67 protein-coding genes (1 of these 67 running past the window's edge) are annotated in these 53,500 nt (G+C 71.8%); 22 read left to right on the forward strand and 45 right to left on the reverse strand.

The window, feature by feature from the left end:
- The 3 genes from ACIA8O_RS38630 to ACIA8O_RS38640 all read left to right on the forward strand — a co-directional run.
- Positions 1-506 (forward strand): tetratricopeptide repeat protein (locus tag ACIA8O_RS38630; RefSeq protein WP_396298760.1); only part of this gene is annotated, 506 nt, incomplete at its 5' end.
- A gap of 181 nt (positions 507-687) precedes the next feature.
- Complete coding sequence (locus ACIA8O_RS38635) at positions 688-1,062, forward strand: helicase associated domain-containing protein (protein ID WP_396298761.1); 375 nt, start codon at positions 688-690, stop codon at positions 1,060-1,062.
- A complete protein-coding gene (locus tag ACIA8O_RS38640) occupies positions 1,059-1,181 on the forward strand; it encodes a hypothetical protein (protein WP_396298762.1) in 123 nt (40 codons plus the stop codon). The genes ACIA8O_RS38635 and ACIA8O_RS38640 overlap by 4 nt, the downstream gene beginning before the upstream one ends.
- A gap of 7 nt (positions 1,182-1,188) precedes the next feature.
- On the opposite strand, the gene ACIA8O_RS38645 is transcribed toward ACIA8O_RS38640, so the two are convergent.
- From ACIA8O_RS38645 to ACIA8O_RS38665, 5 genes are all read right to left on the reverse strand, one after another.
- The gene (locus ACIA8O_RS38645; protein ID WP_396298763.1) at positions 1,189-1,404 is read right to left on the reverse strand and encodes a hypothetical protein; all 216 of its coding nucleotides are present in this window, start codon (positions 1,402-1,404) and stop codon (positions 1,189-1,191) included.
- Positions 1,405-1,529: 125 nt separating this feature from the next.
- Positions 1,530-1,781 (reverse strand): hypothetical protein, encoded by a 252-nt coding sequence (locus ACIA8O_RS38650; protein ID WP_396298764.1) that lies wholly within the window; start codon positions 1,779-1,781, stop codon positions 1,530-1,532.
- An 88-nt stretch (positions 1,782-1,869) separates the two neighbouring features.
- Positions 1,870-2,127, reverse strand: coding sequence for a hypothetical protein (locus ACIA8O_RS38655; RefSeq protein WP_396298765.1), 258 nt, complete (start codon positions 2,125-2,127; stop codon positions 1,870-1,872).
- Positions 2,128-2,137: 10 nt separating this feature from the next.
- Positions 2,138-2,371 (reverse strand): hypothetical protein, encoded by a 234-nt coding sequence (locus ACIA8O_RS38660; protein WP_396298766.1) that lies wholly within the window; start codon positions 2,369-2,371, stop codon positions 2,138-2,140.
- Positions 2,372-2,502: 131 nt separating this feature from the next.
- Positions 2,503-3,114 (reverse strand): RNA polymerase sigma factor, encoded by a 612-nt coding sequence (locus tag ACIA8O_RS38665; RefSeq protein ID WP_396298767.1) that lies wholly within the window; start codon positions 3,112-3,114, stop codon positions 2,503-2,505.
- Between the two features lie 500 nt (positions 3,115-3,614).
- On the opposite strand from ACIA8O_RS38665, the gene ACIA8O_RS38670 reads away from it, so the two are divergent.
- The 3 genes from ACIA8O_RS38670 to ACIA8O_RS38680 all read left to right on the forward strand — a co-directional run bounded on the left by ACIA8O_RS38670 (position 3,615) and on the right by ACIA8O_RS38680 (position 5,147).
- On the forward strand, positions 3,615-3,980 hold the full coding sequence (locus ACIA8O_RS38670; RefSeq protein WP_396298768.1) for a hypothetical protein: 366 nt from the start codon (positions 3,615-3,617) through the stop codon (positions 3,978-3,980).
- A gap of 91 nt (positions 3,981-4,071) precedes the next feature.
- Positions 4,072-4,815, forward strand: coding sequence for a hypothetical protein (locus ACIA8O_RS38675; protein WP_396298769.1), 744 nt, complete (start codon positions 4,072-4,074; stop codon positions 4,813-4,815).
- Positions 4,815-5,147, forward strand: coding sequence for a hypothetical protein (locus ACIA8O_RS38680; protein WP_396298770.1), 333 nt, complete (start codon positions 4,815-4,817; stop codon positions 5,145-5,147). The genes ACIA8O_RS38675 and ACIA8O_RS38680 overlap by 1 nt, the downstream gene beginning before the upstream one ends.
- A 191-nt stretch (positions 5,148-5,338) precedes the next feature.
- Here ACIA8O_RS38680 and ACIA8O_RS38685 read toward each other — a convergent pair whose 3' ends face one another.
- The 6 genes from ACIA8O_RS38685 to ACIA8O_RS38710 form a co-directional block, all read right to left on the reverse strand.
- Positions 5,339-5,896, reverse strand: coding sequence for an NUDIX domain-containing protein (locus ACIA8O_RS38685; RefSeq protein WP_396298771.1), 558 nt, complete (start codon positions 5,894-5,896; stop codon positions 5,339-5,341).
- A complete protein-coding gene (locus ACIA8O_RS38690; protein ID WP_396298772.1) occupies positions 5,896-6,255 on the reverse strand; it encodes a hypothetical protein in 360 nt (119 codons plus the stop codon). The genes ACIA8O_RS38685 and ACIA8O_RS38690 overlap by 1 nt, the downstream gene beginning before the upstream one ends.
- A gap of 144 nt (positions 6,256-6,399) precedes the next feature.
- On the reverse strand, positions 6,400-6,798 hold the full coding sequence (locus ACIA8O_RS38695; protein WP_396298773.1) for a hypothetical protein: 399 nt from the start codon (positions 6,796-6,798) through the stop codon (positions 6,400-6,402).
- 200 nt (positions 6,799-6,998) lie between these two features.
- Positions 6,999-7,916, reverse strand: coding sequence for a nucleotidyl transferase AbiEii/AbiGii toxin family protein (locus ACIA8O_RS38700; RefSeq protein ID WP_396298774.1), 918 nt, complete (start codon positions 7,914-7,916; stop codon positions 6,999-7,001).
- A gap of 86 nt (positions 7,917-8,002) precedes the next feature.
- On the reverse strand, positions 8,003-9,151 hold the full coding sequence (locus tag ACIA8O_RS38705; protein ID WP_396298775.1) for a type IV toxin-antitoxin system AbiEi family antitoxin domain-containing protein: 1,149 nt from the start codon (positions 9,149-9,151) through the stop codon (positions 8,003-8,005).
- A 154-nt stretch (positions 9,152-9,305) separates the two neighbouring features.
- Positions 9,306-9,905: a hypothetical protein gene (locus ACIA8O_RS38710; protein WP_396298776.1), complete on the reverse strand. Its 600-nt coding sequence runs from the start codon at positions 9,903-9,905 to the stop codon at positions 9,306-9,308.
- 134 nt (positions 9,906-10,039) lie between these two features.
- Between ACIA8O_RS38710 and ACIA8O_RS38715 the strand changes: the two genes are divergently transcribed.
- A complete protein-coding gene (locus tag ACIA8O_RS38715) occupies positions 10,040-11,884 on the forward strand; it encodes a zeta toxin family protein (RefSeq protein ID WP_396298777.1) in 1,845 nt (614 codons plus the stop codon).
- Here ACIA8O_RS38715 and ACIA8O_RS38720 read toward each other — a convergent pair.
- Positions 11,848-12,135, reverse strand: coding sequence for a hypothetical protein (locus tag ACIA8O_RS38720; RefSeq protein ID WP_396298778.1), 288 nt, complete (start codon positions 12,133-12,135; stop codon positions 11,848-11,850). The genes ACIA8O_RS38715 and ACIA8O_RS38720 overlap by 37 nt on opposite strands.
- Positions 12,136-12,329: 194 nt before the next feature.
- Here ACIA8O_RS38720 and ACIA8O_RS38725 point away from each other — a divergent pair, with 194 nt between their 5' ends.
- Positions 12,330-15,116: an ATP/GTP-binding protein gene (locus ACIA8O_RS38725; RefSeq protein WP_396298779.1), complete on the forward strand. Its 2,787-nt coding sequence runs from the start codon at positions 12,330-12,332 to the stop codon at positions 15,114-15,116.
- Positions 15,117-15,193: 77 nt separating this feature from the next.
- Here ACIA8O_RS38725 and ACIA8O_RS38730 read toward each other — a convergent pair whose 3' ends face one another.
- The 3 genes from ACIA8O_RS38730 to ACIA8O_RS38740 form a co-directional block, all read right to left on the reverse strand.
- The gene (locus ACIA8O_RS38730) at positions 15,194-15,493 is read right to left on the reverse strand and encodes a hypothetical protein (RefSeq protein ID WP_396298780.1); all 300 of its coding nucleotides are present in this window, start codon (positions 15,491-15,493) and stop codon (positions 15,194-15,196) included.
- The gene (locus tag ACIA8O_RS38735) at positions 15,490-15,771 is read right to left on the reverse strand and encodes a hypothetical protein (RefSeq protein ID WP_396298781.1); all 282 of its coding nucleotides are present in this window, start codon (positions 15,769-15,771) and stop codon (positions 15,490-15,492) included. Before ACIA8O_RS38735 ends, ACIA8O_RS38730 begins: the two co-directional genes overlap by 4 nt.
- Before the next feature lie 103 nt (positions 15,772-15,874).
- A complete protein-coding gene (locus tag ACIA8O_RS38740) occupies positions 15,875-16,591 on the reverse strand; it encodes a hypothetical protein (protein ID WP_396298782.1) in 717 nt (238 codons plus the stop codon).
- A gap of 533 nt (positions 16,592-17,124) precedes the next feature.
- Here ACIA8O_RS38740 and ACIA8O_RS38745 point away from each other — a divergent pair.
- Both ACIA8O_RS38745 and ACIA8O_RS38750 read left to right on the forward strand, forming a co-directional pair.
- Positions 17,125-17,694 carry a ParA family protein gene (locus tag ACIA8O_RS38745; protein ID WP_396298783.1) on the forward strand — a complete coding sequence of 190 codons (570 nt, stop codon included), beginning with the start codon at positions 17,125-17,127 and terminating at the stop codon, positions 17,692-17,694.
- Positions 17,694-18,857: a ParB/RepB/Spo0J family partition protein gene (locus ACIA8O_RS38750; RefSeq protein WP_396298784.1), complete on the forward strand. Its 1,164-nt coding sequence runs from the start codon at positions 17,694-17,696 to the stop codon at positions 18,855-18,857. Before ACIA8O_RS38745 ends, ACIA8O_RS38750 begins: the two co-directional genes overlap by 1 nt.
- A gap of 183 nt (positions 18,858-19,040) precedes the next feature.
- Here the strand turns inward: ACIA8O_RS38750 and ACIA8O_RS38755 are convergent, their stop codons facing one another.
- The 28 genes from ACIA8O_RS38755 to ACIA8O_RS38890 all read right to left on the reverse strand — a co-directional run bounded on the left by ACIA8O_RS38755 (position 19,041) and on the right by ACIA8O_RS38890 (position 38,018).
- Positions 19,041-19,346, reverse strand: a complete 306-nt coding sequence (locus ACIA8O_RS38755; RefSeq protein WP_396298785.1) for a hypothetical protein — start codon at positions 19,344-19,346, stop codon at positions 19,041-19,043.
- A 252-nt stretch (positions 19,347-19,598) separates the two neighbouring features.
- The gene (locus tag ACIA8O_RS38760) at positions 19,599-20,132 is read right to left on the reverse strand and encodes a hypothetical protein (RefSeq protein WP_396298786.1); all 534 of its coding nucleotides are present in this window, start codon (positions 20,130-20,132) and stop codon (positions 19,599-19,601) included.
- 355 nt (positions 20,133-20,487) lie between these two features.
- Positions 20,488-20,943, reverse strand: coding sequence for a Pycsar system effector family protein (locus ACIA8O_RS38765; protein WP_396298787.1), 456 nt, complete (start codon positions 20,941-20,943; stop codon positions 20,488-20,490).
- An 85-nt stretch (positions 20,944-21,028) separates the two neighbouring features.
- Entirely contained in the window at positions 21,029-21,460 is a 432-nt protein-coding gene (locus ACIA8O_RS38770) for a hypothetical protein (protein ID WP_396298788.1), read from the reverse strand.
- Between the two features lie 29 nt (positions 21,461-21,489).
- Positions 21,490-21,729 (reverse strand): hypothetical protein, encoded by a 240-nt coding sequence (locus tag ACIA8O_RS38775; protein WP_396298789.1) that lies wholly within the window; start codon positions 21,727-21,729, stop codon positions 21,490-21,492.
- Positions 21,730-21,746: 17 nt separating this feature from the next.
- Positions 21,747-21,968: a hypothetical protein gene (locus ACIA8O_RS38780; protein WP_396298790.1), complete on the reverse strand. Its 222-nt coding sequence runs from the start codon at positions 21,966-21,968 to the stop codon at positions 21,747-21,749.
- 25 nt (positions 21,969-21,993) lie between these two features.
- Entirely contained in the window at positions 21,994-22,194 is a 201-nt protein-coding gene (locus ACIA8O_RS38785; protein WP_396298791.1) for a hypothetical protein, read from the reverse strand.
- Entirely contained in the window at positions 22,194-22,781 is a 588-nt protein-coding gene (locus ACIA8O_RS38790; protein ID WP_396298792.1) for a hypothetical protein, read from the reverse strand. The genes ACIA8O_RS38785 and ACIA8O_RS38790 overlap by 1 nt, the downstream gene beginning before the upstream one ends.
- 40 nt (positions 22,782-22,821) lie before the next feature.
- Positions 22,822-23,328 (reverse strand): AAA family ATPase, encoded by a 507-nt coding sequence (locus ACIA8O_RS38795; protein WP_396298793.1) that lies wholly within the window; start codon positions 23,326-23,328, stop codon positions 22,822-22,824.
- An 85-nt stretch (positions 23,329-23,413) separates the two neighbouring features.
- Complete coding sequence (locus ACIA8O_RS38800; RefSeq protein WP_396298794.1) at positions 23,414-23,818, reverse strand: hypothetical protein; 405 nt, start codon at positions 23,816-23,818, stop codon at positions 23,414-23,416.
- A gap of 142 nt (positions 23,819-23,960) precedes the next feature.
- Positions 23,961-25,133 carry a DNA polymerase III subunit beta gene (gene dnaN / locus ACIA8O_RS38805; protein WP_396298795.1) on the reverse strand — a complete coding sequence of 391 codons (1,173 nt, stop codon included), beginning with the start codon at positions 25,131-25,133 and terminating at the stop codon, positions 23,961-23,963.
- A 97-nt stretch (positions 25,134-25,230) separates the two neighbouring features.
- Positions 25,231-26,043 (reverse strand): hypothetical protein, encoded by an 813-nt coding sequence (locus ACIA8O_RS38810; RefSeq protein WP_396298796.1) that lies wholly within the window; start codon positions 26,041-26,043, stop codon positions 25,231-25,233.
- A 124-nt stretch (positions 26,044-26,167) separates the two neighbouring features.
- Complete coding sequence (locus ACIA8O_RS38815) at positions 26,168-26,404, reverse strand: hypothetical protein (protein ID WP_396298797.1); 237 nt, start codon at positions 26,402-26,404, stop codon at positions 26,168-26,170.
- A 210-nt stretch (positions 26,405-26,614) separates the two neighbouring features.
- Positions 26,615-29,290, reverse strand: a complete 2,676-nt coding sequence (locus ACIA8O_RS38820; RefSeq protein ID WP_396298798.1) for a hypothetical protein — start codon at positions 29,288-29,290, stop codon at positions 26,615-26,617.
- 230 nt (positions 29,291-29,520) lie between these two features.
- Positions 29,521-32,061, reverse strand: coding sequence for an FtsK/SpoIIIE domain-containing protein (locus ACIA8O_RS38825; RefSeq protein WP_396298799.1), 2,541 nt, complete (start codon positions 32,059-32,061; stop codon positions 29,521-29,523).
- Positions 32,062-32,207: 146 nt separating this feature from the next.
- Positions 32,208-32,723 (reverse strand): hypothetical protein, encoded by a 516-nt coding sequence (locus ACIA8O_RS38830; protein ID WP_396298800.1) that lies wholly within the window; start codon positions 32,721-32,723, stop codon positions 32,208-32,210.
- A 19-nt stretch (positions 32,724-32,742) separates the two neighbouring features.
- A complete protein-coding gene (locus ACIA8O_RS38835; RefSeq protein ID WP_396298801.1) occupies positions 32,743-33,072 on the reverse strand; it encodes a hypothetical protein in 330 nt (109 codons plus the stop codon).
- A gap of 42 nt (positions 33,073-33,114) precedes the next feature.
- Positions 33,115-33,375 (reverse strand): hypothetical protein, encoded by a 261-nt coding sequence (locus ACIA8O_RS38840; RefSeq protein WP_396298802.1) that lies wholly within the window; start codon positions 33,373-33,375, stop codon positions 33,115-33,117.
- Positions 33,375-33,788, reverse strand: coding sequence for a hypothetical protein (locus tag ACIA8O_RS38845; protein WP_396298803.1), 414 nt, complete (start codon positions 33,786-33,788; stop codon positions 33,375-33,377). Before ACIA8O_RS38845 ends, ACIA8O_RS38840 begins: the two co-directional genes overlap by 1 nt.
- A 12-nt stretch (positions 33,789-33,800) precedes the next feature.
- A complete protein-coding gene (locus ACIA8O_RS38850) occupies positions 33,801-34,286 on the reverse strand; it encodes a hypothetical protein (protein ID WP_396298804.1) in 486 nt (161 codons plus the stop codon).
- A gap of 2 nt (positions 34,287-34,288) precedes the next feature.
- The gene (locus ACIA8O_RS38855; protein WP_396298805.1) at positions 34,289-34,948 is read right to left on the reverse strand and encodes a hypothetical protein; all 660 of its coding nucleotides are present in this window, start codon (positions 34,946-34,948) and stop codon (positions 34,289-34,291) included.
- Complete coding sequence (locus tag ACIA8O_RS38860) at positions 34,941-35,072, reverse strand: hypothetical protein (RefSeq protein ID WP_396298806.1); 132 nt, start codon at positions 35,070-35,072, stop codon at positions 34,941-34,943. Before ACIA8O_RS38860 ends, ACIA8O_RS38855 begins: the two co-directional genes overlap by 8 nt.
- A 95-nt stretch (positions 35,073-35,167) precedes the next feature.
- Positions 35,168-35,530 carry a peptidoglycan-binding protein gene (locus ACIA8O_RS38865; RefSeq protein ID WP_396298807.1) on the reverse strand — a complete coding sequence of 121 codons (363 nt, stop codon included), beginning with the start codon at positions 35,528-35,530 and terminating at the stop codon, positions 35,168-35,170.
- A gap of 156 nt (positions 35,531-35,686) precedes the next feature.
- Complete coding sequence (locus tag ACIA8O_RS38870) at positions 35,687-36,118, reverse strand: hypothetical protein (protein WP_396298808.1); 432 nt, start codon at positions 36,116-36,118, stop codon at positions 35,687-35,689.
- 101 nt (positions 36,119-36,219) lie between these two features.
- Positions 36,220-36,840 carry a hypothetical protein gene (locus ACIA8O_RS38875; RefSeq protein WP_396298809.1) on the reverse strand — a complete coding sequence of 207 codons (621 nt, stop codon included), beginning with the start codon at positions 36,838-36,840 and terminating at the stop codon, positions 36,220-36,222.
- Between the two features lie 589 nt (positions 36,841-37,429).
- On the reverse strand, positions 37,430-37,573 hold the full coding sequence (locus ACIA8O_RS38880; protein ID WP_396298810.1) for a hypothetical protein: 144 nt from the start codon (positions 37,571-37,573) through the stop codon (positions 37,430-37,432).
- The gene (locus ACIA8O_RS38885) at positions 37,570-37,731 is read right to left on the reverse strand and encodes a hypothetical protein (protein WP_396298811.1); all 162 of its coding nucleotides are present in this window, start codon (positions 37,729-37,731) and stop codon (positions 37,570-37,572) included. Before ACIA8O_RS38885 ends, ACIA8O_RS38880 begins: the two co-directional genes overlap by 4 nt.
- A gap of 2 nt (positions 37,732-37,733) precedes the next feature.
- Positions 37,734-38,018: a hypothetical protein gene (locus ACIA8O_RS38890; protein WP_396298812.1), complete on the reverse strand. Its 285-nt coding sequence runs from the start codon at positions 38,016-38,018 to the stop codon at positions 37,734-37,736.
- 188 nt (positions 38,019-38,206) lie between these two features.
- On the opposite strand from ACIA8O_RS38890, the gene ACIA8O_RS38895 reads away from it, so the two are divergent.
- The 6 genes from ACIA8O_RS38895 (at position 38,207) to ACIA8O_RS38920 (ending at position 47,647) form a co-directional block, all read left to right on the forward strand.
- Entirely contained in the window at positions 38,207-38,548 is a 342-nt protein-coding gene (locus ACIA8O_RS38895) for a GntR family transcriptional regulator (RefSeq protein WP_396298813.1), read from the forward strand.
- A 275-nt stretch (positions 38,549-38,823) separates the two neighbouring features.
- Positions 38,824-42,321 carry an NB-ARC domain-containing protein gene (locus ACIA8O_RS38900; protein WP_396298814.1) on the forward strand — a complete coding sequence of 1,166 codons (3,498 nt, stop codon included), beginning with the start codon at positions 38,824-38,826 and terminating at the stop codon, positions 42,319-42,321.
- A gap of 6 nt (positions 42,322-42,327) precedes the next feature.
- Positions 42,328-43,485 (forward strand): damage-control phosphatase ARMT1 family protein, encoded by a 1,158-nt coding sequence (locus ACIA8O_RS38905; protein ID WP_396298815.1) that lies wholly within the window; start codon positions 42,328-42,330, stop codon positions 43,483-43,485.
- A gap of 591 nt (positions 43,486-44,076) precedes the next feature.
- Entirely contained in the window at positions 44,077-45,237 is a 1,161-nt protein-coding gene (locus tag ACIA8O_RS38910) for a hypothetical protein (protein WP_396298816.1), read from the forward strand.
- 91 nt (positions 45,238-45,328) lie between these two features.
- Positions 45,329-46,747 (forward strand): replicative DNA helicase, encoded by a 1,419-nt coding sequence (locus tag ACIA8O_RS38915; RefSeq protein ID WP_396298817.1) that lies wholly within the window; start codon positions 45,329-45,331, stop codon positions 46,745-46,747.
- 345 nt (positions 46,748-47,092) lie between these two features.
- On the forward strand, positions 47,093-47,647 hold the full coding sequence (locus tag ACIA8O_RS38920; protein WP_396298818.1) for a hypothetical protein: 555 nt from the start codon (positions 47,093-47,095) through the stop codon (positions 47,645-47,647).
- Between the two features lie 84 nt (positions 47,648-47,731).
- Here ACIA8O_RS38920 and ACIA8O_RS38925 read toward each other — a convergent pair whose 3' ends face one another.
- Positions 47,732-48,439 carry a hypothetical protein gene (locus ACIA8O_RS38925; protein WP_396298819.1) on the reverse strand — a complete coding sequence of 236 codons (708 nt, stop codon included), beginning with the start codon at positions 48,437-48,439 and terminating at the stop codon, positions 47,732-47,734.
- 83 nt (positions 48,440-48,522) lie between these two features.
- Here ACIA8O_RS38925 and ACIA8O_RS38930 point away from each other — a divergent pair, with 83 nt between their 5' ends.
- A complete protein-coding gene (locus ACIA8O_RS38930) occupies positions 48,523-49,254 on the forward strand; it encodes a DnaB-like helicase C-terminal domain-containing protein (RefSeq protein WP_396298820.1) in 732 nt (243 codons plus the stop codon).
- Positions 49,255-49,522: 268 nt separating this feature from the next.
- Here ACIA8O_RS38930 and ACIA8O_RS38935 read toward each other — a convergent pair whose 3' ends face one another.
- The gene (locus tag ACIA8O_RS38935) at positions 49,523-50,437 is read right to left on the reverse strand and encodes an IS982 family transposase (RefSeq protein ID WP_396298821.1); all 915 of its coding nucleotides are present in this window, start codon (positions 50,435-50,437) and stop codon (positions 49,523-49,525) included.
- Positions 50,438-50,679: 242 nt separating this feature from the next.
- Here ACIA8O_RS38935 and tpg point away from each other — a divergent pair, with 242 nt between their 5' ends.
- The 5 genes from tpg to ACIA8O_RS38960 all read left to right on the forward strand — a co-directional run.
- Positions 50,680-51,225, forward strand: a complete 546-nt coding sequence (gene tpg, locus ACIA8O_RS38940; RefSeq protein WP_396298822.1) for a telomere-protecting terminal protein Tpg — start codon at positions 50,680-50,682, stop codon at positions 51,223-51,225.
- Positions 51,226-51,344: 119 nt separating this feature from the next.
- Positions 51,345-52,232 (forward strand): hypothetical protein, encoded by an 888-nt coding sequence (locus ACIA8O_RS38945; protein ID WP_396298823.1) that lies wholly within the window; start codon positions 51,345-51,347, stop codon positions 52,230-52,232.
- A 176-nt stretch (positions 52,233-52,408) separates the two neighbouring features.
- Positions 52,409-52,705, forward strand: coding sequence for a hypothetical protein (locus ACIA8O_RS38950; protein WP_396298824.1), 297 nt, complete (start codon positions 52,409-52,411; stop codon positions 52,703-52,705).
- A 104-nt stretch (positions 52,706-52,809) separates the two neighbouring features.
- Positions 52,810-53,127 carry a hypothetical protein gene (locus tag ACIA8O_RS38955; RefSeq protein WP_396298825.1) on the forward strand — a complete coding sequence of 106 codons (318 nt, stop codon included), beginning with the start codon at positions 52,810-52,812 and terminating at the stop codon, positions 53,125-53,127.
- 83 nt (positions 53,128-53,210) lie between these two features.
- Positions 53,211-53,500 carry the 5' portion of a hypothetical protein gene (locus ACIA8O_RS38960; protein ID WP_396298826.1) on the forward strand. It continues 124 nt past the right edge of the window, so 290 of the gene's 414 nt are visible here — the first part of the coding sequence; the start codon lies at positions 53,211-53,213; its stop codon lies off the right edge, out of view.

Genomic DNA, 53,500 nt, shown 5'->3' on the forward strand with positions numbered 1-53,500 from the left:
CGTGGAACAACCTCGGCAACACGCTGCGCGACCTGAAGCGCTTCGACGAAGCCCTCACCGCCCACCAGAACGCCCTCAACATCCACCAGGACCTCGGCAACCGCCACGGCGAAGCGGACGCGTGGAACAACCTCGGCAACACGCTGCGCGACCTGAAGCGCTTCGACGAAGCCCTCACCGCCCACCAGAACGCCCTCAACATCCACCAGGACCTCGACGATCGGCACGGCGAGGCCATGGCGTGGAACAACCTCGGGACGGCCGCACGGAGCCTTGGGGAGTTCGGGCGAGCAGTGGAGGCTGGCGAGCGCGCCGTCGCCCTGTTCCACGGGTTGGACGACCTGCACCTAGTCGGCGAGGCCTCCCACGAACTCGCCGACACCTTGCTCGCCGCCGGACGCCCTGCGGGCGAGGTACGGGCGGTACGGGAGGCCGCGGCGGACGCCTACCGGCAGTCCGGCAACGAGGAAAAAGCCAACGAGGCACTCGCCAAGCCGGACGAGTAACACCGAACATCCCGGGTCCGTCCGCTGGGGGGATTGCCGGCTCGGGCCAGGGGTGTGGCACCGACGCGGGCCCTGGTCGGCGGGTACGCCATCGGGGCCTGGCTGCTCTGCGGGCTGCGGCCAAGGTCCCGGGGGGGCGGAGGGCGAGGCGGGCGAGCTCGATCCGGAGCGGCGGGAGCAGTTGGAGGCGATCGACCCGTGGTGGGCGCCGCGCTGGCCGATCACCTGGCAGCGCTCCTACGCCACCGCCAGGTCGTGGTGGCTGGAGTCCGAGGTCCGGGTGGACCGGGCCACGGTGCCGCTAGCGGCCGAGTTCGAGGGCGAGGCGCTCGGGCGGTGGGTGCAGGCGCAGTGGGCCAGGTTCGCCGGGCTCGACCAGGAGCAGCAGGACCTGCTGAGCGCGCTCGGCGTCGAGGAGGACCAAGAGCTGGCCGCTGTCCGGGCGAAGGTGGCGGCCCGGCCGGGCAGGAGCCGCGGTGACCGGTTCGCGGCCGGCCTCGCGGCGCTGGCCGCGTCGTCGCCGAGCACCAGCACGCGAAGGTGCCTCGCGAGGTGACGTTGTTCGCGCTGGGCACCTGGCTCAACAACATCAAGAGCCGCAGGGCGGGGCTGACGACGGATCAGCTCGCACAGCTCGCCGGGCGCGGCGTGGAGTGGGCGGCGGCGGAAGCGTGAGCTCCTCCTAGCGCATCGGCTTGGACTGGTAGCTCATCGACGAGCTGCCCACCGAGGCGAAGCCGATCGCCAAGCCCATCTCCGAGCCGCCCACCGAGATGAAGCCGATCGCCAAGCCCATCTCCGAGCTGCCCACCGAGATGAAGCTGAGCACCGAGTCGAGGGTGGAGTGCTGGCAGATCGCCGAGAGCGTGTCCGGCGTGGTGCCGGTCGGGGAACGCAAGAAGGCCGTCACCTTGTCGGTGACGGCCTTCGGGGGCGGGTACGGCTGGTCGGCATCGTGTGTTGGCGGCGCCGTGGGCGCCGAAGTCGTGGGGGATGCCGTTCCGGTGGTCACCTCGCGCGGGGTCAGGCGTTGCGGCGGCGCAGGGCGCGCAGGCCGAGGTCGTAGGCGAGGACGGCGATGATCAGGACGACCAGCGGCCAGATGTAGCGGTCGTCGAGGGGGAACTGCTGGCGGCTGAGGGCGCCGGCGGTGGTGGCGGCGCCGACGACTGCGGTGCCACCGGGGATGGCGGCGAGCCGCGGTACGCGGATGCGCAGGTGGCGCGGTGCGTCGTCGGCGGGGTTGAACGGGGTGAGTGCGTTGTGCTCGGTCATGGCTTCTCCGGTTGGTTTCGCTGGTGTGGTTGGTGCTGGGCGGTGCCGGGGTCCGCTGCCCCGCGAGCGGGGCAGCGGACCCTAGGTGCTAGACCCGCCTGAGCTGCAGACGTGTCAGCAAGTCGGCCTGGGACGGGCGGAACCCTGCCTCGAAGGGACGGAACGCGGTCTTGGCCCGGTCGGCGAAGGCGGCCAGGTGCAGGGCGCCGAGCAGCACGGCCACGGCGTTGACGAGTCGGGCGGCGATGTGGCAGAAGGTGGCCGCCAGCATGGACTTGGCGACCTCGATGCCCGCGGCGACGATCTGTTTGGCCCGCCTGGTCTGTGTGGGTCGGTCGGTGCTCATGTGCTGTTCCTTACCTGTGGTTGGTGGCCGGCTTGGCCAAGGTGGGCTCGCCGGTGAGGTTCCCGGGCGGGAGGCTCGCGCGCAGGCGGGCGAGCAGGCGCTGGTTGCGGGGGTTGTTGGCGGTGCGCGTGGCGGCCCCGTCGAAGGCACGGTTCATGGCCTGTCCGAGCGCCTCGAGGATGTCGGGCACCGCGGGAGGCGGTGGTCCTTCGGTCGCGGGGCCACGGCCCGTCTGGTCGTTCATTCGCTTCGCTCCTCTGGGAGAGACGGTGAGTGCAGTTCGCTTCTCGAGCGGACATCGGAGCCCTCCAAGACCCCGACCCGGAGGCACGGTGCGCTCGCGCGCACCGTGCCAGCTAGACCGGGCCCGGGTTGCTACAGGTCCAGCTCACCGCGCAGCTGATCTTCGTTGTGCTTGAGTCGCTGCCTGGCCTTGGAGAGGTTGGAGCGGACCCCGTCGGGCGTGATGTCCATCGCGGCGGCGGCTTCCGCGGTGGTCATCCCGACGACTTGGGTGAGGTAGAGCGTCTCGAACTGGCGAGGCGTCAGGTACTTCTCGCACACCCGGACGAGATCACCGAGGGTGGGGCCGTCGGACGCGTCCTCGTCCTCGTCGTCGAACTCGGCCGCGGCCCGCGCCCACCGGTCCCACTCCTCGGAGTCTCCGGCGACCAGCACCTCACGCTTGCCGATCTTGTGCCAGTGCTTGACCAACCAGTTCGAGATCGCCTGGTACAGGTAGGCGCCGGGGTTGGTCATCGGAGGGAGGGTGCCTTCGTTGGACTTTTGGAGCATCGTGGCCGTGACCTCCACGGTCCCGTCCTCGATCCAGTCCAGCGACCAGCCCTTCGCGCGCAGGCCGGGCATCGCCTTGCGGGCGTACACCCACAGCTCGTCCGGGCTCAGCTCCCGTCCCAACGGCTTCGCCGGGCCGGTGCTCCCCTCCCGTGGGGGGTCACCGGTGGCAGCGCCCGTCGTGTCGTCCATGAAGATCCTCTCGGGGGCAGGGCCGGTGGTGCTCGGCCCGAAGAACAAGGGAACCCAAGGCGGTTCGGCGCCCCAGTGCTGCGCCGCTCCACCCTTGTGCACCGGGTAGACCCCCGGACCCCGCCCACGTGTCAGGCACACTCGTGTGATCCCAGTCACAGATGCACCGTCAGATGCACTACGCCCCAACCCAGTTGGATCGAACGCTGCTCCGACCGACCCGGCCCCGCGCGGATGGAGGCCGGCCCGAATGACGAAGCCGCCTCGTACGCCGCGGGCAACGGACCGCGAGACCGCCGGCCGGCCAGTCGCCTGGTTCAACGGGGACCGCCCCGGCCCCGGACCCTGCCGAGGCGGCGGAGGTCGAGGCGGGCGCGCTCGATCCGGAGCGCTGGGCGCAGCTGGAGGCGATCGATCCGTGGTGGGCGCCGCGCTGGCCGATCGCCTGGCAGCGCTCGTACGCCACCGCCAGGTCGTGGTGGCTGGAGTCGGACGGCCGGGTGGACTGGGCCGCGCTGGACGTGGAGACCGAGTTCGAGGGCGAGAGCCTGGGTCGGTGGGTGCGGGCGCAGCGTGGCGCGTTCGGCGAGCTCGACCTGGAGCAGCGCGACCTCCTGGTGGCGCTGGAGATGGGCACGGCGGGGTGGGACGGTATCGAGCGACGGCGAGGCGTTCGGGAGCGGCGGGCCGCTGCACCGGGAACGGCGGTGGTGCCGGTGCCGTCCGGCGGCCGGTCCGCCTGGCGGTCGCCGGAGCGGCTCGGCGCCGTCACCGGCACGTGGCTCGCCGATCGTGAGCCGCTGGCGGATGATCGTCCGTTTCCGCAGGTCAGGGCACTGCTTGGCCTTCCAGCGAAAAGATCTTGAGCACTTTGTAGGGTCCGGGCGATTTCCCGACATAGAAGTCCCCGACTAGAACCTTCAAGTGCGAGAGTGGCTGTTGCCGAAAATGACAGAGATGATCATGGAGTCGAGGGGCATCGAGATCGACCCCGCGAGCTTCCACGAGGACGCGGAGCTGTACCTGGCCGTCCGGGCCGACGGCTTCGCCGGGCCGAGGTACGAGCTGATGCGCGAGCAGCTGTGGACCTACGCGGTCAACGCCCTGGCGGGCATGATGCGCAGCGGGGTGATCGGTGAGCGCTGCCCGCGGGCTGGGCTGTGGCACACCGAGGTGGAGATGCTGCGCCGCAACCGCGATCTGCGGGACCAGCTGTCGCTGGACACGGTGATCGGCGCGGACGCCTCGTGGTTCAACGGCGAGTACGGCCTGCGCAGCTGGGACCCGGGGAAGAAGGCCGGCCTGCGGACCTACTTCATGGGGAGTCTGCTGTCCTTCGAGCTGCCCAACGTCATGAGGCGCTGGCGCAACACCCGGCTCCGCGAGGAGGCGATCGCGGCGTCGCTCATCCCGCTTGGGCGCGGCGTGGACGGTCTGGACGCGGTGGTTCTGCGGGACGTCCTGCGACAGGTGCTCGAGGAGGCCACACTGACGCAGAAGGGCATCTGCGGGCTGATCTTCACCGAGGACCTCACCCACAAGGAGATCGGCGAGCGGCTGGGCGGCAAGAGCGCGGCCGCCGTCGCGGCGCAGCTTCGACGTCTGCGGGTGACGGCCTCCGCCCTGGTGCGCTCGGGCCGCTTGGACGTTCCGGCTGGCTACCTGGGCGGCTTCGGGGCTGTCGAGGACGGTGGGGTCTGATGCCACGTACCGGGCTGGGAGCCACCGTGCTGACCCCCGTGCTGGGGGCCCTGGCCGGCGCCCCGTGGACGGTCATCATCATCGCCTTGGCGCTGGTGCTGGTCTTCTTCGCGCTGCAGACGCTGATCCCCCAGGACTCCAAGGACCGCCTGGCCTGGTGGCAGGACCGCCGCGCCCACACGGTGCGCCGCCGCCGGGACCGCGAGCTCAGGCGCACCCGCCGACGCCAGGACCGCCTGGAGAGGCGTCGGAAGAAGGCCGACCCGACCCCTCTCCCTCAGGCGGCTGCTCCGGCGCTCGCGGAGTCCGCTGCACGGGGTGAGGTCCGGTGAGCACCGGATGGGGTGAGGCGGGCGTCTCACCCCATCACCCGGCGGTGACGTCGAAGCGCTCTGGGCACGCGGTGGGGCGCCGCAGAGGCCGTCTCCGGCCCGTGCTCCGGGCCGGACCAGACTGTGAGCCGTTCCCGGACCGGACCGGGAACGGCCACGGGCTGATCACCGCACCAGGCCGCTCAGGCCGGTCACCGCCAGCCGTACGAGTCGTCCGTCATCGGCTCCAGCAGCACCGCGTCGGCGGCCGGGTTGTTGAGGACGGCCAGGGCCGGCCCGACCGCCGGGTAGAGGTGGAGGCCGGCCGCGCGCAGCACGTCCACCCAGACCACCTCGGCGACGTCGTCGGCGTCCAGCTCGGCCGCCGCGATGCTCTGACGGACGGTCAGCGGGACGCGGACGACGTGGAGCAGGTGGAGACGGTGGAAGAGGCCGTCGCGGCCGGGCCGGGTGGTGAGCTGGTCCTGGACGTGGCGCAGCCGCGGGGGTTCGGGGAGGTGGGCGACGTCCAGGGCGAGTTCCTCTAGGAGCTCGCGGGCGAGCGCCTGGGTTGTGGTCTCGCCCGCGTGGACCGGGCCGCCGGGGACGGAGAACTGCTCGCCGCAGCCGGGCTTGTGGCGGCGGATCAAGCAGAGCTCGCGGCCCTGGAGGATCAGCGCGGACACCCGCACCGCCACGGCCGGCACCCCGGCCGCGCCGAGGGCGGGCGCGGTAGAGTCGGCGGCCGGGCCCGGGGTGGGGGTCGGCATCACGCGCGCTTCTCGGGTGGCCAGATGTTCCAGGCCCGGCGGGACAGCGCCCTGCGGTGGGCGGCGATGTGCTCGGGCATGAGGCTGCCGTCGTGCTCGGCGAGCGGGACGGTGGGCACTGGGCCGGGGTAGCAGGCCCTTTCGAGCCACTGCTCGGGGTCCGGGTAGGCGGCGTAGGCCTGGGCGCGGAGGTCGGCGTCCCACTTGTCGAGGGCGGCCCAGGATCCGAGGCTCTGGTCGTAGACGGGCATGGTGAAGTCGGGGTGCAGCGGCACCTCGGCGGCCGGCTCGGGGGCCTCGGCCTCGTCGGGGGTCTCGGTGGTATCGGTGCTGGTGGTGGGGGTGATCGTGTCGGACACCCCGGGATCGTAGACGGTGCCGCCGACGGATCGGCGCCCGGCCCGCCGGGTGCCGTCCTGGTGGCACCGGCTGGCCCAACCGGCGGGCCGGGTCGCACGAGGACGTCGTCCTGGTCGTGCACGGGGGCCTGGACGCTCGTCCCTCTACCGTCCCTCGGCTGTGGCGGTCCGGGAGGGCCCGGGCGGCGGCCCGGGCCACTCGGCCGAGCTGGTGCCGGGGGAGATCGTGGGCAGTGCGTCGGCGACCGGGGCGGGGACCAGGGTGTGGAGGTCGACGTGGACCCACACCGGCTCACGGTCGAGGCCGGACTGCACCCGGGCCATCCACTCGCCGCTGGCCAGCTGCCGCCAGCCGGTCAGCACGGTCGGGCGCCACCGGCCGGTCGCGCGGACGTAGACCGCGAGCAGGTCCGGCCGCGGCTCCTTCGCCGTGGCGAGCTCGGCCTCGGCGACCCGCCGGACGGCCGGCAGGTACGGGTTGCCAGGGTCGGGGATCTCGTCGGCGGGCAGGAGCGGGACGAGCGGGCGGCGCAGGTCGGGCATGCGGTCACCGTAGCCCCGGCCGGGGGGGCAGGGCCACGCCCGGTGCCTTCACCGACCAGTTGCTCCGGTCTCCGGCCGGTGACGTCCAGGAGCAGGCCGTCCAGCTGGCCGCCAACCAGCTCGCGGTAGGCGCGGCCCTCCTCCGACCCGGCCTGCTCCTCCGGTTCCGCAAGCGTGGCGGTGCGGAGCGTTGTTGAGCGTCAGGCCCAGGTGCCGGTTTGCGGGTCCCAAGTCCCTTGCGGCGCCGTCTCGGCGAGCAGCGGGTTGAGGAAGGCCTCGGCGTAGGGCGTGGCGCTGGGGATGTCCTGGCAGCCCTTGAGGCCGATGACGAGCGCAGCCGCTGTCGGGTAGCCCTTGATCCAGTCGTCCTCGTCCGGCAGTGCGAACATGGTGGGGAGGGCGACCGTCGATCCCCGGGCGGTCCTGCGGGTGGCCTCGCGGCGCAGGGCACTGTGGGTGGTGAGACCGTCGAGAGTCTCGTTCTGGGCGAGCAGGAGCAGGTCTGCGAGGTCACGGTGTCGGCTGGAGACGCCGGTGGCGTACTGCTCGTACATGGCGCAGATCTTGTCGACGACGTGGTCAACGACGGGGTAGAGCATCGCCTGGGGCCACTCGACCGGCCATTCCAGTGCGACGAGGGGCGCGAGGATGCGCGGTTCGGGAGTACCGGTGGTGGTGCGGCCGACGACGATGTCGACCTTCACCGAGTGGACCTTGGCGGTTCCCAGGTAGACGTCCAAGGGGAGTTCCGCGCCTTTGGTCGGGTCGCCGTGGAGTTTCGCGGGTCGGGGGGCGAAGCGCAGGTGGTCGTCGAGCTGGTGGCCTGCCGCCTTGACGAGCGCCGCGACGGCCTCATCAACCGAGAGGCCTGGGGATGCCGCCTGGAGGTCGAGGTCGCGGCTGAGCCGGGCGGATCCTTCGTAGCGGACCAGGAGGGCCTGGCCGCCCTTGATGAGCCAGCCGTTGGGGTCGACGGTGAAGACGCGGGCGGCGAGGCGGCTGAAGTAGAAGACCGACATCAGCTCCGCGATGTTGAGGCTGTGCTCCTTCGCCGCCTTCCGGGCCGCCTGGTTCAGGGCTGCCCGGAAGGCCTGAGGGGTGTCGTACGTCTTGCCCACGCGCTGCTCCGTCGGTAGTTCCTCCGTAGGAGCTTAGAGCTTCGGTGGGATCACCGGGCTTGGGACGTAGGACGGTTGAGTGGCCGTCAGTTCGGCCGGTCGTCCGCTTCACCCGCTTCCTCGTGCTCGGGCGCGTCCGCTGCTGCTGGCGGCAGCGCGGGTGGCGGCGGGGTCTGCGGGTCGGCCGTCTCCATCCCTGGCCGTTCTTGGGCGGCGCGCAGGGCAGTGTCGAGGATCTGGTTCGGGGTCGTGACGTTGGCGAGCAGGGTGGCCCGCAGCCGCTCGGCGAGCGGGGTGGTCATGGCCTCCACGTTGGCGCGCAGTTGCTCACCCATGCGCTCGATCGCCGCGTTCAGTTCCCCGGCGTACGGGGCGGTCATGCGCGCGAAGGCAGTGTCCATCGCCTCGGTGAGCATCCGAGCGAGGTCGGCCTGGCGGTCGGTCATGATCTTGTCCAGCTCGCGCAGCGCTGGGGGAAGGGGGATCGGCTCGATGACGGCGGGCAGGGTCAGGCGGCGAACCGTGTCGGCGGCCCCGTGGGCGTAGGCGGCTGCCGCAACCTGCTTGACGTCGTCTCCGCGCAGCTGGGTGCCGGCTTGGGCGACGAGGTGGTCGATCAGGAGGCTTCCGTCTGCTGTGGCGGCCAGTCCGTACGGCCGGGTGAAGGGCTGGACGCGGTCGGCCAGGGTGTCCACGGTGATGAGGCCGCGGTGATCGGCGTCCGCGATGACCCCGCCGACGTGGCCGGCGTCGGTGTGTGCGCGCAGCAGGTCCACGATGGTGCGTTCGGGTGTGGTGACCGGGAGTCCGTCGACCAGGGTGATGTCGGCAGGGGCGAGGTGGGCGACCGGCAGGCGCACGTCGGGTTCGCGGGTGACCCGGCGACGCGGGACGGTGATCTCCACCTGTCCGGCGGGGATGTCGCCGAGTTCGTGGAGCAAGCACGCGGAGGTGTGGGAGATCACGCCCGAGTCCGGGTCCGCGGCTTCGCGTTGCCAGGCCGGCTTCTCCGGGGCCAGGCGCAGCCAGGCCGCCTTGATCTCGAGGTGGGTGGGGTAGCCGGCGGCGGGGACGAGGTAGACGCTGCGGCTGACGCGTTCGAGCAGTCCGGCTTCGGTCAGGCGCATGAGCCGCACTCCACTCACGCCGTGGGCGGCGGCTTGCTTGGTGGTGATCAGGCCCCATTGGTCGGCGGCGATCCCACCGATGATTACCATCTGTTCAGCCCGGTCCATGCATCAATACTTACATAGCTGCGCAGCGTTCATTACATGCTGGATGTAATGAACGCTGCATCGAGATGGATCGATGGCTTGCCTTGGATGGCAGGTGCAGATCCACCATGGTTCTCGTCCCGCCCCCCGAGTGGACCGCGCAGCTGCGGGTGCTTCAGACTGGCGAGTTCTCGGGACCGCCTGCCGGGCGGGTCACCACAGTGACGTTGATGCCCGCGGGGACTTCGACGGTGATGTTGCCACGGTCGTCAGCCGTGACGACGGCTTGGCCCAGGACCGTCCGGCGGGCCGGCCGATTGAAGTCCCCGTGCCAGCCGCCACCGGGAGCGACGGTGATGTTGGCGTCGCCGCCTTCCAGCTCGATGACGGAGCCAGTCTTGACCGGGGTGGCGTCTCCCTTGGCCCAGGTGCGGGGCGCTGCCGTGCCGGCGAGGTGGGCGAAGCGATCGGAGATGTCACCGTGGAAGCGGACACGGCGACGGCCAGGCCGGGCCGGGTCGTCGATCAGCTCGTAGCCGGGCCTGGTGCCGTCGGCGCCGTGGTGGCTCTTCACCTCGAACACGGCCAGGACCTTGCCCTTGGCGCAGCCGACGACGTAGTCGATCTTGTCGGGGTCGAAGCGGGTGAAGCGGGTGCTGTTGGGCTGGCTGGGGAGCCAGTCGCCGAGGATGCGCTCGGCGAACTCCTCCGCGGTGTCAGCGTCGAGGGCGGACTTGGCGTTGACGTAGAGGACCTGGTCGTCGGGGCCTCTCACGGCTGCTCCAAGGGGTTGGCGGTGCGGGGGCTGGTCTGACGCTATCCTAGGGCAACATCGAAGCGTCTTCCTGTGAAGTTCTTCATGTTCCTTGTTGGTCCGGCAACGCTGGGAGCGGTCGGGTGGATGTGGACTTGGCCGAGGCCCCCCTGGCCGCGGCCCGGTGGCAGCGGATTCTGGACGAGCGGATCCTGCCCTCCGCGCTGCACGCGGCGGTGCCGCAGAACCGTCCGGTGATGGTGCTGGTCGCCGGGCAGCCCGCGGCGGGTAAGACGTCGACGGCCGACTTCGTGCACACCGGCCTCGGCGCGCGGGGCGGCGCCGTGCGGGTGGCCAGCGACCTCTACAAGCCCTTTCACCCCGCCTACCAGAGCTTGGTGGCGGCCGATCCGCGTACCGCCGGGCGCCTGGTGCGCTCCGACGTGAGGGCCTGGGCGGCGGCGGTGGAGGAGCGGGTCCGGGCGGGGCGGTTCGACATGGTGGTGGAGACCGCGCTCGCCGACCCTGACGAGGTCCGCGCCCAGGTGGCCGCCGCCCGGGCAGCCGGCTACCGGATCGAGGTGATGGTGGTGGCCACCGCCCCGGCGTGGAGCCAACTCGGCATCGCCGAGCGCTACATCGCCCAGGTCCACACCGACGGCGCTGGCCGCTACGTCGGCTGGGACAACCACGACCGGTGCCTCGAGCAGCTGGTGGCCACACTGGCTGTCGTCGAGGACGAGTGCCTGGCCGAACGGGTCAGCGTGGTGCGGCTCGGCGGCGATGTCCTCTACACCAACACCCGCACCCCCGGCGGGGCCTGGGAGCTGCCGGCTGCGGCGTCGGCGGTGGTGGCCCGCGAGCACGGCCGCCCGTGGACCGCGAAGGAGTCCCGCGCGTTCGAAGTGCGCCGGGTGGCGGTCGACCGGGCGCTGGCCGACCAGCGGGTGGCCGACGACCATCGCCTCGCCGCGGTCCGGGATACCGCCCGCGCCCTCGCCCTGGCCGAACCGGTGCGCCGCACCACCCAGCCGCTGCGCACCCCGCCCGGCACCGCCCACCACCGCCTCTCGGCCGCCGAGCACCGGCAGATCTTCGAGGAGGACATCGTCCCGCTGCTCCTGGACGACATCGTGCCCAGCGAGCGGCCCGTCGCGATCTTCGTGCTAGGTCAGCCCGGCGCGGGCAAGACCCGGATCGCGCACACGATCCTGCACGGCCACCATGGCGGCAGCCGGCCCACTCACCTGAGCGGCGACAACTTCAAGAGCGCCCACCCCGACTACTTCGAGCTGATGAGCACCCACCCGCGGACGGCGGGCGAGCTGATCCGCGAGGACTACCAGGCGTGGCAGCGGCAGGCCTTCGGTTACGTGCGCGAGCGGCGCGGCAGCGTCCTGATCGAGATCGCGCCCGGCAGCGCGGCCTCCTTCGCGAAGGAGGTGGCCGGCTTCCGGCGGGCCGGGCACCGGATCGAGGTCGTCGCGATGGCCGTCCGCGCGGCCGACAGCCGCCAGGGCACCGCGCTGCGCTACGCCGCGATGCACACCAAGGGCGTCCCGGCCCGGTTCACCACCGCCTCCGGGCACGACCGGTGCCTGGCCGCCGTCCAGCAGGTGCTAGCCGCCGTCGACACGGGCACCGAGGTGGACTCCGTGCTGGTCGTGAAGCGAGGCCACGAGGTGATCTACCGCAACCAGCGCGGCCCGGACGGCCGGTGGGAGAAGACCGGCCGGGCCGCGCTCGCCCACCTGCTGGAGACCACCCGCCCTTACACCGACACCGAAGCCCGGCTCTTCGCCGAGCGCCACCGGTACCTGGCCGCCCGGCTTCCCCAGTACCGCCACGACCTGGCTCAGATCGCCGCGCTCGCCGCGCCGCTGATGCCCCCTCACCTGAGGCCCGCTCAGCTCACCGCTGCCGGCCCGGCGACCAGCCTGCCGCTCCCGCGCCGGGCCGGCGGTCAAGGGCCGGACAGCTCCGCGAGCAGATCCGCGTAGCGCTGCTCGACCTCCGCCAGGCGCTCCACGCTCATGCCGCCGAGCTCCCGCTGCACCTGCTTGGCCGCCGCCCGTACCGCCGCCAGCTGCGCCAGCCTGCCGGCGTCCGGGGATTCCCGGCGTCGCTCAAGGCCTGTCTGCTGATGGCACCAGGCGATCACGGCCTCCACCGCGTCCACCGCCCGCTCCAGCCTGGCGCCGTCGGCAGTCGCATCCCCCCGATCGTCCCGGCGAGGATCGTCGTCGTGCACTGCGGGCCCCTTGCAAACGTGGATGGAGGTTTGCATTCTCCGCCGCGCCCCGTGCCGCGCCAACCCGGCCCCGCCCGCCTGCCGCGGCCGCCGTGGCCGAGAGGACGTCAGGGCACGCGGCCGGAGCGTAAGTTGGTGACCTCCACGCTCCGGCGTACGGGGTGATCAGGGTGGGCGACAACGGGGGAAGCGACATGGCCGGCCAGGACCTGCGCGCGCTGTTCGGCAGCAACGACCGCAGCATCGCGGCGGCGGAGGCGTTCACCAACCGGCAGGCGCAGTGGCGGGCCGTCGGCTCGGCGCTCGCCGCACATCTGCGGCACGTGACCGGGCCGGCCTTCGACGTCGAGGACCTGGAGGCGCCGCGCGACAACGTGCTGGTGTTCCACGGCGTCGGCGGGATCGGCAAGACGACCCTGTCCCGAAAGATCGAGGCCTCCCTGACCGGGGACGCCGGGCGGCCGGAGCAGTGGCCGCCGCTGGCCGGCCTGCCCGAGGTGCCGCTGCTGCCGGTGCGGATCGACCTGGCCCGCTCGGCCGGCACCGACTTCGAGCGGATCGTGCTGACCCTGCGCCTGGCCCTCGCAGGCGCTGTCGGGCGTCCGCTGCCAGCCTTCGACATCGCGCTGCGCCGCTACTGGGAGCACACCCACCCCGGGGAACCGCTGGAGGATTACCTCCAGCGGGCCGGGCTCGCGGCGAAGTTCGGGAAGGCGCTGCCGCAGCAGATGCAGTCCGCGCTCGGCGAGGTCGCCCAGGCGCTGCTGCTGCCCGGGATGGTCGGCACCGCGGTCGGACAGCTGACCGGGGCGTTGGTGGGTGCGCTGCGCGAGCGCCGGCAGCAGGTGAAGGCCCTGGCTGGCTGTGCGCGGCTGGCGGATCTGCTGGAGGCGGAGCCGACGATCGACGCGTTGTCCTACTACCCGCACCTGCTCGCCTGGGAGCTCCAGCGGCTGCCCGCGCACAAGCAGGTCGTGCCGGTGGTGCTGCTGGACACCTTCGAGGACACCGGTGACCGTACCCACCGGGAGCTGGAGCGCCTGATCCAGCGGCTGGTGTGGCTGATGCCGAACGCGCTGTTCGTGGTGACCGGCCGCAACCGGCTGCAGTGGGCCGAGAGCGGGTTGGCCGGGCAGCTCGACTTCACCGGGCCCACCGCCTGGCCAGGGCTGGCGGAGCCGCCGGCGCTGCCCGGCGCCCGCCAGCCCGACGACGAAGCCGCTCAGCACGGGAACGAGCGGGCCGCCGGTGGCGGCGCGGTCTACCGGCAGGTGCTGATCGGGGACTTCTCCCCCGAGGACGCCGACGACTACCTCGCCCGCCGCCTCACCCAGGACGGCCGGCCCCTGATCGGCGACGACCTTCGGCAAGTGATCGCCGCCCGCTCCCACGGCCTTCCCCTCTACCTCGACCTGGCCGCCGCCCGCTTCCTCGACCTGCGCCGCGGCAACCGCACCGTCACGGCGGCCGACGTCGACTACGACTTCCCCGCCCTCATCGCCCGCACCCTCCAAGACCTCACCGGCGACGAGCGCCACGTCCTGCGGGCGGTGTCCCTGCTGGCCGCCTTCGACCTGGACCTGGCCACCCGGACGGCCGGCCTCACCCACCAGGCCGCCGCCCAGCGCCTGGCCGAGCGGGCCTTCGTCCAACGCGACGACTTCGCGATCTGGCCGCTGCACCTGCACGCGCTGATCCGCACCACCCTGCGCCGGGCCGATGACCACTCCGACGACCGCTGGTCCCTGGCCGACTGGCGCGCCGCCGCAGCTCGCGCCCTCGAGGCGCTCGGTGACCAGTGGGCCGGATCGCCGGCGGGCGGGCGCCGCCTGCTTGTCGCCTGCCTGCGCCAAGGCCTCGTGCTGTCGCGGGACTTCGACCTGCCGCTGGGCTGGCTCACCGACGCCGCCTGGGTCTACGTCGATGACTCGGTCTGGGAGCCGGTCACTCCCGCCGCCTCGGACCGCCCCTCCCCCATCGGTGCTGCTGGTGGCCAGGCGGACACCGCCGCCGGCCCCAACCGCCCGGCCGGCACCGGCACGGCGCTGGTGACCGCTGCTGATGCCCTAACCGAACTCCTCGCCGCGCTCGCCCGCCGCCAGCACGAGCACCGCTCCCGCACCATCACACGCCTGGCCGCCGTCGCCACCAGCGGCCTGCTCCCCGAAGACCTCGAGGACCTTGCCATCTACTACCGCGCCAAAGCGGAGCGCGACCTCGGCCAGCACGCCGCCTCCCGCACCGGGATGCAGCAGGTCGCCGAACGCGGCGGGCGCCGCGCCCCCGCCGCCCGCCGCGGCCTCGCGCACCTCGCCCGCCTAGCCGGCGACTTCCCCGCCGCCCACGCCGCCGCCCAAGGCCTCGGCTGGAAAGGCCGCGAACAGCGTGTCCTCGGCGACATCTACTGGCCTCACGCCCACCTCACCCGGGCCGCCGACCACTACCTCGCCGCCCGCACCGAAGCTGAGCAGCACGCCGTCGCCGGCGAGCGCGCCACCAGCCAGGCCCAGCGCGCCTACGTACTCGCCTTCACCGACCCCGCAGTCGCGGACGACGAGATCGACCTCGCCACCCACCTGCTCACCGGCCTCACCCTCACCGCCACCACCTTCACCGTCGCCACCGCCCGCCTGCTGCGCGACGCCGGCACCGGAGTCTTCGAGCGCCCCGCGCTCCAACTGCGCGCCGACACCGGCAACGCGGGGATCGCCGCGTCCCGGGCCGCCGTCGAGCTCGCCTTCGCCTTCCACCACGCCGTCGACGGCGACCAGCCGGGCCACGCCGACGCGCTTGCCCGGCTCGCGCGGATCACCGCTGACGGGCACCACCAGCACTACCTCGACATCGCCCACTTCATGGCCGGCCAGGACCCGTTCATCGCCACCGACACCCGCTGGCTCGACCCCGAAGCCCAGGTCCGCGCCCGCTGGCACCACCTCGTCCAAGCACGCCGCGACCACCTCACCGCCACCGGGCGCTGAACAACCAACGGGAAAGGGGCAGGTACGAAATTCGTACCTGCCCCTCGTGTGCTGAGGCCCTGTCAGCCGACGGCTGGTCAATCCGCCCGCAGGATCCGGGAGATGTAGATCGCGGGTGGGTCGGTGGCCTCGTTCACCGCGTACTCCACCAGGCCCAGGTCGTGGCGCAGCGGCGCCGAGTGCATCCCTGGCCGGCCCGGTACCGGCATGCTCAGGTGCGGGAACGGGTTTTCCCGCAGGTCCACCAGGAAGGCCACCGTCGCGGAGAACACCTCCGGCGGGGTCTTCAGATCACCGAGCAGCTCCTCCGCCGTGGGGGAGAGGGTGATCGGGTCGTCCTCGTAGTACTCGGGCCCGTCGAACCCGAAGTCGCTCACCGCTCTCCCAACCGACGAAGCACTTCGGACGCGGGGACACCCGGCGCGGTGCCGGCCTGGACGGCGGCGTGGATCCGGTCGCCCTCCGGATCGCGGTAGAGCTCCGCGCGCAGCCACCAGCGGCGCAGCACGCCGCCGATCTCCTCGTCGGTGGCCTCGCCCATCTCCCGGTAGAACTCCATGCGCTGGGCCGGGGGGAGGGCGGCGGCGACGGCGTCCTGGGTGCGGGGGATTGGCTGGGTGCCGTCGTGGTGGCCGTGCAGGGGTGCGGCGCTCACCGTGCCTCCGAGGTTCGTGGTGCGAGCGGGTCCGGCTCCAGTCTCCCGCACCCGGCAAGTGCTTCGCGACGGTCTGGCGCAGAGTGTCCTGCGTACCACCACGTCATCTCCGGACAGGGGCCTCCAGCACTTCGTCCGCTCCGCTGGATCGCGCGGCGGGAAGAACCGACGGGGGAAGCTGCGCGAGAGGTTGCTGGCAGCAGGGGCAGCGACTCGGGAGCGCCTGAGGATCGATGCTGAACGGTCCGAGGGTCACCGATCGCGCGTCCACGACTGCTTGCTCTCGTCGCGTCTGCAGGTTCGCCAGCATCCGACTGAGCCGCAGCCAGTGGATGTTGCAGAGCCACCGTTCACGCTTCCTCTGCGCTTCAGCGCGACGCCAGGCAATCTCGGCCGGATCGTATGAGCTTCCGCAGTAGGTGTTGACGATCCGAGTGAGGTCTACCAGGTCCGTGGCCGACAAGCCCCATCTCTTGGGGTCACCGATGCCGCCTTCGAAGACCGCTCTGACCTCCGACTTCGCAGGTGGGCTGTACCCCTTCACTGTCGGGGAGTATCTCAACCGGGGAACTTCGAGGACCAAGGCCTCCCACAACCAGTGCTGGGCCTCGGACGCTACGCGCCTGACCCCGAAGGAGTTCGCGGAGTACGAATCAGGGAAGTCGACCTCCTCCGTCAGACTCAGCGTCGAGGTAGCCCGCTGGATGTTCCAGAGGTCAGTCCGGAAGAGCTTGTTCCCGAGGGCCTGCCAGCGCATCACCACGGGGTACGGTTCGGGGCCTTGGGCACGATCCAGGATCTTGAGGATGTCCTGCTGCAACGGGCCGATTCTGCGAGGCATGCCTGGAGGATTACTGCCCTGCAGGTACGGCGGGTGCTCCCACGCGGGTGCTTCACTCGAAGTCGTGGCTGCGGGCGCGCGAGGTTGCCATCGGTCAACTCGGCGCGTGCTTCATGCTCGGCACGCGGAGGCCGAGCGGGAGCGGCCCCGGTTGTGGGCGTACGAGGCGCTGGCTGGCACGGCCTTGGCGGTGTTGGTGTTCGGGCGCTGGTGGGGCGTCAGCGAGATACAGCGGTGGCAGATTTACCGCGGTAAATTCTGACGGGCGGTCAGGTGCGCGATCTCCGGCGGGTCGCATTTCGAAGATTGTTGATCTTCTGAAATGCTTACGCGGTCCGCCTCGCTGTGCCTCCGGCTTGAGGCCGCGGATGTCCGAGTACCGAGCTGCTGCTCGGGAAGCCTACGGAAGATCAGAACCCATGAAGCCATCTGTGCTTGTCGTATCCACGGACCCTCAGGGGTCCGCCGTTGTGTGGGCCCAACGCGTCGGGGACAACCTCCCCTTCGACTTCATGGCTGCCCACGACAAGGCCGACCAGCTGTACCGCTTGAAGGACACCGGCGCGAAGATCCACGCCGTCGCCAACCAGAAGGGTGGCGTCGGCAAGACCACCGGCACGGTGAACCTCGCGGCCGTCACCCACGACGTCCTCGGCCAGTCCGAGCAGTACCAGCACATCTTCATCGACACCCCCGGCACGCTCGCCGACGAGGAGATCCTGCAGAAGGTCCTGGAGATCTCCGACGACGTGCTGGTGCCGATAATCACCGAGCCGCTCTGCTTCGACCCCACCGCGCGCACCATCGAGCACCTGATCAAGCCGATGGGCATCGACTACACCGTCGTGATCAACAACTGGGACCCGCGGGACGGAAAGGCCGATCTCGAGGACACCCAGGCGTTCATTAGCGCGAAGGGGTGGAACTGCGCGAAGACGGTCCTCCGCCGCTACAAGATCCACTCCCGTGCGGTGGCCGAAGGAACCGTCGTCACCCAGTACAAGGAGTCCGGCACGGCCTTCCGGGCCCGCGAGGACTTCTTCCGCCTGGCCCTCGAGCTCGGCTACGGAGGTGGCCGCTGATGGGCAAGCGCGTCAGTTTCCTCGACATGGTCGACGACGAGGTCGTCGAAGAGCCCGGCATCGACCAGGCCGCTACGCCGGTCGATCCCGGGCCCGCTGCCTGGGTACCGCTGGAGCGGTGCCTGCCGAACCCGCGCAACCCGCGTGATGACCTCGGCGACCTGAGCGATCTCGCCAGCATCGCCGAACGGCAGATCTCCAGCTGCTCCGCCGTCACCGCCGAGGCCTACCTCCGGTTGTGGCCTGAAGACCGGGACCAGCTCGGCGCCGACCCCGACAGCATCGTGATCGTCGCGGGTAACCGGCGCCTCGCCGCCGCACACCTCTACGGGCGCTCCGACCTGATGGTCGTCGTCGATGACGCCATCGCCGTCTCCCGTCCCGTGCTCCTGCGCGTCGCCCACGATGAGAACGAAGGCCGGAAGGACTTCGACCCCATTGAAGAGGCGAAGTCCGTCATGTTGATCGTGGCCGAGTACCCGACCGCGAAGGACGCGGCCGAGGCACAGGGCTGGACCACCTCGTGGATCTCCCAGCGCAAGTCCCTGCTGCGCCTGGCCCCTGAGGTACAGGACCTGGTCCGTCTGCACGCTCGGACGGGTGGCAAGGAGGGCATCTCGATCCGCGATGCCCGGCGCCTCGCCGCGGTGACGGCCATCGCGGACCTGTCGGCCGAGGGTCAGCTCGAGCAGTTGGCTGTGCTGGCAGCGGCTGATACGGCGCGGAAGGCCGAGGCGAAGCGGCCCCGGCAGCAGCCCGCTCCCGGGACCGGGACTGCCGAATTTACCGCGGTAAATTCGGGGGCGGGCGGCGCGGTCGGCTCTGCCGCACCGTCGGGTGCACCTGCGGCAGCGGCTGGTACAGCGGCGGAATTTACCGCGGTAAATTCGCTGGGCTCGTCTGTGAACAGCAGCGACACCTCAGGTTCGAGCACCGCTGGTACCGCCACGGCGCCGACGGTGGGCAGTGTTCCTGAGCAGCGTGAGGAGCTCACCCCGAGCCACGCTGCTTCGGCGGAGGCTGACGAGTCGGTGCCCGCCGTGAACTGGCATGACGTGAACGCCTTCGCGGACGCGATCGTCGCCATACTCTCCACTGAGGAGGCGTACCAGCTCGCGGAGGCACTGGAGAACCGGATTCTGGCGAGCAGTCAGGCCGACTAACCCTCGAAACGCACGAAGGCCCGCACCCTCAGTTGAGGGTGCGGGCCTTCGTCGTTGCTGCGGTTGTTCAGGCCACCTCAGTGGCCAGCGCGGCTGCGGCAAGCAGCGGTTGGCAGACGGCGATCGGCCAACCGTTGGGGCGGCACTCGGTTCCCTCATGTCAGTTGCGGGGGGCGTTTGCGGTCACTGCTCGATCCTCATGTTCCAACGGACGGTCTCAGGGGCGTCGACGCTGACGTTGATGTCCTTGGGCGAGCCGAGGTGGAAGTTGTTCCTGGTGGGTGTGACGGCGTCTGCGGCGCAGGGGATCGTCGTGGTGGAGACGGGGTCCATCCGCAGGGTCAGCGTCCCGCCGGTGCACAGGATCGTGACGAGCAGGTCGCCCGTCTTCGCGGAGATCGACGCGACGCTGGTGCCACCGGAGCGGAGCGGGACGGACGCCAGTGTGGTGGTCCCGGCCTCGGGCGGCGGCAGGGCGGGAATGGACACACTGGCCGATGGCGACGGCGACGAAGAGGGGGCCGAAGTGGCGGCTGGGGAGGCCGTCGGCGGGCTCGTGGCGGGAGGCGCGGTGGAACCGCTGGTGGACGTGCACCCGGCGGCGAGAATGCCGAGAACAGCGAGTGCCGAAAGCGCGTGGCGTGGTCGAACTGCTTTGATGGTCAACTGTGATCCGTCCCTGTGCTGGGTGCCGGCCGCCTGCTGCAGCCGGCGGCCGGCTTGTCTCTCATGGCGGTAGGGTCAGCTGACCCAGGTGTTCCAGCCGACGTACCAGGGGCTCCACAACGTCATGCCCGCCGTGCTGCTGGTGCAGTCCTGCCGCACGATGTGGAAGGTGCCGTAGGTCTGCAAGCGCCAGACGCCGTAGGTGGCATGCGCAGTCTGCCCGGGACCGGCGGTGACGGTGGTGGAATTGCCCAGCGAGGCGGTCATCGAGGTCTGGAGCTGGACTCCGACCGTCGCGCTGGCCTTCGTCACGAGGCCGTTGATCTCGCCGGTGAGGCTGCTGCTGAAGGTAGCGGAGACGGTGCCGCTGACCTGGGCCGCGAAGGTGGACGTCGCGTCGCGCGACGTGCCGTTGTAGTTCGCCTGGCTGGGTCCGACCGCGGCCATCACCTTGCCCTGGTTGCTGATGTTGTCGTACCACTCCTCGTACTTGCAGTAGACCCCGTCTTCGGTCGCGTCGCCCGCGTCGGCCGCGAGCGCGGCCGGCGCGGATAAGAGGGTGGTGGCGGTCGTTGCGGCAGCGAGCAGGAGAGCGAGTTTGCGGCGCAAGTTGAGCTCCTTGATGACCGTTGGTCGAGAGCACGCGACAACGCCAGGGCCCGTGGCGGTGGGGCAGTGCACTCGGAGGTGGTTGTTCGTGGCGCAACGAGTGTTCTAGTTGTTGGGTGGTTCGTATCGCAAGGCTCTGATGTTGACCCCTCAATCAAATGCCGAGGTCGCAAACCGACATGACGCAATGTCATGTGCACTAAGTGGCTCGAGTCGGCACGCAACGCTCGATCAAGCACTGGTCGGAGACCTGGCAGACAACCGAGCTGGGAGACGAACGTCCCGTGGGTGACTCGAACGCACGAAGGCCCGCACCCCTCAGAGGATGCGGGCCTTCTGTACTGCTGGAATCCGGTCAGGCCGCAGTGACAAGTGCGGCTGCGGCGAGTGCAACCAACGCGGCGATGGTGAGGCTGGTGGCCAGGCGCAGCAGGCGCATCTTGCGGTGGCAGATGCCGGACAGGATGCGCAGGCGGTCCGGACGGCGGTCCGGGGCGAGGTCGGTGAGCAGTTGGTCGGTGGTGCGGGTGGCCCAGTAGGCGAAGGAGCTGCGGTCGTCGGCGCCCATGTGCGGCCGGATGACGAGCAGCGCGAGCAGGGTAGCGGTGGCGAGCAGGCCGGCTGCGGGAGTCAGGACCAGGAGGCTGGAGCTCTTGGCCTGGGCGAGGATCGCCAGGGAGGCCGAGAGGATTCCGGTCAGGCTGAGGACCAACCCGCTTTTGTTGTCCGTCCTTGCGATCTCCTGGACGACGTGCGCGAGGGCCTCGTTGAGGTTCTGCTCGGTGCGGTCTGCGGGCTGGCTGGTAATCACTGGCGGGGGTCTCCTTCGTGGGGAACGGGTCCGGCCCGGCCTCGCGAGTGCGGGCCGGACCGGGCCGGGTGGCGGGCGGGGCGAGCTACGAGTGGGCGGGGTCGGGCCGGAGGCCGAGGCGGTAGTGGGCCTCAGCGAGGGCCTCGGTCCAGTCGCCGGTGAAGTGCACGGCCCGGTCGTCGATGTAGCAGGCCCCACCCAGCTTCTTGTTGGTGACGAGCAGCTGGCCACGCTCGGTCCAATGGCTCCGGTCGGGGTCGGTGTCGACGATCACGTCGAAGCCGTACCGAGTGAGCCAGTCGGCGACGCCCTGGTGGTGCCGGCGGTGGCGTGCGGTGACCACGAAGACGGCGCGAACGGCAAGCAGGCCGCGGACGGCCTCGAGGGCGCCGGGGATTGGCTCTCCGTAGATCCGGCCCTCCATCCATCCGGCGCTGTGATCGGCGAGTGTGAGGTCGAAGTCGACGCCGACGGCCTGGCTTGCGGTGGAGTTGGGGTCGAGCGGTACGACGGTCAACGGGTCCTCCCGGGTGTTCTGTTGGGCGGTCAGTTGTGGTGGGCGCGGAGCTTGTCGGCCTCGACCTGGGCGAGCTGGGCCGCCTGGGGGTTGAGGGCGGCGCCACGGGCGGCGGCCTCGGTGTAGAGGCGGATGAGGGCCTGCCGGGTGTCCTGGTCCAGGGGCGGCAGGGGGCGGCCGTCGCGCCGGGCGGCCCAGCGGGCGGCGAGCGGCTCGAGGTCGGTCAGGTCGGCCCGGTAGGCGGGGCCGGGCTGGTCGGTGGTGGTCACGAGGTTCCTTCCGAGGGTCAGGTGAGGATGCGGGCGATCTCGCGCATGCCGTCGAGGTGGTGGGCCTGGCGGGCGACGCGGGCGCCGAGGTCGGCCAGCCGGTCGGCGTCGTGCAGGTCGGGCTGGCCGTCGGCGAGGCGGTCGGCGTAGCGGCGGGCGTCGGCCGCGAGCTGTTCGGCGTCGAGGCGGTGGGCGGCGCGGCGGCGTTCGATGGTGTCGGCGCAGTCGTTGGCGGTCATGGGGTCGGGGTCCTCAGTGGGTGGGTCAGGCGAACAGGGCGAGCTGCTCGGGCCAGGCGGCGAGGGCTTCGGCGTCTTCGCGGGTGCGGCACCAGGCGTCGTCGCTGAGCGGGAGGCGGGTGATGATGCCGCCGCAGCAGTTGGCCCACCACTGCCCGGGGCGGGTGGCGGTGCTCTGCTGGATCAGCGGGTGGTGGCCACCGCGGCCGGGTCCGGGTACGGGCATCAGCCGGCGGCCGGGTCGGGCAGCGCGGGCTGGGCGGTGCAGGCGGCGGCGTGCGCGGCGGCGGCCTTGCGGCTGTTGTCGATGTGCTCGCCGCTGTAGGGGTGGCCGTCGCGGCAGCCGGTGCACCACCACCAGGCGGTGATGTCCTCCCGGCGCAGGATGGCGGGCTGGAACTCGGTGGCCGGCCACGGCTTGGCGCCGACGATCTCGACCACCGCACCGCGCTGGTTGGTGTAGCGGGCCCAGACGTGGCCGAGGCCGCTGCCGGTGCCGGGGCCCTGCGGGGCGTCGCCGAGGATCACCTGCTGTCCGGTCATGCGGATCTCGCCGAGCTCCTCGGCCTGACCGAGCAGCTGGAGGATGCGGTCGTGGCCGCCGATCACCTTGGCCTGGGGGATGCGGGTGTGGGTGATGCGGTGGAGGGCGCGGACGCTGGTGCGCTGGCGGCCGGTGCCGCGCAGCTGGTCCAGGATCGCCAGCAGGACGGTGAGGGCGTCGTCGTGGGAGAGCTGTCCGGTGTAGGCGTCGGTGGTCAGGGGCTCCAGCAGGGCCTCGATCGGGGCACTGAACTTTGTGGTGGTGGTCATCGTGCTGTCCTTCCTCTCGATGGCGGTGGGGCGGGGCGGGTCAGCGGCCGGCCTGAGCCGGGATCAGGGCGGGGGTGGCGGGGACGGTGTCGACCCGGGCGAATCCCTCGGCGGCGAGCTGGTCGGCGGTGGGGACGTGGTGCTGCTGGTCGGCCAGGACGTGGTCGGGCACGACCCGGCTCCTCGCGCTGTTTCGGCTGCGCCGGATCTCGAGGGGGACGTCGAGCAGCACGGCGGCGCAGGGGCGCTGCCAGTAGCGGGCGCGGGCGAGCAGGGCGGCCCTGACGTGGGGGTACAGGGCGGTGGAGTCGGCCACGGTGGTGAGGTTGCGGGAGAGGCGGGCGTCCAGGAGCAGGGTCTGGATCTGGTCGGCGACGGGGGTGGCGGACTGGTCGGCGGCCGAGTCGGTGGCCATCTCGCGGTAGTCGTCCAGGGACAGGCACCAGCTGGTGGGCCACAGGCGGGTGGCGAGGGTGGTCTTGCCGGAGCCGGAGCCGCCGACGAGGACGATCAGGGTGCCGGGGTCGAAGGGCGGGAGTGCGAGCACGGGCGGGGTTCCTTCCGAGCGGGGTGCGGGGCGGGGAGGTGCTGCCGCCCGGGCTCGGGCCCGGGCGGCAGCGGGGAGTGGCTGGTCAGTCGGTGGTGCGGGGGCTGGGCGGCAGGGCGGCCCTGGAGGCGGGGGTGCCGGTGGTGGCGGCGAGCAGCTGGACGACCTGGTCGGAGAGTCCGGCGACGGTAGCCGGGATCAGGAGGTCGCGGGCGGCTTCGCGGGCGGCGAGCTGGACGACGGCGGCCAGGACGTGGCCGCTGTTCTCGCGGCGGCCGGAGATGACGGCGAAGGTGCCGACGAGGTAGCCGGCTTCGCAGACGGTGCTGCTGCCGAGGGCTCCGGCCGGGACGGTGATGTCGATGCTGCCGCTGTCGTCGGTGAGGACGAGTTGGCGGGGGTAGCGGCCGGTGAACTCGGTGATGATGCCGTCGACGGTGACCAGGCTGAGGTCGGGGGCGGCGGCGAGGCGGGGCAGGTTGTCGGTCATGGTGCGCGTCTCCCTTGGGTGAGGTCGGCCGGGCGGCCGGTTCCGTCCCCGGAGCGAGCCGCCACCCCGCCCCGCCCGGCCGCGGGTGCGGCGGGGCGAGGGGGTGGCGGTGGCCGGGGGCGGTGCCGGTCGTCCGGGGTGGTCACTTGGACAGGCGCACGGGCATGACGACGTAGCGGTAGGGGAGGTCGGCGACGTCCTGGTCGTCCGCGCCGGTGCGGGCGACCAGGAGCGCGGGCTTCACGTTCTCGCCGACGTGCAGGGTCACCTCGGAGGCGCCGGTGGCCTTGATGCCGTCGCCCAGGAAGGCGGGGTTGAACGCGATCGAGTAGCCCTCCTCCAGCGACGCCGCGGTGACCTCCACGAGCTCGGAGCCTTGGGCGTCGTCCCCGGTGCCGGCCTCGATGAGCAGCTGTCCGGCGGCGGCCAGGGTGAGCCGGATCGGGGTGTTGTTGGTGGCGACCAGTGCGACGCGGCGAATCGCGTCGGCCAGCGCGGCGGCCGGGGCGCTGATCGCGCCGGTGGTCGCCGGGAGCCCGTGCGCGATGTTGGGGAACTCGGCGCCGAGCAGCCGGGTGATGAACTCGGCGCCGCAGTAGGACCAGCCCCACCTGTCGCCGTCGGTGTGCAGGGTCAGCGGCCGGTCCCCGTCGAAGGAGCGGACGACGTCGGTCATGGTCTTGGCCGGGATCAGCGCCCGCACCGGCTCCCCGGCCGGGGCGGCGGTCTTCTTGCGGCCCTTCGCCGGGGAGCCGGCGGGGGCGGGTTGGACGGTGAGGGTCCGGCGGGCGATGCGGTAGCGGTTGGTCGCGGCCAGCGTCACCTGGTCGCCGTCCATGAGGATCTGGACGCCGGTCAGCGCCGGGAGGGTCTCGTCGGCCGAGGCGGCGAACGCGACCTGGCTGACGGCCTCGGACCAGGCGTCGGCCTGCACGGTGGCCACGGCCAGGGGGATCGGCGGGAAGGCCGGGTACTCGTCGACGGGCAGCAGCGGCAGCGCGTACTTCGACCAGCGGCACACCACCCGCAGCCTGCTCCCGTCGGCGGTGAGCTCCACGTCGGTGCCCTTGGGCAGACGGGCAGTGATCTCGGCGAGCAGCCGCCCGGACACCAGTACCTGGCCGTCTTCGATGACCTCGGCGCTGACGGTGTCGCTCGCGTAGACGTCGTAGTCGGAGGCCGCCAGGCGCAGGCCCTGCTCGCTGGTGGTGAGCAGGATGCCGGCCATGACGGGTACGGGCGGGCGGGCCGGGAGGGCGCGGGCGGTGTGGGCGACGGCGTCGGCCAGGGACTGCACGGAGACGCGGAGCTTCATGGTGGGGTCCTTCCAGAAGGCAGTTCGGGGCGGGGTGTGGGTGGGGCCCGTCACCGGCGCGGTGACGGGCCCCAGGGGTGCACGGGGTGACGGGTGGTCAGCAGTCGAGGGTCAGGTCGCCGGGCGCGTAGTCGATCCGGGCAAGCGGGTAGGCGCCGAGCCAGACCTGGGCGAAGTCCGGGACGTCCGCGAGCGCCTGGCGCAGCTCGGCGACGTCGATGCGGTTGGTGCGCACCGAGGCGCAGGGGAGGTAGCCGGTGGTGTTGGCCGCGGTGCGGGGCTCGGGCCGGCGGGCGCGCACCGGCTCGGGTGCGCTCTGCTGCTCCTGGGCCGCCGGGGCCGGGGCGGTGTCGGGCTCGGCCGGCTGCTCGTCGGCCGCCTCGGTGGCGGCGGTGTTGAACAGGTCGGGGCCCTGGTCGGCGGCCGGGGCGGGCGGGGCGAGGGACTTGGCGTGGTCGACGTCGGTGGCCGGGCAGATCGCGCGGCCGTCCGGGTCGGTGCGCCAGCCCATCAGGGCGAAGTGGGACAGGGCGTCGGCGGCGCTGGCGAAGATGCCCAGGCCGTCGTCCATCGGCTCCTCGCACGCGACGCAGACCGGGTTGTAGGCGAGCTCGACGACCGTGCTCGGGGCGGCGGCCTTCTCGGCCGGGGTGCGGCGCCACGCCTGGCCCTTGTGCAGGACGACCGCGCGCAGCGTGGGGTTGAACGGGGAGCCGTCGTCGATGTCGGCGAAGAACGCGTTCTGCTCACTGGCCTCGATGAGGGCCGCGGCGAGGGTGGGGGCGGGCAGGATCTGGTCGGTGCCGGTGATCCACACCGCCCAGGTGGTGGCGGGGTCGCCGACGACGAGCGGCTGCTCGCCGAACAGGCCGATCCGGGCGGTGGGTGCGGTGGGCTGGACGGTGGGCATCGCGGGGTCCTTCCGGGCGGTTGGCGGTGGCCGGGCGGCCGGCCCCGTCCCCGGGCAGAGCTCCGCCCGCCCGGGCTGGGTGCCGGGCGGGCGGAGCGGTCCGGGGGCGAGGCCGGTCGGCCGGTCAGCTGATGAGCGCCAGGACCAGGACGAACAGCACGATCGGGATGGCGGTCAGCAGCGCGGGCGAGACGTCCGCGCAGCCCTTGAGTCGCTCGATCTCGTTGCTGATCCCTTCGACTTCGGCGAGGGTCCGGGCGTGGGGGACGGTGCCCTTCGGGAGGTTGGCCAGGGTCTGGCTGCGCTCGTGCAGGAGCTTGCGCTGCGCTGCGATCTGGACGTCGCGGTTTATGGCGAACAACGGGGGTTGTCCTTCCGGTTCGGGGTTCGGGGGTGGTTCGCGGTGCGGGACGATGAGGGGCGGGCCGGGGACGAGACCGGCCCGCCCGGGCACGTGGTGCCCGAACCGGCCCCGGGGTGGTTCGTTCATCCCGGGGCCGGGCCGTACCGGCGGGCGAACCTGGGCGGCGAACCGGTTCGTGGTTCGCCGAACCGTGGTTCGCGGTTCGCGTCAGACGGTGGCGCGGTTCGCGAACTCACGGCGGGCGTCGGACAGCCTGTGGTGCGCGGTGGTTTTCTTCATGCCGAGCTCCGTCATCACGAACTCGAGGTCCACCGCGTCGTAGCCGCGGGTCTCGATCAGTTCGAGAATCTGCTGAACCTGCTCGGCGGCGGCCTCCTGCGCGGCGCTGCGCCGGTTCGAACCAGCCCCAGCCGAATCGTGCCGCTCCTGGTCGGGGGCGGTTCGCGGCTCGGGGCCGGCAGCGGCCGCATCAGCGGAGCGGGGGCCGTGGTTCGCGGCCTCCAGTTCGCGCCGCCCGCCCGGTTCGCCGGAGCGCGCGGCGGGCAGCGCCTGGTTCACCGAACCGCTGGAGTAGTTCGCGGTCCGGTTCGCCGGAGTGGAGCGGGTGAGGCGAACCGCGAACTGCGGAACCTGCGCCGGGTTCACCGAACCGGCCAGCGCGATGGCCAGCGAGTGGTTCGAGACGCGGGGCAGTGAGCGAACCGGCACCCATTCGCCGACCCCGATCAGCCCGGCGACGAACCGGCGAACCGCTCCAAGGTCGGTTCGCCGAACCGCCGCGCGCCGGTTCGCGGCGGCGGTCCAGGCGAGCTCGACCGTGGACAGGGACTCGTCGGTGATCGCCAGCGACCACGCGGTGAACGAGTGGCTGGGGTAGCGGGCCCAGCGGATGAGGCCGATGGTGGGCCGCGACTTGGCGACCTTCCCGTCCGCCCGCAGCTTCTGGCGGTGCAGCAGGCTCGCGTACAGCTCCCACAGCACCATGCCGGTGATGCTCATGACCGAGAACGCCACGGCCTTGGGGGTGGGGTCCCAGTAGCTGACCTGGTCGACCATCTTCCCCGCGGCCACGTCCCAGACGCGGCCGGTGACGGTGGCGGAGGCGTGCCAGTAGTTCATGACGGCCGCACCGATCGCGAACACCCAGGTCGAGACGCGGTACAGGGTGCCGCTGTCGCCGCTCTGCCGGGCCTGGTGGTACATCCACGCGACGAACGCCGTGCTCAGCTCCCAGGCCGCGGCGAACAGGATGGTGAACGGGGCGACCCAGCCCAGGATGTCGTGGGCGAAGCCGGCCTGCCCAGTCCACGCCACGGCCATCGGGGCGGTGATCGGAACGATCGCCAGCAGCCGCCGCGAGTTGGCCTTGACGAACGCCTTGGCCTTGGCGGTGAGCGTGGTCTTGCCCGCCCGCTCGGCGGCCTTCGCCTCCCGCTTCAACCGGCGGCGCTCCAGCTGGCGGACGGTGCGGCTGGTGGCGCTCTCAAGGGCCCGCTGCGCGGCGAACTTGGCCACCTCCGCGCGGTCGTGCTCCTTCTGCGCCTGGTCCTCCAGCTCCTTCGCCCGCTCCAGCGCCTTGTCCGCCTCCGCCTTGATGGCGGTGACCCCCTTCTCCGCTTCCCGGAGGATCCGCTGGGCGTCCTTGCCCGCCGCCTCCAACAGCCGGGCCGCCTCACCGGCGGTCCGGGTGCGCTCCTGGCGGATCTCGGCGGCGGCCTGGGTCCGCGTCTGGTCGGCCTCGGCCTGCGCCTTGCCCCGCACCTCGCGGGCCGCCTTGGTTGCCTCGTCGATCTCCCGGTCCGCCTCCTCCCGCAGCTCGCGCACCTCGGCCCGGACCCGGTCGGCGTCGGCCTGCGCGGTCCGGCGCAGCTCCTCGGCCTGCTCCCGGGCTCCGGCCAGCAGGCCATCGGCCTGGGTGCGGGCGTCGGTGAGCACGGTGTCGGCCTGGATGCGGGCGCCGGTGCGGAGCTTGGTCGCGTGCCGCTCGGCCTGGTCGCGCAGCTCGGTGACCTCGTTCTGCGCCTGGGTGCGGAGCGTCTCGGCCTGGGCGGTGGCGGCCCGGGTGAGGGCGCCGGCCTTCTGCTCGGCGGCGGCGAGGACCGTCTCGGCCTGCTGCTCGGTGAGCTGGGCCTGCGCGGTGGCGGCGGCCCGCAGCTCCTCGGCCTGGTGCTCGGCGGCCCGGGTGACGGTCGCCGCGGCCTGCTCGGCGTCGGCGAGCACCGTCTCGGCCCGGACGGCCGCGTCGGCCCGGATCGTCTCGGCGGCCTGGTCGGCTTCGGCGGTCAGGATGCCGGCCTTCTCCTCGGCGTCGGCGAGGGTCCGGGCGGCGGTGTCGGTGGCCGCCTGGGTGAGCTCGGCGGCGCGCTGCTCGGCCTCGGCGACGGTCTGCTCGGTGGCCTGCCCGGCCTCGGCGCGGGCGTCGGCGAGGACCTGGTCGGCCTCGCGGCGGGCCTGCTCGCGGATCTGCAGGGCCGCCCGCTCGGCACGCTCCGTGACCGCCAGTGCGGTGGTGTCCGCGGCCTCCGCCTCCGTCTGGGCGTCGGCGCGCAGCTGCTCCGCCTCCGCCGTCCACTGCCCGGCGGTGGCCAGCTCGCGGTCGGCCGTCTCGGTCGCGGCGGCCAGGAGGGCGGTGGCGGTCTGCTCGGCCAGGCCGACGATGTCGGCCGCGCGGTCGGTCGCGTCGGCCAGGATCTCGGCCGCCGACCGCGCGGCCGGAGCGGGCGCGGCGGCGGTCTCGGGGGTGGCCGGCGGGGTGGTGGTGGTCTTCTTCGCCGGGGTCTTGGCCCGGGTGGCGGGCTGGCGGGCGGGGGCGGCCGGGGGCGTGGCGGTGGTCTTCTTCGCGGTGCGGGTGCGGCGCGGCTTGGTGTCGCGGACCGAGGTCATCGCGGGTTCGTCTCCTTCTGCACTGGTTGCGGTGCGTGAGGGCGTATGGGTGTCTGGGGTGTCTGGGGTGGGAGCCGTCTGGGATCTGTATGGGTCCCGTACAGGCGGGTTTTCGGGGGGTCTCCTGGACCCCAGACGCCCCATACGCGCAGGTCAGTGACCCCTACAGGCGCGGCACCCCAGACAGGGTTGTATGGGGTGCCGCGTAGGGGGTGTATGGGGTGCGGGTGCTACTCGTCGTGGCCGGTGCGGTAGCGGTCGATGGCGGTGGCGAGGGTCTCGGCGAGGTAGCCGAGGCCGGGTCCGGCACCGGGGACGCGGAGCTGGCCGCCGGCCGGACGCTCGACGCCGACCGCCTTGAGGTAGGCGAGAAGGTCGGTACCGAGCTGGCGGACGTCCCCGTAGCCGAGGAGGGCTGCGAGCGGTCCGGAGTGCAGCCGGCCGCCCGCCCGGACGAGTTCGTCGTGGGCGCGCAGCAGCAGGATCGGCACGCCGTCAGCGTCGTACTCGGCACCGTCGGTGTCGTCGTACTCGCCTTCGCCGTCCCCCTCCTCGCCGTCCTCCCAGTCCTCGGCGTCGGCGTTCAGGCCGTCGTCGAACCCGGTGTCCGAATCGGCCGGGGCGGCATAGGTCGGTGACGGAGCGTGTCCGGGCGGCGGGGTGCCCGCGCCCCGGCGGCGCATCGCGGCCTCGATCGGATCGGCCCACTGGCCGCGCATCCGACCGGCCGCGGTGCGCAGCTGGGTGATCTTGGCGAGCATGCGGATCATGTCCGCGCCGTCGATCCACAGCGAGCGGACGCGGCGGTAGCGCTCGGCGAGCAGGATGCCCATGCCGCGCACGTCCGGGTCCAGGAGCGAGGCGTCCCAGCCGTTCTTCGCGGCGCTCTGGGAGAGCGCCATGTTGGACTCGGTGGTCTCGGTGACCCGCATGCACCACTTCCAGGTGACGTTGCCGGACACCATGCGGGGCAGGACGCCGTCGGCTCCCTTGGTGACGACCTGGGTGGCGACGATGAGGATGATGCCGAACGCCAGACCGCGGGCGGCGAGGGAGGAGAGCGCGGTGCGGATCGCCGCGCCGTGCTTCTTGTCGCCGGTGAGTTCCTGGAGCTCGTCGACGACCACCAGCTCGAGGCCGCCGAGCTCGGCGATCAGCTTCGGGTCGTCGATCTGCTCCATGCCGTACCGCTTGAGGATCGCGGCCCGGCGGGCCAGGTCCTCGACCAGTGCCTCCAGCAGGATCCGGGCCCGCTTGGCGCCCTTGACGCCGGGCTCGTCGATGAAGCTGGCAGCCAGGTCGCGCCAGCGGTCCTGCCCCGGCGCCTTGCCGTCGATCAGGCGCAGGTTCACCCGCATGTCCAGCAGCGCGCCGGCCATGATGGCGCGCAGCGCCGCGCCCTTGCCGGTGCGGGAGGCGCCGCCGAGGGAGAGGCTGGTGTCCTTGAGGATCAGGTTGACCAGGTCGCCGAAGGCGTCGAACGCCACCGGGATGCCGTTCTCCCAGACGTCGACCTGGTCCATGTCGACCAGCGGGGAGCGCCGCGGCTCGGTGAACGGGTCCTGCTCGAACGCGGCGACCGCGATCATCTTGGCGTGGCCGCCGGCGGAGGCGTGGACGGGGTCCATGAAGAAGCGGGCCCGGTCCAGGCCCATCTCGCCTGCGATCTTGCCGAGCTTGGGCAGGACGGTCTCCACGGTGACGCCGTCGCCCTTGGGCAGGACGACGTGCGCCAGCCACCCGCCGCTGACGCGGGTGATCGCCCCGGGGTGGGCCAGGCGCAGCGGGCCGTCGCTGATCGCCCCGGCGGCGATCATCGCCTCCATGAGCTGGTCGGTTTCCGGGCACTCCAGCTCCTGGCCGGGTCCGGCCGGGCCGGGGGCGGTGTACTCGGGGGCCGGAGTCCAGGTCGCGGTGAAATCGGGCGCCGGAACCGGCCCGGGCCCGCCCTGGGAGGTGGTGGGCTTGGTGAAGCCGGGCGCGGCGGGACCGGCCGGGCCAGCCGGGTTGGTGCCGGGTCCGGTCTGCTGGGCGGGGATCTGGTAGTCGAGGGCGGGGACCTCCGGCGGGGCGGAGCGCCAGCTGGAGAAGCGGCCCTTGCCCCAGGCGATGGCGGCCAGGCCGACCGCCATGGAGGCGAGCAGTATCGGGCTGCCGACCTGGAGGATGCCCCACCCGGCGGCGATGCTGACCGCAACCGTCTTCCAGCGGCGGCGGTTGCCCATGCGCTTGCGGTGGGCGACCAGCTCGCTCGGGCTCGGCTCGCGGTGCCCGGTGTACGGGGCGAGCTCGGCCTGCCGGGCCAGGCCCCGCCACATCACGGCCTCGCCGCGCAGCTGGGCGGCGGCCTCGATGCCGGCCTTCGCGTCCGCCGGTTCCGCGCCCTCCGCGCGGCCGTCGGCCAGCTTCTCGTCCGCGCTCTTCTCCAGCGCCTCGGCCCGCTCCACCAGGCGCTGCGCCTCGCGGTTCTTCTCCTGGTCCCACTCGGCGTGCCAGGTGTTGAGGAGGTCGGCGCGCACGTGGGCGTCGGTGAGCAGCTCGGAATTGAACCAGGCGCCGCGCTCGGTGCGCAGGACGCGGTAGCCGTCGCGGGTGTGGGCGACCTGGCGGGTGGCGGTGGCGCTGAGGAAGGTGGCGATCCGGGCGAGGGTGCCGGGCTCGTCGGCCTGGTCGTCGCCACCGTTGTGGCGGGGCGGCTGCTGGACGGTGGGCTCGTCGTCGTCGACGAACTCGGCGTCCACGACGATCCGCTCGGGCGGGTAGGTGGTCATGCTGCTCCTCCAGGAGAAGGTGGTCGGTGTGGTGCGGTGCGGTGACCGTGGACCGGACGGTCGCGGCCGTCCGCACCCAGCCCCGGCCCGTGGTGCGGGGCCGGGCCGGGTGCGGGCGACCGGTGTGCGTCCGGGGCACGAGGGGGTCAGCCGACGACGCCGAGCAGGGCTGCGCCGGCCGAGTTGACGGCGGGGATGACGGTGACGGCGACGGCGCCGCCGAGGACGGCGGACAGGCCGAGCAGGACGCCGGCGACGATGCCGCGCTTGGCGAGCTTCTTCTCGTCGCTCTTGATCGCCTTCCACAGGCCGAACAGCGCGACCGTGATCAAGAACAGGACGATGTTGCCCTCGGCCGACAGCTGGACCGGAGTCGCCCGCAGGGCCCGGGTGGTGTTGCCGCCGGAGATCCCCCACAGGGCGAGGGACCCGGCGCCGTTGCCGAACCAGGTGATGACGCCCGCGCCGAAGCCGATCAGCCCGCCCGTGCACATGCTGGCCAGGCCGCCGTAGGCGATGCCGCCGACGAACGGGATCAGGGTCTTGAAGTCCTTCTTCTTGCTCTTGTAGTTGGCCTTGGCCCACCCGGCGGCGAAGTGGACCGGGATGCCCATGCCGAAGGCCAGGCCGCCGGCGGTCAGGGTGGTGGCGGAGATGTTCATCGGTGTGTCCTCCGAGAGGTCAGGTGGTGGTGAGCAGCCGCAGGAGTGCGGGCACGAGGTGGATGCCGGTCAGGAAGGTGACGGCGGGCGGGGCGAGGAGGGTGAGCAGGTCGGCAGCGGCGGTGCGGGTGCGGGCGGAGCCGCGCCGGGCCAGGCGCCACAGCCGGACGGCGGCGAGCACGTAGACGGCTCCGGCCGCCGCGCGGGCGGGCCACCAGGGCAGGGCGAGGGCGAGGCCGGCCGCGTCGGCGAGGACGGCGACGGGGCGGCGGCCGGCCTGGCCGAAGCGGCGGCGGGCGGGCAGGTAGGGGACGCCGACGGCGGCGGCCACCAGGTCACGGATGATCACGAGGAGCTCCGGGTGCGGGTGGGCGGCCGGGTCGGCCGAGGGTCAGGACAGGACGGACAGCAGGCCGGTGACAGTGGCGACGACCAGGTCCAGGAGCGCGCCGACGCAGTAGGCGGCGGCGATGACCGCGGCCCCGGCGAGCACGGGGGCGCTCATGCGGAGAAGGACCGTCGGCGGGATCGGGTGGTGGGCGCGGTCGGCGACGGCCGCGAGGGCGGCGAGCATCCCGAGGTAGAGCAGGCTCGCCAGCAGGACCAGGTGCCCGAAGGGCAGCGCGGCGGCGGCGCGGAGCAGCTCGTTCATCAGCGCATCCCGGCGGAGGCCAGCACCTGGTCGAGCAGGCCGCCGAGGACGGAGCCGACCGAGGCCAGCAGGACCATCAGCACCGCGAGGGACAGCGGGTTGGTGATCCGGTCGTAGCTGGCAGTCCGCGGGGCGAGGCCCTTCGACCAGACGAGGCAGGTGACCCCGGCCAGGTAGAGCAGGCCGACGACCAGGAACGGCCAGGGCAGCGGGAGCTCTCCGTTCAGGTGCGGGTACACCAGGGCGGCGCAGAGGGCGATCACGCCGGGGGTCCAGGTCGCGCGGCGCAGGCGGGCGGCGCGGTCGTCGACGCCGGCGGCGGTGGCCGCCCGGGCGAAGGCGGCGAGGTAGGGGACGGCGAGGGCGGCGAGCACCTGCCACAGCGGGACGGGCAGGGAGGAGAGGAGGATCACGGGGTGCTCCGGTCAGTGGAGGGCGGCGATGATCTGGTCCCCGTGCCAGTTGAGCCAGGGGATGAGGGTGGCGTTGGCCAGGCCGGTGACTCCGGCGGCCAGGCCCAGGGAGCAGCCCGCGAGGCCGCCCCAGATGATCTGGACCCGCAGCGGCGGGTTGCAGCACTTGAAGCCGAGCACGACGATCACGGTCAGGAAGAGCGTGGCGACAGAGCCGCCGACGGTCAGCCCGGAGGCTGCGGCGGTGCGCAGGGCCTGCTCGGTGCCCGGGCCGACGGCCTTCTCGCCGATCTTGTTGGTGACGGTGGCGACCCGGTCGGCGGTGAAGCCGAGCAGGCCGCCGGAGCACATCGCGGAGACGGTGCCGAGCATCAGGCCGCCGCTGAGCGCGGCCAGCGTCGGGGCGGGGAAGCCGCTGCGCCACCAGCGGATCAGGGCGGTGATCAGGATGCCCCCGGCGAGGCCGAGGCCGCCGATGGTCAGTGCGGTGGGTCCCATGGTCAGACCCCCGTCAGGGTCCAGCCGAGCAGGTGCAGCCCGGCCTCGGTGGCGACCGTGCAGCTCAGCAGGTTGAAGGAGAGGGCCCGTACGACCCAGACCCGGCCGCGGTAGCGGAGCTCGGCGATCCCGGCGGCGATCAGGCCTGCCAGGAGCACGCCGTACTCGTCGCCGAAGATGTGCAGCACCTGGTCGGTGCCCGGGACGCAGAGGGCTCCGACCACGAGCGCGGACAGGTTCCACAGCGGGTGCAGGCGCTTAAGGCTGAACTGCGGCGGGGCCGCAGTCGCGGGCGGCCCGGCGGGGGCGACCGGCGCCGGGTAGTAGTAGTTGTGGTTGTGGACGGTCGGCGGGGCCGACGCGTACACCGGGGCCGGTGCGGTCGCCACACCACCACCGCCACCACCTCGGCCGCCGCGCCACCACTCGTGCGGCTCGGGCAGGCCCGCACCGCCGGAGGTCGGCGGGGTGGGCGGCGGGGGCGGGGGAGCCGCCGGGGGCTGCGGCGGGGGCGGAGGCGTCTCGGAACGCGGCGGCGGCATGAAGTCGGGCAGCGCGTTGCTCGGCGGGACCGGCGGCTTCGGCGGGATGTCCGCGCCGTCGGTGCGCTCACCGGAGAGCTGGATGTCCGAAGGCGACGGCTCGATCGGCTGGTCAGACATCGCAGCGCTCCTGCCGCTCCACGTACGGGATGAAGATCGTCTTGTTGAGGGCCATGGCGAGCAGCACCAGCCCGGAGGTGATGGCACTGCCCGCGCAGAACAGCAGGTAGATCAGCTCGAACATCGGGTTCTCCTCGGTCGGGCCGCGCCCGGGCCACTGGGTGGCCCGGGCGGGCGGCGGTTCGGGTGGTGCGAGGTGGTGCCGGCGGCCGGGGTGGGTCAGCTGGCCGGGCGCAGGCAAACGGTGTCGACCGGCCGGCCGGCCGCGACGGCGTCGGCGAGGGCCTTGCGGGTGAGCGGTCCGGCGATGCCGTCGGCCTCCAGGCCGGTGCAGGTCTGGAACCAGGTGACCGAGTCGCGGGTGAGGCGGCCGAACGCGCCGTCCGTCTCCAGCGCGGTGGTCTGGGTGAGCACGCGGTTGAGCTGGCTCTGGAGGGCGGCGACGTCCGCGGAGTGCGAGCCGACGGCGAGCAGCACCGTGGTGCGCGGGGCGGCGGCGGCCGGGGTGGTAGCGGTGAGGCCGATCGCGGCGGCCAGGGCAACGGAGGCGACGGCGGCGCGGACGGCGGTGGGGTTCTTCACGGTGGTTCTCCCTCGCGGTGGTGGAGGGGACCAGGGGTTGGTCCCGGGGCTCCCCTGACCTGCCGTCACCGGCCGCTGGCGCGGTACAGGGTGACGGTGGGTCAGGGCAGTCCCGGGACCGGGCCGCAGTCGGGCGGCCCGGTCCGGCGGGGGTGTTCAGGACCGGCTCGGTGCCGCGTCCGGCTCGGCGGCGGGCCGCGGACCCAGGCGGTGCTCGGCGACAGCCAGCAGGCCCGCAACCAGCAGGAGTGCGAGGCCGCAGAGCAGGCCCTGCCCGGAGAAGAACCAGTTGTTGGTGTTGATCGCCAACCAGGACCAGGCGGCCACCGGGACGCCCGTCAGCGCGGCGATCCACAGGTGCTGGTACCAGCGGCTGCGCCGCATCGGCAGCGCGCCGCCGATCATCTCCGCCAGCACGCGGCCGAGGAACACCAGCACGGGGAAGGTGATGGTCATCCGGATCAGGGCCGGGTCGGTGTGGCCGTCGGCCTGGTCCAGGAGGACGGCGCCGATGACGGCGCCGGCCAGGAGTGTCACGCCGAAGGCGGCGGCGGCGAGCTGGGTGGTGCGGTACAGGATCAGGCGCATGGGGTCCTCGCTGGGTGTGGCGGGTGCCGCCGGGCCGGGTGGCCGGCGGGTCGAGCTGGGCCCGGTGGGCGACGGGGTGGAGCTGGTGGTGCGGCGTGCGGCTAGTGGCCGGCGGTGCGGTGCGGGCCGCCCTTGCGGCGCGGGCCGGAGACGGCGCGGCGGGTGTCGGCCCAGCGCGGGCCGGAGCCCCAGGGCGACCAGGTGTCGACCGCGTCACGCTCGGCGCGGCTCCAGGCGTCGAAGGGGTCGTCGCCGAACGCGGCCAGCTGGACCTCGGTGTACTCGGCCCGGGCGAGCCCGCGGGCACGCTCCCGGCGGTCGGCGGAGGCGATGACCCGGGCCTGGCCCTGGTCGGCGGCGGTCTGCACCCGGTCGCGGGCGGCCTCGTTGGTGATCTCGGCCTCCATCTCGGCGAAGTCGTCGCCGGGCTCGGTCGGCAGGACCGTCTCGACCGTGCGGTCGGTGCGCAGAATCGCGGTCGCGCCCTGCGCCACCAGGCGCCGGCGGGTCTCGGTGCCGTCGCCCTGGCCGGGCAGCCACATCGTGGGGTCGGTGCCGGTGAGGGCGGCGACCTCGGTGGCGAAGCGCAGCTTGTCCGCGGCCTCGAGCTCGTCGCTGATCGTCGGCTCCGGGATCTCGGTGTCGATCCAGGTGTCGGCCGCGGGGGCGGTGCAGTGGGCGATGCGGTCGGCCTGGCGGCGGCCGGTCAGGGTGCGGGTCATGGGGTGCCTCCTAGGCGGGGCTGGGGCGGGACGTGGTTGGTGGTGGGGCCCTGGCGGGCCCGCCGCACCCTTCCCGGCGCCGCTCTGGCAGGTTCATGCCAGAGCGGTTCCGGTGACGGACGGCGGGATGCTGCCGAACTACGAGAGAGAGGAGAGGGGAGAGGGCGGGCTACTTGCTGGAGCCGCCGGCCTTCGCCGCGTCGCGGCGGGCCTGGTCCTCGCGGGCCCGGCGGAGCGCCTCGTCGGCCTGGGAGTTGGCGAGCTGGATGGTGATGGTCATGGTCAGCTCCTCCAGAACGTGGCGTTGACGTGCGCGGGGTCGGGGCGGGGGCTGAGCTTCCGGCGGCCGTTGCGGTCGTACTCGGCCGGGGCCGGGTGGACCTCCCGCTCCGCGGGGAGCGGGGTGGTGGAGCTGAACCACGGGCCGGAGGAGTTGCTGCCGGTGGTGCGGGTCGCCGTGCTGCCGGACGAGCCGGAGCTGCTGGAGCCGAAGCCCAGTCAGGAGCGGACGCCCATCAGCGGCCACCGCCCTTGGAGCTGGTGGGCGGCACGGGGGGCGGGGTGGGGACCGGGGTCCCGCCGGCGAGGCTCATCGGGCACCCCCGGCCTGCTGCGCCTGCTGCTGGCGGAGCTGCTCGGCCTGCTGGCGGGCGGCTTCGGCGGCGGCCATCTGCTGCTGCCACTGCTCGACCTGCCGCTGGAGCTGGGCGTCGCCCAGGTGCTGGCTGCTCACCGGCCCTCCTCCGCCCGCTTGGCCTGGACGGCGGGGTGCGCGTCATCCGCGGCCTGGAAGGTCTCGGTGATCTGCTCGGTGGTGCCGGTGTTGTAGACGTCCTGGAGCTGCTGCGCCCGCTGGGCGATCTCGCGGGCCTGCTGGTCGGTCTGCGCCATGATCAGCACCCCGCCATCTGCGGGCGGAGGCCCGCGACGAACTGGGCGATGGCGTTCTGGACGAACCAGCTCAGGTGCGCCCAGCTGGTGCGGTTGGTCTTCGCGTGCTGCTTGGCCTGGGTCCAGACCTTGGTTACGACCTCCATCACCGCGTCCTCGCCGGAGGCCGGGGAGGCCACCGCCAGGTCGCGGATGACCAGGGAGAGCACCGCGCCCTCGTACTGGTCCTGCAGGCTCTCGGCACGAGCGGTTTCACTCAGGGTGCCGCGTTCCGCCATGATGGCCATACGGATCTTCCTTCCACGGGATGGTTCCGAGTGGAGACCCCGGCTGAAGCTGTCCAGGCGAGCCGGGGTCTTCTGCTGTGCGCCTTCAAACTGTGTCGGCTCACATAAGTTAGCTGACACAGATTTATTGTGTCAACCAAGCTGATGAAGCTAGAGTCCTTGGTGTGCCAGCCCTACGATGTGTCCCCATGACCGACACCGACGAGTTCGCTCAGCCCTACCAGCGCATCGCCCAAGACATCCGGGAGCAGGTGCGCAGTGGGCAACTGACGCCTGGAGCGAAGCTCCCCACCACCCGGGCACTGGCTGAGCAATACGACGTCGCTCCCGGAACCGTTCAGCGGGCTCTGGCCGAACTCCGCACATGGCAGGTGATCTACTCGCACCAGGGCCGCGGCTCGTTCGTCAGGGGGAACCCTGAACAGGAGAGCCAAACCTCCCTCGACGTCGCGGAGGAGCTCAGACTGTTGCGGGAGCAGGTCGCAGCGCTGAGCGAACGGCTCAGCTCGCTGGAGAACAAAGCTTCCTGACATCACCACCAACCGCCTTCCGGATTGACGAGGGCGTCGATGATGAGCCCCGATGCCCAGAAGCCTTCCGCAGCTCTCTGGCGTTGTGGCTGGTGCGGCGCTGCGGCCGTGCTGCGGAGTCGAGCACACCCCGATGAAGATCCACCCGAGGCCCGTCTCAACCCTGCTGTTCAGGTGTGGCGGTGGTGCTGCGGGCCTGCTGCGGAGTGCCTCCGCAGTCACGGTATTGAGCACAACCCGTTGTTAGCGTCAGAGAGTCGGTCGAGGGGGCCTCGGTGGGCACAGTGCAGCGCTGGACTGGAAAGGAGTCGCGCGCGCTACGGGAAGCCAAGCGCCTGTCGGTGCGCAACTTCGCGAATCACCTAGGCATCGGAAGCCGGACAGTGTCTGACTGGGAGTCGCCTTCCAACCCGAAGACGATCAGCAAGGTTCTCCAGGAGGCGCTGGACTCAACCCTGGAGCGGTGCAGCCCGGCTGAGCAGGAGCGGTTCTGGGGAGCGATCGGCGGGATGCCGGGCGCTCCCGTGACACCGGGCGGCTTCCTCCCTATTCCGAATGCGGAGCCAACTCTGGTGCACAGGAACGACTTTGACGGCCTCCTCTCCGTTCTGGAGGAAGCACGCAGCACTGACGGGATCGCGACCGTCGCCGTCGTAGGTCCAGGAGGGTTCGGCAAGACGACCCTCGCGACGCAGCTGGTCAACGCCCCGCGGATCCAGGAGCTCTACCCGGAGATCCTCTGGGTAGAGACCGGCGAGGACTGCTCCCCGGCGCGAGTCGTGGAGCTCGTCTCCGACGTCTGCGTCCACCTCAGCGGGTCCAGGCCTGCCCTGACGGATCCGGAGCAGGCCGGCTTCCATCTCGCCCGGCTTCTGCAGGACCGGCGCGCACTGCTGGTCATCGACAACGTGTGGTCCGCTGCCGACCTGTCTCCGTTCCTTCTGGGCGGCGAGGAGTGCGTGCGCCTGGTCACGACGCGCAACCTCAGGGTGTGTCCGTCGACTACGCAGGTCGTACGACTCGGGCCGATGACGGCAGCCGAGATCAGTGAGATGCTGACCCGCAGCGTCGCCTCGTTGGAGCGCTCGGAGGCCGAGCAACTCGCCAAGGTGCTCGGAGGGTGGCCGCTGCTGGCGCAGATCGTCGGGTCGACGGTGGGGCAGGACGTGGCGTCCGGCGCGTCCTCGGGGCACGTCGTTACCGAGACGTCAGAGACGATCCGCGACTACGGGCCGCAGGCGTTCGATGTTCTCGACGCGGATCAGCGGCGGAGTGCGATCGGCCAGGCGATCGCGTCCAGTCTTGACGGCTTGGAGGGGAGCGTCGTCCTCAACGGCGCTTCGGACCTGCGAGCGCGATACCTGTCGCTGGCTGTGTTCCCCCCGGCAACGGCGATCCCGGTTCGCGTGCTGACTCACTGGTGGAAGACCGCCTTCGGCTGGTCCCCCCACGCCACCAGGCAGTTCTGTCGTGTCCTCACGGACCGGTCGCTCGTGAGCAGCTACCGGGCGGACACGGAGACCATCAGCCTGCACGACGTGTTCCGCTCTTACCTGCGCCACCTGGTCGCGGACGAGTGGGAGCAACTGCACTCCTCCCTGCTGGACGCGTTCCGCGCGGCCGGAAGCCAGTGGGCAGACCTGGAGACAGAGCAGAACTACCTCTGGCGTCACCTGCCGTACCACCTCCGGGAGGCCGGCCTGGAGGACGAACTCGTCTCGTTGCTCGCTTCGCCCTCGTACCTGGCGCGGAAGGCCGCGTTGGTGGGGGAGCAGGCGCTGGTTGCTGACGCAGCGATCCTGGACGCGCTGCCCGTGGGGCAGCGCTCAGCTGCCTGGACTGCGGCGCGGGTGATGACGGGCTCCAGTTATCTGCTGACCGGGCTCGTGGAGCCGTCCGACGTGGCTGCAACCTGGTCGGTCGCGCTACGCCGCTCGCTTTCGCCGGTGGCGGTGGAGGCGCTCGCTGAGGCTGCCTCGATGGGGACGGCGTTCACCGCTGGGTGGCTGCGCAGCACTGCGGCGGCTGCTGGCCATGTGGGCGCAGTCGTCAGCGTGTCCACGGAGGCGAAGATCGTTGCCTCGGGTGGGGAAGACGGCGCGGTGCGGCTGTGGGACCTCGAGACCCGCCAACTTCTGCGTACGTTCCGCGGGCACGTCGGTTGGGTGTTCGCCACCGCGTTGTCGCCGGACGGCTCGGTCGTCGCCTCGGCCGGGGATGACGGACTGATCCGCATGTGGCGTACCGATTCAGGGGCTGCGGTGGGTGTGCTGGCCGGGCACTCCAGGCGGATCCGCTCGCTCGCGTTCACGGCCGACCGACAGCTGCTGGTCTCGGGGGCTGAGGACGGCGCCGTGTGCGTTTGGGACGCCGAGCGACTGCTGCTGATCCGCCGGATGCAGAGCACCGGGGCGCCGGTCTGGTCGGTCGCCGTAAGCGGTACGGACTCCCCGGTCGTCGCGGTTGGCGGGGAGGACGAGTTCGTCCGGCTCTTCGACCTGGCCACCGGACGGCTGCTGGACGAGAAGGCACAGCACAGGGACTGGGTCAGGTCGGTGGCGTTCGCCGCCGACTCGGGGCTGCTGGCGTCAGCTTCCGGAGATCGCTCGGTCGTGGTGTGGGCGACGAAGGGTGGCACTCTCACCCCGGTCCGACGCACGAACTTGCCGGGTCGGGTACGTTCCGTCGTGGCCTCCCCGGACGGTGGTCTCGTGCTCGCCGCGACCGAGGAGCCGGCAGTCCACGCGCTGACGGTAGACGGCGAGGCGGGGCGGACAGCGCTGCCGCCCGGCGTCGACTGGGTCCGCTCACTGTCCCGCAGCATCGACGGTACGGTCGTTGCCGGTTGCGAGGACGGGGCTGTGCGGTTGTGGCTGGCTGACGGAGGCGAGCTTCAGACGCTGGCAGCCGGGTCGAACACGACTTGGTCGACCGCGTTCTCGAGCACGGGCGGAATCGGGCTGATCGGGGACGGGGCGGGTCAGGTCGACCTGGTCGACGCCACCAACTCGACCCTCCTGCGTCGGCTCCCTGCCGGGCACGGTCGAGTCTGGTCCCTCGCGTCGGGTGCCGATCTGGTGGCGGCCGCCTGCGGTGACGGCACAGTTCGTGCCTGGTCCCTCACCGACGAGACGTGGGAGCTGGCCCTCAACCAGGACGCGAGCCGCACCTGGGCGGTCGCTATGGCGCGCACCGCGCCTCGGCTGGCGGCAAGCACCGGGAACGGGCACATCCGCTGCTGGGATCTCCCGAGCAGCACTCTCCTGTGGTCACAGGATGTCCATGCGGGCAGGCTGCGCTCCATCGCGTTCAACGGCGACGGCCAGGTCCTCGCCGCCTGCGGCAGCGACGGGTCGGTTCGAGTGTGGCGGGCCGCCGACGGCGAATTCGTCTCCAGGTTCACCTGCCCGACTGGCTGGGCCCGGTCCGTCGCACTCGACGACCACGGTGTCCGAGCAGTTGTCGGCGCGGGCAATGGCGACATCGCGGTCCGCGACCTGACCGATGACCGATTCACCGCCCAGCTCAGCGGGCACTCCGGACGCATCCTGATGCTCGCCTTCACGGCTGCCCCGGACCGACTCGTCTCCGCAGCCGCCGACGGCACAGTCCGGCTCTGGTCTCTGATCGAGCAACGGCAACTCGCCGAGGTCCGCGTCGACGGCAGCCTCAACTGCGCCGCCTACGACCCTGTCCACGGTCGCGTCCTCGTCGGTAGTGCCGCCGGCGTGGTCACCCTGGACCTCCATCTGAACCCGATCCGAGAGGGATAACAGCTCATGGCCGCCCAGGCTCCAGTGATCATTTCAAGCGAGTCGCCCTTCGCCAGCGACGTCTTCACCAAGAGGCACCCGGCGCTGATCGAACGACTCACAGGGGCCTGGCCCTTCGGCCCTGGGCAGCACCAGGCCCTGACCGAGCTCGCGCAGGAGAACGTCCACGGTGTGATCCAGCCGCTGCCCGCCAGCGCCGCCAATGCGGAGCGCTGGCGGGAGTGGGGAAGCAACTTCTACGGCCTGCCATGGGCCGAGGCGCCATTCCTGTGGGCGGAGTCGTACTTCTATCGGCGTCTGCTCGAAGCGGTCGGCTACTTCGCCCCCGGCCCGTGGCACAAGGTCGACCTCTTCGCGCCGTTCAAGCAGGCCGAACTCACCGGCGAGGTGGTGTCGGCTGAGATCGCCGCGCTCGACGACATCGCCAACCTGGCCGACGACGAGCGAGGGCAGGCGCTGCTCCTGTCTAGCCTGTGGGGTAACCGCGCCGACCTGGCGCTCCAGATCACAGCTGGCCGCAGCAGCGAGGCCTCCGGGTTGGTGGCCGACGACAGCACGGTCTTGTGGAAGTTGCTCCGGTCAGCTCCCGGCGGGACGGTCGCCCTAGTCGCCGACAACGCCGGCAGCGAGCTGGTCGCGGACCTAGTCCTCATCGACCACCTCATGGCCAGCAACCTCGCCGACGAGGTGGTCCTGCATGTGAAACCGCAGCCGTACTACGTCTCCGACGCCGGACTCGTTGACGTCGCTGACTGCCTGCGGGCACTCCTGCTCGGCAAGGGGGCATCCCGTGCGGTCGGCGAGCGGCTGCGCGAGGCCGCTGCCGTAGGCCGGCTGCGGCTGACCGCCAACGACTTCTGGTGCGCCCCGTTCGACTTCACCGCCATGCCGCAGTCCCTGCGGGAGGAGCTCACAACGGCCACCGTGACGATCCTGAAGGGCGACCTGAACTACCGCCGACTGGTCGGCGATCGCTGGTGGGACCCCACTCTGCCGTTCGACCAGGTCACGTCCTACTTCCCCGGCCCGGTCGCGGCACTGCGCACGCTGAAGTCGGACGTCATCGTCGGGATCACACCGGCAAAGCTGGCGGAGCTGAACGCTTCCGGGAGCGGATGGCGGACAGCCGGAACACACGCCCTAGTTCAGGTGCACCAACCCTGATCCGCGTCGCTCACCGAGCGCCAGACACACCCCGGAAGCAGTAAGAGCCCAGCCCCTCGAGGGCTAGGCTCAGCACGGTGCCCGCTCTGCGAGCACCCCGAAGGTCCAGAAACAGCAAAAGCGGCCCCCAGACGCCAATCTTGGGCCGCTCCGCTGCTACATGAGTCGTTCCCGACGGTACCAGTCGTACCCGGGCTTCGGCGAGAGACACCCGTCTCTCGCCCGCTCGGGCTACCCCCGAACTACCGGACGGTGACGGCGCCCCAAGAGAGGTAGCGCCCCGTTGCTCCGCCCCGTCGCACTGCGGCACGGCCGTGCCATCCCGGCCAACGCCCAGTCCTCCCACCTGCCCGAGCACCTCACCCTTCCCCGTGCCATCGCCGCACCGGATGAGCTCTGTCCACAGGCGAGCCCTGCCAGTACTGGGCACATGATCAGCACGTTCATCCCGCCGTGTGACTCACACCACCCCGGCATGGGTCACACGAAGGCCCGGATTCGGACTTCTACTCGCATGGCCAGGAACAACCCTCTTTCCAGTCCGGCCTCCCTGACCGGACTCACCATCAACACCTGATCGGAGGTGCCCAAGTGAAGAAGATGTCCGACACGGAGTTCACCGGCTCCTCGATCGAACGGGCCTGGGAGCCGCCAGAGGAGGTTGTCGTCCCGTACGCCCTGGCGTACTCGCCCGGCCTCCAGCCCGAAGACTACGGCGTGCTGATCCGCCTACTGCTCCGCGACCCGAACCAACCCTCTGGCATCCTCGCGCTCGCCGACGAGTTCCAAGCGTCCGGCTGGAAGATGGGCGCCACCCGCCTGCGCGGAGTGCTCGGCCGCCTCCAGAAGGCCGGCCACGTCAGCCACGAGCGGGACGGCTACGACGAGGAGACCAACCGCCCGAAGTGGAAGTTCCGGGTGTTCCGCAACCCCGCGAACAACAGCGCCTACGTCAACCGGGGCGCAGCGGAAGCGTCGCAGGTCAGTCCGATGGTGCGGAATCCAACACGTCGGAGCCCGAACCCCGGTTCCGACAGTGCGATTTCCAACATCTGTGCAGGTCAGCCCGACGGCGCGGTTTCCGACACGCCGAAATCCGACACGTCGGCGGCCGACACGTCGGAAAACAGCATCTATGCAGGTCAAGCCGACGGTGCGCTTTCCAACACGTCGACGGTTTCCCCCCCACACCCCCCGGTGGTAGGAACTACCCCCCCTAACCCCCGTGCCACAGCGGACCCGTCCGTCACGGCTGACGCCGGGACGGGGAGGGGGAGGGGGACTCGCTCCGCGAGGAACAACAACCCCGCGCCCCTGACCGAGGAGCTCCAGGCCGCCGTCCAGTTCCTGATGAACCTGCCCGCGCCGTTCGCGTGCGGGCTGCGGGACGCCAAGAAGTTCGCGCCCCGGCTGCTGGCGGCGCTGCCGCTGCTCGGCTACACCGAGCTGGACGACGTCCTGGTCTACGACCTGACCCACCGCTCGGCCAGCGGCCTGAACGACCCGTCCTCCGCGATCGGGACCCGGATCGACAAGCTTCGCGCCCGGCACGTCGTGCTGCGCGACCGCAACGCCCCGACCGTGGCCCGGCCCCGGACCGCGCCGGACGACACCGCCCAAGCACAGCACTGCGGGACTCCGGACTGCGACCCGATCTCCCGGATGCTCCAGGCCCGGGACGAGGCGGGCTTCTTGCGGCTCATGCCGTGCCCGAAGTGCCACCCGTCGGCGGCCCGTCCGACCGCCGGCTGACCCTCAGCAACGACGCGGGCGGCTGGACCCGGCATGGTCCAGCCGCCCTGCGGAACCCGCCTCATCACTCACTGACCAGGAGTTCCACCCCTTGAGCATCGCAGACACCGACTTTGACGACGTCTACGTCCCGGAGCCCGACGACGACCAACTGCCGATCCCTGTTGCCCGTCAGGCGCTGGAGCGCAAGCAGCCGAACGACCTGGCCGCCGAGCAGGCCGTGCTGGGCGCGATGATGCTGTCCGTCTCGGCGGTCAGCGAGGTCATCGCCACGTTGAACGGCCCCGGCGACTTCTACCGCCCGGCACACGAGACGATCTACCGGGCCATCCTCGACCTGCACGACCGCTCGGGCGGCGACACCCCGCCCGACCCGATCCTGGTGGCCGGGGAGCTGACCACCCGCGGTGAGCTCCAGCAGGTCGGCGGCGCCAACTACCTGCACACCTGCGTCAACGCGGTGCCGACCGCCGCCAACGCCGGGCACTACGCCGAGAAGGTCCGCGACTTCGCGGCCTGGCGCAAGCTGATCAAGACCGGCACCCGGCTCGCGGCCCAGGGCTACGCCGCCATGGGCGAGGCGCCTAAGGCCGTTCAGGACGCCATGGCCGAGCTTCAGCAGCTGGTGGCCGGCACCGCCGACGTCGCACCGCGGCTGACGGTGGCTGAGCGGTGGCAGGAGTTCATCGACGACCAGGAGCGCGGCTTGGACCCGCGCGCGCTCGACACCCCGTGGCCGGACATCAACGAAGTCGTACAGCTGCTGCCCGGCAACCTGCTGACGGTCGGCGCCGCGACCGCCGGCGGCAAGTCGCTGTTCGGCATGAACCTCGCCCAGCACGTCGCCCTGCACCGCAACAAGCCCGTTCTGGTCGCCAGCATGGAGATGAGCGGCAAGGAGCTGATGGCCCGCCTGACCTCCGCCGAGTCCGGGGTCTACCTGGAGCACCTGGTCAAGCACAAGCTGGATGACAACGACTGGGAGAAGATCGCCAAGGTCAGCGACGTGATGCGCAACGCCCACAACTTCTACCTGGACGACTCCGCCAGCCAGACCCTGTCCAAGCTGCGGGCGAAGCTGCGCTGGATGGCCTCGCGCGGCCACGCGCCCGCGATGCTGGTCTGCGACTACCTCCAGCTGATGACCCCGGAGAACACCAAGGCCACCGCCAACCGGGCGCAGGAGGTCGGGGAGATCAGCCGCGGTCTCAAGATGATCGCGGGCGAGTTCGAGATCCCGGTCGTCGCGCTCGCCCAGTTCAACCGCAACGCGGCCAACCGGGACCGTCCCAAGGTCTCCGACTTCAAGGACGCCAGCGCCATCGAGCAGGACAGCAACATCATCATCCTGCTCCACCGAGAACTCGCCGAGGACGGTACGGACACCGGACCGACCGCCGGGACGGTCGAGGCGATCATCAGCAAGAACCGGTCCGGCCCCTCCGGGAGGGTCGTCCCGCTCGCCTTCCAGGGCCACATGGCACGGCTGGCCTCCATGGCCCGTCTCTGAATTCTGCCGAGACCGCGCTGGGGGCGGCTTCGTCAACGGCGTCCGCACGACGGCTACTCCGCGACCGTCGTCGCCGAGCGGGCCGCCGACCTCGGCCTGACCGACGACCCCGGCGAGTGGCCGCCCAGCTCCGCCTCGACCCCCGGGACTGTAGAGGCGCAGGACGGGCTCCGGCGGCCCCTCAGAGCGCCCGGGGACCGGTCCCGCGTCCGCGGGGTCGCGCCGGGCCAAGATCGCCCGGCAGGAGACGATCTAGTGGTTCGCCGGACAGGCCGGCTTCTCCTGCCCGACCCTGCTGGAAGTGCAGCGCCACGAACGACCCGGATAATCCCGAACGGAGAGCCCGTGCACCAGGCACAGCCCCACCCCTACCCGGCCGGCACCACCTGGCTGTTCAACGCCGTCCGGAACAACTACCCGAACGCCGAAGAGCTCGTGCTGCGCTGGGAGGCGCACAACGAGCGGTCGTTCCGCGACCACGCCCCCTTGGACGTCGACGCGCTGGCGCTGTGGCACCAGTGGACGGACGACGTCGCCGACTACCTCCACTCGGAGGACCCCCTCCGCTACCGGCCGGGCGACGTCCACATCACCTGGACCATCAGCACCCCGTCCGGCAACGGCATCGCCGAGTACGCCCCGCACCACGAGCTCAGCCCCTTCCTGAAGACGCTGCCCGACCCCGAGGACTTCCTGACCCACTACACCCACCCCGTCCACGCCGAGACGGGCGAACGCCTCAACTGGCTGCGCCTGCCCGTGATCGACCGGCGCTGGAACGCCGGCGGCCGACACTCCGGCCACGGCTTCATCCAGGACGCGATCGGCTGGAAGCCCGGCCCGCTCCAACCGGTGATGAACGTCCACCAGCTCGCGGCGGCCGCCGGCCTCCAGCCGTAGGGAGGTCCCGTACGGTGCGGCTCGCCTCGATCCGGTCACCAGAGGCGTTGGGAGGGGAACCGTACGAATCCCGTGCTGGCCGCTTCAGCCTGTCGGCCGGCGCTGGCCCGCGGAACCCCGCCGCTTGAGACCCGGCTTCGCCCGGAGCAGAAGGGTCGGTACCCCGGCCGCCTGGTCGGCGCGGCGGCGCGCGGCGGCCACGCAGAAGAGGCAGGCCCCGCCGGCCGTCGGGTCGGTGGGGGCGCCGGGATGGGTGTTGCACCCGGAGGTGTTCCTTGGCCGGGAGAGCTCCCGGGCGACGCAGAACGCCTCGTGCAGGGTGTCGGCCATCTCCTCGAACTCGCTGAAGTCCGAGCGCAGGGTCAGCGAGAACGACAGGCTGTTGGCGCTGCTCAGGAAGTGGCGCAGCAGCGCCAGGTCGTAGGGACCGTTGGGGATCGGGTAGCCGAGCGGGTTGGTGCGGGCGGGCGGCGGTACGTCGGAGGGGCGCATGCCGCGGCGGCGGGCCTCGTTGCACAGCAGGCAGCGGGCCCAGCCCTGGGGCGCCTCCGGGTCGACGGCCCCGTCCGGATGGATGTCGCAGCCCGTGTGGCTCTTGGGCGGGGCGAGGTTGGCCGCGGTCCGGAAGGCGGCGTAGAGCTCGTCGGCGACGTCTTCGTACTCGGCGGGGTGCGCGTCGTTCCACAAGTTGGTGACGGCGTCGCCGACGGAGGCGAGCTTGGTGCGCAGTTCGGCCAGGAGGAAGGGGCGGCCGGTGGGAACCGAGTAGGCCTGGGATCGTCGCTCGTTCACCCGTACAGCTTCGCAGAGGAACGCGCGATCCGAGGGCCACCGGTCGGCTACGGTGTGCAGCGACGAGAGAGCGGAGGCCTCGGATGGTGGAGTGGGCGGCGGACCCGGCCGGTGGGCGGGATGGCGACCTTCAGCCCTGGGAGCTCGCGAACGAGCGGCCGCGGGTTGCCACCCCCTGGCCGGACTTCGACAACCTCGTGACCCTGTATCGGGGGAAGCTGTTGGGCCTTGGCGCGTTCAAGGGACGCCGCGAGGCCGCCGCCGGGCTCGAACTGGCCGTCCACGCTGCGGCGAACGGTCACTCCGCCGTGCTCTTCGCCCCGGAACTCCCCCGGCGCAACCCTGTGCCGCGCCTTCTCGTGGACCGCTCGCCGGAGCTGACGCCGTCTCGGCTCCGAGGCGTGCTGGACGGGATGGCGGGCAGGGGCGAGCCCGCCGAGCTCGTCGTCATCGACCACTTCGGCCTGCTGCAGCCGGACCAGCGCCTCACCTCCTACGACGACTACGGTGACTACGAGCGGTGGGACGAGGAAGACGGGGTCGACAAAGCAGAGCAGGCCGCGGGGGAGGTCGCGCGAGAGCTCAAGCACCTGGCCATGGACCACGAGGTGCCCATCGTCGTGATGGCGTACTTCACCGGGACGTTCGACAAGAACCTGCCCCTCGACCTCGACCGTCTCGGCAACGCCGCCGTTCTTGAGTACGACGCCGATGCCGTGCTCCTTCTTCGCCGGTTGAACGCGACCCAGGTCTTCGTTCGCGTCGCGAAGGACCGCAGTGGGCCCGCGCCGGCTGATGCCGTGGTGGGCTGGTAGCAGTCGGCCCGCACCGCATCCTCGGCGACGCCCCTTCTCCTCACCGGATCCACCGCGGCGGCCCGGAGCGTGAGCCAGCTGTCCGACAGTAGTTCGATCATGGACCGCCTGGACGACCACCGCCTGAAGAGCGGCGAGTCGGCGTACCAGGTGAGGGCAAACGCGCGGCTGCGGGCAGGGCTCTGCATAGGGCAGCGGAGAACTTTCTTGGCTGCCTTGTCGTCCGATTCGGTACACCGACGCCACTAGATGACTGATGCCAAGGGGTTCAGTGGTCGTACGCGGTGAGGGAGCGCATGACGGGTTGTCCGGTCTGGTCGTTGTGCCAGATCGCGGTGGTCAGTGCGAGGATCCGTTGGAGGACGCGGACCATGACGCCGCCTGGTGTGCGGCCCTGGTGTCGTTCGAGGTCGAGCTGGCCCTTGAAGGTGTCGTTGACGGACTCGATGATCTGCCGCAGTGGCTTGAACAGTTGGGATCCGGCCCGCTCGGGTTCACCCTTGCGGGCCGGCCGTAGGAGCCGGATCTCCAGCTCGGCGAGTTCACGCTCGAACACGGCGCCGTAGTAGTTCTTGTCCCCGATCAGGGTCTGTCCGGGGTGGGTGGCCACGAGGTCGGTCTCGGCGTCCAGGATGTCCAGCAGGGTGGTGCGTTCGTCGGCCTTGGCGCCGGTCAGTGCGAATGCGACGGGCAGGCCGTGGAGGGTGCACACCAGGTGGAGCCGTAGGCCCCAGAAGTACCGGGAGTGGCTGGCGCAGTAGCCGTACTCGGCCCAGCCGGCCAGGTCGGAGCGCTTGACCGTCTCCCGGGAGCGGCCGCACTCGATCGGGGTGGAGTCGACCACCCAGACGCTGTCGGTCCACAGGCTGGTGTCGGTGGCCAGCAGCCGGTTGACGCGGGTGATCAGGTCCGCGGCTTTGCGCAGGCGCCGGTTGTAGCCCGACTGTCCTGGCAGGTACGGGAACAGGTGCCGCAGATGGGAGCGGGCGTAGCGGATCCAGCGACGCTCGGAGACTTGGCCGAGCAGTGCTTGCATCACCGCGAGCGTGACCAGCTCGGCGTCGCTGAGCTTGGGTTCGATGCCGATCTTCGGACGCCACGGCGCCAGGTGCGGCGATTCCTTCAGCAGGTCGTCGGTTCTCACGTAGAGTGCGGTGGCGAGGGAGTCCAGATCAGGCGTCACAACCGATCTTTGGACTCCCTCGCTTCATGCCATGCGCGCCAACGAGCCCTTGGCATCAATCATCTAGGTGGGTGGAGGCAGCTGGTGTACGCCCGGGAAGAGGCGACGCCGCTGGCCGAGCTCCGGGACCAGGGCGCGGTGCTCACCCGGATCGCCTGGGCCCGCTGAACCGCCGGCCGTCCCGCCCGGGGCGGCCGGCGCCGCAAGGACGACGAACCAAGACGACGACCAGAAGGAGCAAAATGGGGGAGATCGACGAGGGCCTGGAGCGGGCCGAGCGCACTCGGGCGATCCCGCAGTCCGTCCCGGCCCGGCTGCGGTTCCTGCTGAAGGGACACAAGGGCTCGACCAAGGCGCTGGCGGCCGAGCTCGGCGTCTCCCAGCGCACCGTGCAGCGCTGGCTCAAGGGCACCTCCGCCCCCAAGCCCGCTGCGGCGGCCAAGGTCGAGCAGCGGGTGAAGGCGAAGTGGCAGCCCCGGGTGCGCCAGCGGGTGCGCCGGGAGGCGGAGAAGAAGGGCTTCATGCTGCACGTCCAGGCCCGGTTCGGGTTCACCTCGGCGGCCGGCTCCACCGACGACCCCCGCCCCCGCAGCCTCACCCAGCAGCTGCCCGGCTCGGTGGCCACCCGCCTCTACCAGGCGCGTGACGCCGGAGCGTCCCAGGCCGAGCAGGAGCAGATCCTCGCCGACGCGCTCGGCGAGCACTACTTCAAGGACGGCGGCCACCGCGCCGCAGGCCTCGGAGTGGAGCTCACCGACATCGAGTGGATCGACCTCGAGGGGATCTGACCCCTCCCGGCACCCTCGGTGTCGCCAGAAATAGCCAACCAGGGCCGTCGCAATGGCGGGTCGGGACCCTATTGTGTGAGCGCCCTGAATTTCCGCAAAGGGGCAGCGAGAGGAATTCCATGGCCGGTAGTCCGAGCACGATGATCCGCAAGCACCTGTTCGGGCTGGCGAAGGTCTACGACTGCCACACCCTGGACGTGCGGCCGGAGGGCCGGGGCCGGTGGCGGGTGGAGTGGACGGAGGGCCCCTCGGTGACGGTGATCCGCACCAGCGTGGCCAGGGAGTTCCCTGACCTGGCTGCCGGGATCCGCTACGTGCGCGAGACCGGGGTCCGCCCGCACCTGGTCGGCGCCCTGCGGGCCCTGGCCACCATGTCCGAGCATGACCTGGACCGCCTCGACCACCACCGCCTGGAGAACCTCGCCGACGCCGTCCTCGACGACGTCACCGACCCGTGGGACACGGCCAGCCCCAGGGAGAAGGCGATGGTGGAGCGCCTGCTCGCCGCCACCGCCGTGCGCGACCCGTGGGGCGACGTGGTCCACGAGAGCTGGGACCACGCGCTCGCCGAGCTGGTGCGCTGCAAGGGCATCGCCTGGCTGCTGGAGCCGCAGCCCGCTCCGGCCGCCGACCAGCGGGGTCAAGGAAAGCCTGACGCCCCTGCGGCGGGGCTGGACCTGACCCCGCTGGAGCTGCTCACCGTCCGGTACGCGGCCGGCCCGGACCGGACGGCCTGGCTACGGCAGACCACCACCCTGCCCCCGGACCGGGCGCTCGCTGCGGTCCTCGCCGACCAGCACCCGGGCCGCCCCGAAGCGCTCGCCGCCCTGCGCCTGGTCGCGGGCCTGCGCGCCGAGCTCGATGCCGCCGAGGCCCGCGTCATCGACGCCGCCCGCGCCGCCGACGCCACCTGGACCGAGGTCGGTGCCGCCCTCGGCGGCATCACCAAGCAGGCCGCCGCCGAGCGCCGCGGCCGCCTCGCCAACCGGGCGTCAAGGAAACCCTGACACCCCGGTGGACGTCCAAGCCATCACCCGCACCGCCGCCGCGGCCGGCTGATCCGACCGGGGCAAAAGTGTTCCGCGCGGAACGCTTCCGCCCGCCATCCGCACCGCCACCAAGGGGTCCGGCTCCCACCCCGGGAGCCGGACCCCTTCGTCATGCCCGCACCCAGGAGGACGAGATGACCCACCAGCACGCCGTGCCCACCCTCCACGTGACCGCCAGCTGCCACCACCCCGCCACCGGCGACCTGATGATCCCCTCCACCACCCCGACCGCCCTGCTGCGCTCGATCGCCGACGCCTGGACCACCTGCCCCTGCCCCGACATCACCCTCCACCAGGCCGCCGCCCCGTTCGCCGCCACCCTCCTCGCCTACGCCGACCGGATCGACCTCGCGTTCATCGAGACCACCACCGACACCGCCACCCGCCAGCCCGTCCCCGTCCGGCGGCCCCGGCGGTGGTTCCGCCGCTGACACCGCCGCACCCCGACCCCGCACTCCCGAAGGCCCGGCCCCGCACCCGTGGGGCCGGGCCTTCGCCATGCCCGCACCCGCCCGCCCGCCCGGAGGAGACCGCGATGCCGCACCTGCACTACAGCCGCGCCGCCGCCCGCACCCTCAACTGCCTGGAGCACGGCCGCCGCGCCGACCCGGCCCGGCTGCGCCGGGTCCGCCGCGCGCTGGAGCGCCTGGCCGTCGACCCGCGCCACCCCGGCCTGTGCTCCCACCGCTACCAGGAGCTGCCCGGCCACCCGGCCGCCGTCCGGGCCTGGACCTCCTACGTTGACCAGGGCGCCGGGGCCTGGCGGCTGTGGTGGAGCTGGGGGCCGGCCGACGGCGGGCACGACCAGGACCAGACGGTGGTCACCGTGCTGGCGATCGGCCCGCACCGGTAGAACGGCGACCGTTGTCCACAGGCCGCCCGGCGGAGGCTGACCGCGGCGGCCGGGAGATGCCCGGCCGTCGGAAGGAGAGCACCGTGCCCAAGGTTCTGGAAGACCGCTGCGGCCTGCCGCACCACGACTACCTCGCCCAGGTCGTCGCCGAGCTGGAGGCGATCGGGCGCGGCCCCGACACCTGGCGCCTGGACGAAGGCCCCGCCGACGGGCCCGCCCTGCAGGCGCTGCTGAACTGGCGGATCGGCCCCGCCCACGCGCTCGCCGTGAACTGGGACACCAGCTGCGGCTGGTCCTACAGCTGGGACTTCGACACCGACGAGGACAGCTGGGTGGAGCTGGACGTCCACCCCGTCGCCGACCCCGCCGGCCT

The sequence above is a fragment of the Kitasatospora sp. NPDC051853 genome, from assembly GCF_044452665.1.
In the GTDB taxonomy this organism is placed as follows: Bacteria; Actinomycetota; Actinomycetes; order Streptomycetales; family Streptomycetaceae; genus Kitasatospora.

Bases quoted from the DNA above. Each gene is read 5' to 3' on its own strand.
- ACIA8O_RS38650 (WP_396298764.1), bottom strand. From the start codon at position 1,781: ATGACCGAGCACAACGCACTCACCCCGTTCAACCCCGCCGACGACGCA.
- ACIA8O_RS38655 (WP_396298765.1), bottom strand. From the start codon at position 2,127: ATGAGCACCGACCGACCCACACAGACCAGGCGGGCCAAACAGATCGTC.
- ACIA8O_RS38660 (WP_396298766.1), bottom strand. From the start codon at position 2,371: ATGAACGACCAGACGGGCCGTGGCCCCGCGACCGAAGGACCACCGCCT.
- ACIA8O_RS38665 (WP_396298767.1), bottom strand. From the start codon at position 3,114: ATGGACGACACGACGGGCGCTGCCACCGGTGACCCCCCACGGGAGGGG.
- ACIA8O_RS38675 (WP_396298769.1), top strand. From the start codon at position 4,072: ATGATCATGGAGTCGAGGGGCATCGAGATCGACCCCGCGAGCTTCCAC.
- ACIA8O_RS38680 (WP_396298770.1), top strand. From the start codon at position 4,815: ATGCCACGTACCGGGCTGGGAGCCACCGTGCTGACCCCCGTGCTGGGG.
- ACIA8O_RS38685 (WP_396298771.1), bottom strand. From the start codon at position 5,896: ATGCCGACCCCCACCCCGGGCCCGGCCGCCGACTCTACCGCGCCCGCC.
- ACIA8O_RS38695 (WP_396298773.1), bottom strand. From the start codon at position 6,798: ATGCCCGACCTGCGCCGCCCGCTCGTCCCGCTCCTGCCCGCCGACGAG.
- ACIA8O_RS38705 (WP_396298775.1), bottom strand. From the start codon at position 9,151: ATGGACCGGGCTGAACAGATGGTAATCATCGGTGGGATCGCCGCCGAC.
- ACIA8O_RS38725 (WP_396298779.1), top strand. From the start codon at position 12,330: ATGGCCGGCCAGGACCTGCGCGCGCTGTTCGGCAGCAACGACCGCAGC.
- ACIA8O_RS38745 (WP_396298783.1), top strand. From the start codon at position 17,125: ATGGCTGCCCACGACAAGGCCGACCAGCTGTACCGCTTGAAGGACACC.
- ACIA8O_RS38750 (WP_396298784.1), top strand. From the start codon at position 17,694: ATGGGCAAGCGCGTCAGTTTCCTCGACATGGTCGACGACGAGGTCGTC.
- ACIA8O_RS38780 (WP_396298790.1), bottom strand. From the start codon at position 21,968: ATGACCGCCAACGACTGCGCCGACACCATCGAACGCCGCCGCGCCGCC.
- ACIA8O_RS38785 (WP_396298791.1), bottom strand. From the start codon at position 22,194: ATGCCCGTACCCGGACCCGGCCGCGGTGGCCACCACCCGCTGATCCAG.
- ACIA8O_RS38790 (WP_396298792.1), bottom strand. From the start codon at position 22,781: ATGACCACCACCACAAAGTTCAGTGCCCCGATCGAGGCCCTGCTGGAG.
- ACIA8O_RS38800 (WP_396298794.1), bottom strand. From the start codon at position 23,818: ATGACCGACAACCTGCCCCGCCTCGCCGCCGCCCCCGACCTCAGCCTG.
- dnaN (WP_396298795.1), bottom strand. From the start codon at position 25,133: ATGAAGCTCCGCGTCTCCGTGCAGTCCCTGGCCGACGCCGTCGCCCAC.
- ACIA8O_RS38810 (WP_396298796.1), bottom strand. From the start codon at position 26,043: ATGCCCACCGTCCAGCCCACCGCACCCACCGCCCGGATCGGCCTGTTC.
- ACIA8O_RS38820 (WP_396298798.1), bottom strand. From the start codon at position 29,290: ATGACCTCGGTCCGCGACACCAAGCCGCGCCGCACCCGCACCGCGAAG.
- ACIA8O_RS38825 (WP_396298799.1), bottom strand. From the start codon at position 32,061: ATGACCACCTACCCGCCCGAGCGGATCGTCGTGGACGCCGAGTTCGTC.
- ACIA8O_RS38830 (WP_396298800.1), bottom strand. From the start codon at position 32,723: ATGAACATCTCCGCCACCACCCTGACCGCCGGCGGCCTGGCCTTCGGC.
- ACIA8O_RS38840 (WP_396298802.1), bottom strand. From the start codon at position 33,375: ATGAACGAGCTGCTCCGCGCCGCCGCCGCGCTGCCCTTCGGGCACCTG.
- ACIA8O_RS38850 (WP_396298804.1), bottom strand. From the start codon at position 34,286: ATGGGACCCACCGCACTGACCATCGGCGGCCTCGGCCTCGCCGGGGGC.
- ACIA8O_RS38855 (WP_396298805.1), bottom strand. From the start codon at position 34,948: ATGTCTGACCAGCCGATCGAGCCGTCGCCTTCGGACATCCAGCTCTCC.
- ACIA8O_RS38860 (WP_396298806.1), bottom strand. From the start codon at position 35,072: ATGTTCGAGCTGATCTACCTGCTGTTCTGCGCGGGCAGTGCCATCACC.
- ACIA8O_RS38870 (WP_396298808.1), bottom strand. From the start codon at position 36,118: ATGCGCCTGATCCTGTACCGCACCACCCAGCTCGCCGCCGCCGCCTTC.
- ACIA8O_RS38875 (WP_396298809.1), bottom strand. From the start codon at position 36,840: ATGACCCGCACCCTGACCGGCCGCCGCCAGGCCGACCGCATCGCCCAC.
- ACIA8O_RS38885 (WP_396298811.1), bottom strand. From the start codon at position 37,731: ATGGCGCAGACCGACCAGCAGGCCCGCGAGATCGCCCAGCGGGCGCAG.
- ACIA8O_RS38890 (WP_396298812.1), bottom strand. From the start codon at position 38,018: ATGGCCATCATGGCGGAACGCGGCACCCTGAGTGAAACCGCTCGTGCC.
- ACIA8O_RS38895 (WP_396298813.1), top strand. From the start codon at position 38,207: ATGACCGACACCGACGAGTTCGCTCAGCCCTACCAGCGCATCGCCCAA.
- ACIA8O_RS38905 (WP_396298815.1), top strand. From the start codon at position 42,328: ATGGCCGCCCAGGCTCCAGTGATCATTTCAAGCGAGTCGCCCTTCGCC.
- ACIA8O_RS38930 (WP_396298820.1), top strand. From the start codon at position 48,523: ATGGTGGAGTGGGCGGCGGACCCGGCCGGTGGGCGGGATGGCGACCTT.
- tpg (WP_396298822.1), top strand. From the start codon at position 50,680: ATGGGGGAGATCGACGAGGGCCTGGAGCGGGCCGAGCGCACTCGGGCG.
- ACIA8O_RS38945 (WP_396298823.1), top strand. From the start codon at position 51,345: ATGGCCGGTAGTCCGAGCACGATGATCCGCAAGCACCTGTTCGGGCTG.
- ACIA8O_RS38950 (WP_396298824.1), top strand. From the start codon at position 52,409: ATGACCCACCAGCACGCCGTGCCCACCCTCCACGTGACCGCCAGCTGC.
- ACIA8O_RS38955 (WP_396298825.1), top strand. From the start codon at position 52,810: ATGCCGCACCTGCACTACAGCCGCGCCGCCGCCCGCACCCTCAACTGC.